Here is a 57,671-nt window from a genome sequence, read left to right as displayed (position 1 = left end):
CGTTCACCAGCACCTGCAGATACGCCCTGTTCGAAACCTCCCCTTCGGCAGCTCCGCCGCTTCCCATGGCGTAGTTGATGCCGCGGTATGCGTGGCCACCTGCTCGCACCTCGTACACGCGATCCAGGTCGCCGACTTCGAACGGTATGTCGTCGAAATAGGCTGGATAGCTGGAGTAAAACCCCTCGGTGCCCACCGCCTTGCCGTCGGCGCTGCGCCACAAGTAGATGAGCTGAGGGTTCGAAGCCACATACGTCCGGCTCAAGATAGTAATACCGCCGTCGGAAGCACTGTCGGCCATCGCTTCCTCCAGCCCGGCGCCCGCCCCCTTAGCCTCGGCTGAAAGGTTCCCGTCCGACAGCACCTCGTAGCCCCCTCCGCCGTCCTCCGATGCCCAGTCGAGCGTGGCCGAGGAGGTAAGGATGCGCAGCTCGGCCAGCTGGTCGTCGGCGGATCGGTAGATGCTGGAGCTGACCATCTGGAATATCAGCACGCCGAACAGCGAGAATAGCACGGCGAAGGTCACGAAGAACAGCAGGGTGTTCCGCGCGAGCAGACGGCGAACGCGCCGCTCCTCAAAGCTCATCATCGGCCGTCCACACATAGCCCGCCCCGCGTATCGTCTTGAGGAAGCAGTCGTACCCGTGCTCTTTCAGCGCCTTGCGCAGCGCGCTCACATACACCTCCACCACATTCGACGACGTGTCGTTCATAAACCCCCACACCCGGTCGAACAGCTGCGTCTTGGAAACGAGCTGCCCCTCATGGCTCACCAGGTACTCCAGCACGTTGTACTGCTTGCCCTTGAGCACGACCGGCACGCCGTCGACGGCAGCGCACCTCGTGTTCGGATCGAGCGTCAGGCTGCGGAACCCGAAGGCGTCCAACCTGCGCACGCCCAAGCTGCGCCGGATGATGGCCTCTACGCGCAACACCAGTTCGTCGCGGTCGAACGGTTTCGCCAAATAGTCGTCGGCACCTAGCTGCAGGCCGCGCACCCGGTCATCGCGGGCGTTTTTGGCCGTCAGCATGAGCACGGGGGTGCCCACGCCATCGGCGCGCAGCTGCTCCAGCACGCCGTAGCCGTCGAGCACGGGGAGCATGATGTCGAGCACCACGAGGTCGTATACGTCCTGCCGCGCGAAGAACAGCCCTTCTTCGCCGTCGAACGCCTGGTCGACGGCATAACGAGAGCCCAGCGCCATGGCGACGGCGCCGGAGATGGCGCGATCGTCTTCGATGATGAGTATCTTCATGCGGCCATTCTAGCATCGGCTTCCTTAAAAAGCGCTGAAACGTGGCGCGGTGCGAGGGCTACCGCACCGATGCTCAGGCACCCGCACCCCTCGTTGAAGGGACCTTCTGGTATTTCAGGAAGTTTTAAGGCGGCCTCCGCTAAGATGCCCACGCAATCGGCAGCTACCGGAAGGAGAACCATGAGCACCAAGACCATGAAGATCGTAATAGGCGTTTTGGCCGTCGCCCTTGTGATCGTGGGCGGGCTGGCCGTCCTGAAGAATCTGGGACTGCAGCACGGCGGGAGCGAAGACGGTACCCAAAGACAGCGCGAGCAGGCTCTCGAATCGGGCCTGGCAGAGCCGGACACCGCCGGAAGCGCCTCCGTCGGCTACGACACCCTGACCGACGCGAGCGACGGCGAGTAGACCACCGGCAAGGAGCATCCCATGTCAGACAACAGCAAACGGCAAGGAAGGGTATCGGTCGGCCTGATCGCCTTGGCGGCGGTGCTGGCCCTCGCGCTCGGCGCGGCCGCCTGGTGGCTCGCAGCGGGCGAGGAGGCGTTCGGAGGTGCGTTGGGCAGCCTGGCACCCCGCGGACAATCCGACCCCGCCCCTGTTTCCACCGCTCCTGTGAGCAGGGGCAACATTGAAAAAACCATCTCCGGCACCGGAGAGGTGAAAGGCAGCGCTTCCGAGAAGCTCAAACCCGCCCCCTGGCGTTACTTTAAATCGTTCGACGCGCCGCTGAACAAGCTCGTCCGCGCGGGGGAACCGCTGATGACCTACACGAACGGCGAGGTCATGTCGGCGCCGTACGACTTGGTGGCGAAATCCCGCACCGTGCCGAAAACCCGGGAGGCGCTTTCCCAAGACGACCACTTCGTGGAGGTGGAGCGCGTGGACACCGTCCATGTGGAGATGCCGGTAGCCGAAAGCGACCTGGCGAGCCTGGCCGAGGGCCAGGAGGTCGGCGTTGTCGTGGGCAGCCAAGGGGCGCGCACGGGCGTGATCTCGAACATCAACCAGGTGGGAGCCTACCAGGCCAGCGGCTCAAGGTTCACCGTGACCGTGGAGGTGCCCAACGACGGCAGCATCTGGCTGGGCATGTCGGCCACCCTCTCGGTCAAGGTGGCCCAAGCGATCGACGTGCTCACCGTTCCCGTAAGCGCCGTGCAGGGCGACGGAGACGCCAAAACCGTGACCGTGCTGGATCCCGACGGCTCGCTGCGCACCGTCGGCGTATCCACCGGCCTGTCGGACGGCACTAAGGTCGAGGTGGCGGGCGAGATCAAGGAGAGCGACGTCGTCGTGCTCCACGAATCCGCAACCGCGCCGGGCGGGGACGCCGGGAACGCTATCGTGACCATGACGGCGGCAGCATGACCGCCGGGACGACAAGCCCGCGCTATGCCGCAAGGCGCACGGCCGCAACCGGCAATGCCCGGGCCGCGGGCGCGGGGCCCGGGAAGGCACGGGGCATGGGCGAACCGGTCATAAGCATGGAAGGGCTGGCCAAGCGCTACCCCATGGGCGAGGAGACGGTTCACGCACTGGAAAACGTCGACTTCGCCGTGCAAAAGGGCGAATTCGTGGCCATCGTGGGCCCTTCCGGCTCGGGAAAGTCCACCCTCATGAACATCATAGGATTGCTGGACATGCCCGACGACGGCACCTATTGGCTGAACGGGCTCAACGTTGCGGATCTGGCGGACAACGCGCTGGCCGACCTACGCAACCGCACCATCGGATTCGTTTTCCAGAGCTTCAACCTGCTGGACTCGCTCACGGCGCTGGAGAACGTGAGGCTGCCCTTGTCCTATCGCGGCACGAGGCTGCGCGAGGCCGACGCCCTCGCCCGCCGCTACCTGGAGAAGGTCGGCCTCGGGGGCCGCGAAGGGCATCTGCCTCACCAGCTGTCGGGAGGCCAGCAGCAGCGTGTGGCCATCGCCCGCGCACTCGTGGGCAGCCCGTCCATCCTACTGGCCGACGAGCCCACGGGAGCGCTGGACTCGCGCACGAGCACCGAGATCATGGAGCTGTTCGAGGACTTGCACCGCGAAGGGCAGACCGTCGTCCTCATCACCCACAACCCGAGCTTGGCAGCCCGGGCCGAGCGCACGGCGAGCATCGCCGACGGGCGGCTGCAGGAAGAGGACGATCCCAGTTCGAAGACGGCAGCAGGCGAGGCCACGCGTCAGATAGCACTGCAGCCCCAGGGCCTTGCAGGGAAAGGAGGTCGGCGTGCGACGGACGCAAACCGCTAAAACCGCGCTTTCAAGCATCTCCCGCAACCGGCTGCGCACCGCCCTCACCATGTTGGGGCTGGTGATAGGCGTCTCGTCGGTCATCGTGCTGGTTGGCATCGGCGACGGCTCGAACCGGCAGGTGGAGGAGCGCATGAAGGCGCTGGGCGGCGACATGGTGTCGGCCTACGTGTTCAAGGAATCGCTCGACTACGACGACATAGTCGCCCTGCGCGGTTTGCCAGGCCTGGGACCGGTCGCCCCCTCGAAGAGGGTCGGCGGCGACCTGACAGCCGAGGGGCGCTCCACGAAGCGCAGCATGACAGAGGCCTCGGACGAGCACTACCTCCCCACACGCAACCTGCGGCTCGCAACCGGACGCAACCTGTCGCCCGTGGACCGCGAGAACCGCTCCAATGTGTGCGTAATAGGAGCCACCACGGCCAACGACCTGTTCGGGACGGTGGAATGCCTGGGCAAAACGCTCAAAATAGCGGGCGTGCCGTTCGTGGTCGTGGGCGTGCTGGAACCCATCGGCCAAGCCATGGGCCTCAATGCCGACGCTCTTGCGCTCGTGCCCTTCTCGGCCCTCCCGAGCCTGGGAGAGGAAACGAAGATCGAGACCGTGTATGCGCGGCCCGCCGTCAAAGGAAGCGTCGATACGGCAAAGGCGGCTCTGCTCCACTTCCTGTCGGGCGAGAAGGGGCTGTCGGCCGAACAGTTCGCCGTCGTTTCGCAGGACGACATGTTAAGCGCCTCTAACGAGATCAATCAGACCATGACGCTCATGCTGGCCGGCATTGCCAGCATCTCGCTCGTGGTAGCCGGTATCGGCGTGATGAACGTGATGCTGGTGTCGGTGACGGAGCGCACCCGCGAGATAGGCATCAAGAAGGCGCTCGGCGCGCGCCGCTCCGACATCCTGCGGCAGTTCCTGATGGAGGCGTTGCTGGTAAGCCTCATGGGAGGCGCGGCAGGCATCGCGGCTGGGCTTGCGTTCGGCATGCTGGCAGAAAGCATGGGGATGGCATTTTCGGCTTCTTGGGGCGTCGTTGCCGTTGCCGTTGCCGCCAGCACCGTCATCGGGTTGTCGTTCGGCATCTTCCCCGCCTATCGAGCCTCCCGCCTCACGCCCATCGAAGCGCTGCGGCAGGAATGAGGACCTGCTGCAGCGTGAGGGGGGGGGCTCGCTAGCTGCTGCAGGGAAAAGGACGAGAGTCCCCCTGTTGACTGCAGCTGCAGAAGGGACGAGGGCGCATTGCCGTGAAGGCGAGGGCGATGCGCACCCCTCACCTGCGGACAGGGCGAATACTTCCCTCGTGCGACCATAGTGGCGACGGGGCATTCCCGTGCACAAGGCAGGCACCGCTGCACGGTGGAAGGTGGGACGAGATTGGAGGCTATGGCCGATCTGGTCGGACGTTTCAAAGAACTGGTCGCGGGAACTTGAAAGGAGAAGTACATCGTGCCAGATCAATATTATTTCCGTTTGCGGCAATAAATGATAGCCTTGGCAAACTCCTGCCACAGCCTGCTCTTTCTTCCATGACCTTATTAGTAAGGGAGTGTTTCACGTGAAACACTCCCTTGGTGCGGGCAGGCTAGCGAACGGCGAGGTCGTCGTCGCAATCTTCGAGAGGGCCCGAAGCGACGGAGGTTATCTCGCCGACGGAGGCAGGCTCGTGGGCTGAAGCGGGCTCGTCGGCTCGGACAGGGTTCGAAACGGGAGCGTCCGGCTTCCGCGTGCCGAGCGCGAGGGAGATGGACTTCGTGGGGCAGTTCTCCACGCAGTCGAGGCAGAACGTGCATGACTCGAGCGTCTCTGTCGAGGAATGGGCCACGTCGATGTTCTCCGGGCACACGGTCGAGCACGTGCGGCATCCCTCGCTTGAAACGCAGGTGGCGCAGCTTGCCTGCGGCCGCACGCCGAAACCGAGCCTGGCGCGCAGCTTGCCCACCAGGCCGAAGAAGAAGCCCAAAGGACAGATGGCCGAGCACCAGCGCTTGAACAAGAACAGCTCCGCCAGCAACATGAGCGGGAACACGACAAGCTCCCAACCCGGCTGCAACAGCACGAACACGCGGTTCAAGGCCCACAAGGTGCCGAATACAAGCCCGATAGGGCACAGCAGGCAGAAAACCGGGAACTTGACGACAAACGACACCAGCAGCAGAACGGCCAACACCGCACCTTGCGTTTTGATGCCGGGCCCTGCCCCGGCGCATGCAGAGCAGCCAGCCGCCTTCCCGGCCTCTTCAGATGCTTGCGAGGGGGCCGGGGCGCGGTCTTCGCCCCTGCGCCCGCGCAGACCGCGCGGCGCGTGGCCGCCGAAGACGTTCTTGAGCAGCTGGGAGGGACACGCCCAGGCGCAAAACGCCCGTCCCACCAAAAACACGATGAGCAGCACTGCAAGGACACCCGGCAGCAACTGCCACGGGATGCTGCCCGATGCGGCAGCTATCTGGGCGAAGCCTACCGGACACAGCACGCACAGCGTTCCGATTGCCGCGCCCCCGCCAACATGCGCCGCTCCAACCGCCGCAACCAGCAAGGCAGTGGCAACGACTATGCGGAGAGCCTTGCTACGCGTTTTCATGGGTGGCCCCCTTCCCCTCTCCTGAAGCCGGCCTCAAGGAACCGTCCGGACCATCGGGGTGCATGCCTCGCGAATGCGGGGGCAATGCTTCGGCTGCGGCAGTTGTGCGCAAGGAGGTAAGCTCCGCGTCGGCCACCGCGCCCGATGCGTGCGCAGCCTCGCTCTCGCGTGAGACCACCACGATTCCCTTGTTTGCGATGCTGGGGTTGTAGGCACGCAACGACGAAGACGGGCATGACGTCTCGCACTTCCCGCAGCCGTCGCAAAGATCGGCGTGCACTACCGGCCGATCATGGTCGTCCAGCGAGATGGCGCCCTCCACCGGGCACTCGTCCTTGCACACGGTGCAGCCGGACCAGTCCCAGGCCACGCAGGCATCCTTTACCACTACCGCCACACCCAGGTCGCGCTCGCGCGCACCGCCGAACGCCAGCGCGCCGGTAGGGCACGCCTCGACGCACTTCATGCAAAAGTCGCAGTGGGCCTGCTCGAACGCCAACGTTGGCGTCCCGTAGGCCACGAATCCGCCAGAGAGCGGCACCGGCGTGATGATGCCGTACGGGCATGCCTGCAGGCAGCGCTGGCAGCGGTTGCACGCCGCCGCCAACCGCGCGTTGGACTCCACGCCAGGCGGGCGCACGAAGGCAGCGTCGGCCTGCTTGGTCGCCGCGCCGAACCCCCCTGCCCCTATGGTTATCGCCCCGACCGCACCGGCGGCGAGAAACCCGCGCCGGGAAATAGTATCCACACCCATCAACCCCTCTCACCTGTCCAACGCCGACAAAGAAGCATCGGAAGCTCCCTTAAGAAAACGCTCTTGCGCGCGAGGCTACCCCACAACCTCGTCCAGCGCGCTCTCGTCGGCTTTAAGGTAGGTTTCGGTGAAGGTGGCCAAATGGGCATAGAAGCCGGTTTCTGCCGATGCGCAGGCGTCAGCCGCGAACGGCTCTATCCACCGCAACAGGTGATCGCGCAAAAATGCCAGCTGGCCGCCCAGCAAGTCCTCCGCCGCCTGGCCCTCGCCCGCCCGCAGTGCACCGGCAGCCTGTTCGCACAAGCGTGCCATGAATGCCAGCTCGACCGCCAGATGGTCTTCCGGCTCCGGGAAGGTGGGGTCCTTCGCGAATCGCGCTGCATGATAGAGCGTCCTTACTTGGGCATACGCTTCCTGCATCATGAGCCCGTCCGGGCTGGTGTACACCGACTCGTAAGGAAACGCCTTCTGTGCGGTGCGCGGCCCCATGCCGAAGAACACGCGGTTGAACACCACGGCCAACTGCTCGAGCGCCGCCTCGTCAAGGTCGGCCAGGCAAGCCTGCAAGGCAGCAAAGCCGTCTGCTAATGCCGCGTCGTCAGACTCGAGGGCTGCATGTCCCGCGAAATCGGCAGCGAACGCAGCATCTATCTCTTTCTCATAGCAGCGCGAAAGCAGCGTATACACCCGCCCGCGGTTTTCGCAAAAGTCGGTTAAGTTCTCGACCAGCTCGGTCGGCAAGGCATTCTCCATGATGCTTCCCCTTCTTCTCCGTCTTGCGAAGACGCCCGCTCGCTGCGAACGCCTTCCCTCGTGCGCAAGCCATGCGGCGAGCGCGCCTTGTCCGTCACGGCTCTGTGACCGGCGGCGCGCTCGCCGCATGGTTTGCCCGCACCTTTGCGGGAGCGGGCGATGCCACGTACCGGCATCGCCCGCCTCGAGGCATCGCTAGTAGATGAACGACTCCACGCTCGTGCCCACACCGTACATGATGACGCGCAAGCACACCGCGCCCACCACCGAGCAGGCAAACGCCGCGAACATAAAGGCAGCCAGCTTCTTCGGATCAGCCAAGCCGGAGCCCGCATCGCCCTTCGTGGACTTTACGCAGGCCAAAGCAGTGAGCGCCACAGGGGCCGCGAGCCCCACCAGCACCACGCCCAGCCAGAACATGACCGCCAGGTCGCCCGCCAACAAACGCTCGATGGAACGCGACGGTGCCTGGTACGGCGCGATGGCTATCCATATTACGTAGGCCACCGACGTCACTGCCATGATGACAACGGCCGCCAACGCAATGCGCAGGGCAAACCCGCCGTCTTCCTTTGCGTTGCCGCGAAGCAATACCAGACCGCACATCAAAAGCGCGCCCATGGCCAGGCCGGCACCCAGGTACATGAGCGGCAGCGCCGCGCTGTCCCAGGCAGGACGGGCTGCGATCAGGTAAGAGGCGCCGGCCACCACCGGCAGCACCAGACCCAAAACCGCGCCCAGGATGCCGAACACCTTGCTGGCACCGGGGTAGTCCTTCTTCGCCAAGACGACGTACACCAAAGACACGATGCCCATGAGCGCCACCACCAGCAGCTCCTTGGACAAGCCGGAGCCGAAGTTGCCCAGCAGGTGCGTCGCGCGCTCCGGATGCCCCATGTGCAGCACCGACACGCAGCCGCCAACCGCCAGGCACGCCAGCGCGATGAGCGCGCCTATGAAGCGGACTTCCTTGAACTTGCCCTTGAGCTCGCCTGCGCCCAAGAACACGAAGATGCCGCCGGTAATGCCCAAGAGCACGCTGAAGATCAGCAGAGGCCACTGAATTGCCATGGCTACTCACCGCCTTTCCAAGTGAACTTGTCCAAGCCGTAGTCCACTCCCGGATGGTTCCCCACGTCGGTGAGCTTATGCGTCTTCTTGGACGCCCTCATCTTCGAAGGCGCGGACTCGGGATCGTCCAAGTCGCCGAACAGGCGCGCCTGGCCGGGGCAGTGGCGCACGCACGCCGGCTGCTCGCCCTTGTCGATAAGGTGGGCGCACATGGTGCACTTCTCGATAACGCCCTTGTCGCGGCCCTCGTCGTAGGCGCGCACGCCGTAAGGGCAGGCCATGACGCAGTACTGGCACCCGATGCACTTGCTGTGGTCCACCAGGACCACGCCGTCCTCGCGCTTGTAGCTGGCGCCGGTGGGGCACACGCTCACGCACTCGGGGTTGTCGCAGTGCTGGCACGCCACGGGCAGGTAGTACATCTCCAGGTCGGGGTAGGTTCCCGAGGGACCTACGGTGAGCACCTTGTTGTAATAGGTGCCCAGGCCCACGCCGTTTTCTTGCTTGCAGACCACCGCGCAGGAATGGCACCCGATGCAGCTGTCCAGATCGATTGAGATAATGTTGCGGGTCATGCTACTTCGCACCTCCCTTCACCGTCACCTGCGCCACGCCGTTCTCCTGGCTGTCGGAAGCCAGGGCCTCGGCGCTCATGGGCAGGAATATCTTCAGGTCTTCCTCGTTCATGCAGATGTTCGCCGGCGCGCCCTCCTCAGCCTTGTAGATCCTGCAGAGGCCGCCGTAGTTGTCGGTACCGACCGCCGGGTCGTAGGGGCCGTTGTTCTCGAACAGCACGTTGCAGTTCGAGTCGAAAGCGCCGTGCAGGTCGTCCGTGGCCTCGCGCTCGGGGAACCACCAGTCGTGCTCCACGTGGATCATGCCCGGCTTGATGGCCTCGGTGAGGTTCGCACGCTGGCGAATCTTGTCCACGTACGTCTCGATGACCACCCAGTCGTCCTGCTCGATGCCGTGCTCGGCAGCGGTGGCGGGGTTGATGTCCACGGTCGGGAACATGTGCACCTCGCGCATCCACGGGCTGTTGCGGTACTCGGTGTGGAAGAACGCATGGGAGCGCCCTCCCGTGATAAGCGTGTACGGGAAGTCCTCCAGCATGTCGGGGCGGGCCAGCGGCGTGATGGGCGGCTCGATGTACAGCGGCAGCGGGCCGTTGCCGTACAGCAGCAGGTCTTCGGACCACATTTCCATCTTGCCGTTGTCCGACTGCGGGTGCGCAGGAATTACCTTGCCATCCGGCGTCTTCGTGCCGGGGAAGCGGTACACCGTCCCCATCTTGTTGCCACGGTACATGGTGTTGAAACCGGGGCGGAAGTCGCTCGTCTTGCGCATGAAACCCGTCTCGTACTTCGGCGCGCCCTTTACGGTGGCCATCTCGACGCCGGTCACGCTGATGCGCTCGCGGAATTCCTCGAAGCTTGCACAGCTCAACTGCGGAGGCAGCATTTCGGGGCCCTTCACCATGTAATCGAAGAACTCGTACTTGTCCTTCCAGTACATGTCCACGTCCATGTACTTCGCGAACTCGAAGCAGATGTCCATGTCGTCTTTGCTCTCGCCCAGCGGCTCGTGGAACGGCTGGCGGATGAGGTAGGTGTGGCTGGTGGGATAGCCGTGGCCCGAGTGAGCCCACTCCACGCGGTCCACCTCGTTGGGGTGCGCGGCCGGCAGGATGATGTCGGCGAGCTCGCCCGAGGGGGTCATGTAGATGTCCACGTTCACGAAGAAGTCCAGGTTCTTGAAGCCCTCCACGATCTCGCGACCGCCCTCGATGGAGAGGATGGGCTCGGACGTCTGCTGCCAGTAACCGTGGATCTGGAACGGATCGCCCTTTGCCATGGCCTTCGTGGTGGCCGCGCCGAATCCGCCCTGCTGGCCGTAGATGACCTGGCCGCCGGAGTTCTGCGTGGTTTCGCGCAGCTCGCCCGTGGCATCGTCGGCAACGAGAATCTGCTGGTAACCGGTGTTCTGGCACACGGAGAGCTTCTTGATGTTCTTCGCCGTTTCCAGGCGGCGCTTGCCCATCCGGCCTTCCTTGTTCGGCACGACGTCGAACATGAACGAGTCGTAGCCGGTGGCGGGCTCGCGGCCGATGTTCTGGCCGCCCTTCGAGTCGAAGTTGCCGGCGAGCGCCATCATGATGGTGAACGCCTGCGAGATGCCCGATGTGTTGATGGAGAACTCCACCTTCTGGCCGCGGCAGAAGCACGCCGAGGGACTGGCCTCGATGTAGATATCGATAGCCTCGCGAATCTTGTCTTCGGGCAGTTCGCAGAACTCGGCAGCGCGCTCCACGGTCCACGGCGTGACGTGCTCGACCAGGATATCCCAGGAAGTGCGGTACGTCTTGCCGTTGATCTCGCGGCTACCGGAAAGCGCCGGCTTCGCGTCCGCCACGATGTTGCCCTCGGCATCGAGCCACTGGAAGGCCTTCGGGCCGCCCACGCCCTGCTTGTTCTGCCAGTCGCCGGACCAGGAGATCAGCTGGTCGTGCGCCTCGTCCCAAGCGGGGTACAGCTCCTCGTTGCCGCCTTCTTTGATCATTGACTCGCGCAGCTGGTAGCCGGTGCCCTCCTCGTCGATGAAGAACGGGGCGTTGGTGTAGAAGCGCGCGAAGTCTTCGGCGCACTTGTCCGAGTGAATGATCTCGTTGATGAACGCCAACACCAGCGCCATGTCGGAACCGGGGCGGATAGGCAGCCACAGGTCTGCCTTGCTGGCCGTGCAGGTGTAGCGCGGATCCACGCAGATAACCTTGGCGCCGCGCTCCTGGGCGCGCTTGACGGTGAGCCAGTCGTAGTAGCCGCGGCTGCGCTCCTGGCGGCACCAGATAAGGATGCAGTTCGTATTGTTGCCGTCCCAACCGGTGTACTGCGTCTCGTCGCCGTACAGGCGCTGGCTGGTGAAGTACGAGCCCACCCAGCACAGGTTGCCCACGCCGAACGTGGCCGTGGAGCCCAGCTCCAGCCATAGCTTGTTGATGGCCTGGAACTGCAGCATGTCGCGACCTGTGCCGTACTGGTGCGCGATGGTGTGCCAGCCGTGCTCCTCGCCTATCTTGGTGAAGCGGTCGGCGGCCTCCTGGTAGGCTTCCTCCCACGTGATGCGCTTCCACTGGCCGGAGCCCTTCTCGCCCACGCGCTTCTGCGGGTAGCGCACGCGCAGCGGGTTGTACAGCTCCTGCGGAATGGCAAACGCGCGCGAGCACAGCGTTCCCTCGCTGAACAGATCGGGGTTGCCCTCGATCTTCACCACGCGGCCGTCCTTGACGTGACCGAACAGCGCGCAGCGGCCGTAACATTGGCGGCACGCACTGGGGATCTTCTTCACGTCGTCGGATGCGGTCGCCCCTGCGGCGCCCGCTGCATCGTCCGCAAAGGCCGTGGCAGCCTGCGAACCCAGCAGCAGCGTCGATGCGGTCGCGGCGGCGGTTGCCTTCACGAAGCCGCGGCGGCTCATCTTAAGTGACATCTCTCCTCCTCCTTTTGCCTCTCGTGGCCAAGATCTGCTTCAGGAGGAAGGCCGCGGGCAGATCCCGCTGGGACTGGCGACGGTTCATGCACAACGCTGGCCGCTCCCCTTGGCGAATCGAGCGCGTGCACCACTCCGATGCGCACGGCCCCTCGTTCACCCGGCGCGTCCCCACGCGCCCTCCCATCCTTGGCAAATTACTTGCAATGCTAATTATATTAACCACAACTATTAGCGCAACAGGTATTTGCAAAGAATAGTCCTGAACTGCTACAAGCGTGCGTAGAGCAACCGATTCGCACGGCAATGAAAGAGGAGATTCGACCGATAATCTTCCGCGTTCTTGACGGGGCCCAGCCGCTTATGGTTTCTTGTAGGCGAGAGAATGCGAAACGCCGCGACCGAACGATCCTGCCACTTCCCTTGCATGGTCGCCTTCCCGTCGCCCGGCGCGATGCGCCCCACCGCACGCGACAACGCAAAAGCCGCCCTGCGCATATCGGAAGGGTTCAACATGGAGAGCAAGCACAACCGTCTCATAGGTTATCTGGTGTACGACGCGCAGAAGCACATCACGAAATCGCTCGAGGTCACGCTTAAGCCCTACGATATCACCCCTGGCCAGTGGAACCTCATCAACCAGCTCGATCAGGCGGGCGAGCTGTCACAGAAAGAGCTGGCTACCATCACGCACAAAGAGCAGGCGACCATCACGCGGTACCTGGACACGCTCGAGCGCAAGGGGCTCGTGGTGCGCAACAAGCACAAGACCGACCGTCGCTCGCATGTGGTGAGCACCACCGACAAGGCCCACGAGCTCATCCGCACCGTGCTGCCCCTTACCGCCATCACGGCGAACCGGCTGATAGAGGGCATCGACCAGCAGGACATCGACACGTTCGTGGAGGTGCTGACCGCCCTCAAGCAGAACGCTGAGACCATTTCCGGCAACTAGCGCAGCGCCTCAGCGCCGACCGATCCGGTACGCGGCGTAAAGGGATATTCCGAGCGCCGCCAACGAAACGGCAAGCGCCGCCAGCGCATAGAGCAGATCGGCCATGGCAGCCTCCTTCGGGTACGGCGGCTCAGGCCGCGCAAACGGATCAACCAGCCCGACAGGGTATTACCCGCAGAGCCTGCCTACAGGGTAGTCCCGCTTTGGGGCCGAACAGAGGCGGGCGGGCGAAGTCAGGACGGCGACAGCTTTCCGAAATTGCCCCGTTGTCCGCAGGCCTTTCCCCTGCTACAATATGCCGGCACAATTTCATAGCATCACCCCGTTGATACGTCCTGGATCGCACGAGACTGGACGAGGAGGGGCCTCTGGAGAATCCCGATCGTCGGGTGCCGAAGGGGCAAGGCGGATGGCCGAAGGCCGCATCGCCGAAACTCTCAGGCAAAAGGACAGAGCAAAGCTGCAGCTTGTTGCGCGCACGCGCCTTCCCTTTTTCCCGCATATATCCTCCAGAGTGCCGCGTCCATGGACGGGGTTCGCCGAAATTGCACGTACATGCTTGTATCGAGGAGGAAACTGGTGGAAGGCTTTTTCAGCGTTATCAACGATGGGCTCGTCGCTATCGACGACTTCATCTGGGGGGTGCCGCTCATGGTGCTCATCCTGTTCGGCGGCATCCTGCTGACGGTACGGTTGCGCGCCGTGCAGTTCCGGCAGCTGCCGCGCGCCCTGCGCTACATGGTGAAGAACGAGAAGGGCGGCGCCGGCGAGGTGTCGAGCTTCGGCGCGCTGTGCACGGCCCTGTCGGCTACCATCGGCACGGGCAACATAGTCGGCGTGGCCACGGCCATCGTCGCCGGAGGCCCGGGCGCGCTGTTCTGGATGTGGCTGGCCGCCTTGTTCGGCATGGCCACGAAGTTCTCCGAGGGCCTGCTGGCCGTGAAGTACCGTCGCGTCGACAAGAAGACGGGGCACGTTCTGGGCGGCCCGTTCTACTACATCGAGCGCGGCATGGGCATGAGGTGGCGCTGGCTGGCGAAGGTGTTCGCGTTCTTCGGCATGTGCGTGGGCCTGTTCGGCATCGGCACGTTCACGCAGGTCAACTCTATTTCCAGCGCTATCACCGGCTTCTTCGACCCCGAGAAGAACGCCACCGTGAGCATTCTGGGCATGGACTACTCCATCTTCACCGTCATCGGCTCGCTGCTGCTGGCCCTGCTGGTGGGCCTCGTGGTCATCGGCGGCCTGAAGCGCATCGCCAAGGTGTCCGAGCGCGTGATCCCCGCCATGGTGGTGCTGTACGTGGGCTTCTCGCTCGTGCTCATCTTCACGAACCTGGACAAGGTGCCCGGTGCGTTCGCCGTCATCTTCCAGAGCGCGTTCGGCCTGCAGGCTGCGGCCGGCGGCATGCTCGGCGCCATCATCGTGGCCATGCAGAAGGGCATTGCGCGCGGCATCTTCTCGAACGAGGCGGGCCTTGGTTCCGCGCCCATCGCCGCTGCGGCCGCGCAGACGAAGGAGCCGGTGCGCCAGGGCCTCGTGTCCATGAAATGACCGGCACGTTCCTGGATACCATCGTGGTGTGCTCCATGACCGGCCTGGCGCTGGTCATGACCGGCGCGTACCAGATCCCCGGCCTCGAAGGCGCCGCCGTGACCACGGCCGCATTCCAGGCGGGCCTGCCGTTCCTGCCGCCCGAGGTGGTGTCGTTCGTGCTCATGGCATGCCTGGTGCTGTTCGGGTTCACCACGATCCTCGGTTGGGACTACTATGGCGAGCGTTGCCTGGAGTATTTCAGCAACGGCAACATGAAGGCCGTGAAGGTGTACCGCTGGCTTTACATCTTCTGCGTGTTCATCGGCCCCTACATGACCGTGGCGGCCGTGTGGACCATCGCCGACATCTTCAACGGGCTCATGGCGTTGCCGAACATGATCGCGCTCATCGCGCTGTCCGGCGTGGTGGTGAAGGAGACGAAGGACTACTTCGAGCGCCTGAAGGCTGCCGGCGACGAGGATGCCATGGAGCCGCACCTTCCCGGTGACAACTGGGACATCCCGCCCATCGACCCGCTGAACGCCCCCGACTCCGATACGGCCGGCGCGCGGGCATAGCGACCGCAGGGGCATATGCGCCCATAGCTTTTCCATCGCGCGCCGAGCCTTCCCGCTCGGCGCGCGGCGTTTGACGCCGGTACAGCTTGGAGGGACGGTGCTAGCCTAGCGCGGCGTTGATCTTCAACACAATGGCCGCCAGCTGCTGCTTTTCCGCACCGTCAAGCACCGCCAGTGTCTCGCGCGCGAACGCGCGCTGGTGGTCGCGAGCTTCCTGCGCCTGATCGCGGCCGTGATCGGTGAGCGCGACCCGCCGGGCACGGCGGTCCTGCTCGCCGGCGGCGCGCTCGATGCAGCCGTCGGCTTCCAGCCGGGCCAGCAGCGCCCCGAGCGACTGCGGGCGGATGCCCACGATATCGGCCAGCTCCACCTGCGACAGCGGACGCGGTGCGAACCCCTCGGCCATCGCCTCCTCATGGCTCGCCAGCACCGCCAGCACGAACGAGGCCCCTGTCGCGCCGCCCGCCTGGCGCGATCGGCGCGCGATCACCTGGCTCATATGCGCCATCTCGCGCATGATGGAGTCGTCGCTTAGAGGCTCCATGGCCCATCCCCTCCCTTCGCCCGGCGCCCGCTACGCCTGTTGCGCGGCAGCCTCGCCCAGCTCGCCCGCCGCAACGGCGGGACGCGCTGCGCCACCCGAGGCTTCGCGCAGGCCGCGCAGCTTGCGCACCTCGCGGACCACGAACACCGTCGTCATGAGCGTGGCCAGGCCGTCTGAAACAGGCGCGCTCACCACCACGCCCTGCAGCCCCGTGAGCCCGAACACGGACGTCAGCACCGGAGGCAACAGCAGATACAGCGGGATGAGGAAGATCACCTGGCGCGTCATCTCCAGGATGGCGGCCTTGAACGGCTGGCCGCTGGACTGGAAGTAGCTCGACCCCACGATCTGGAACCCGACCAGCGGATACAGCAGCGTGTAGATCTGCAGCGCCGTGACCGCGAACGACTCCAGGTCGCCCGTCACGCCGAACAGCGCCACGATCTGCACCGGTATCGCGTGCGAGAGCACGAGGAAGAACGCCCCGATGGCCACGCCCGCAACCGACGCCCACTTGAGCGCGTCGAGCACGCGCTGCCACGAGCGGGCCCCGTAGTTGTACCCGATGATGGGCTGCGCTCCCATGATCAGGCCGATGAGCGGCGTGATGGCGAACAACGTGGCCTTCTGCGCCACGCCGATGGCCGCAAGCGCGCCCGTCACGCCGATGGGATCCTGCGCGCCGTAAATGTCGATGACCTGGTTCAACACCACGCTCACCACCGTGGAGGCCACCTGCATGACGAACGACGCCAGACCCAGCGTGAGGATGCGCCCCATGAGACGCGCATCGGGGCGGCAACACGACAGGCGCAGGCGGAACGGCGCGCCCTTGCACATCGTGAAGTACCACACCACCGGCACCATGCCGCACGCCTGCCCCAGCACGGTGGCGCCGGCGCTGCCCGCAACGCCCCAGCCGAGCACGAGCACGAACAGGTAGTTCAGCACGATGCACATCACGGTGCCGAACACCATGGTGCCCAGCGCCAGGTTCGGCTTGCCTGCCGTGCGCAGGAAGTTGTTCAGGCCCATGCCGAGCGACTGGAAGGCGAAACCCACGCAGATGATCTGCACGAACGTCTTGGTAGGCTCCCACAGCTCGTTACTCGTGCCGATAAGCGCGAGGATGGGGTCGATGGCCGTGACCGCTGCCACCGCCACCAGCACGGCCAGCCCGAACAACAGCACAGCCGAGTTCCCCAGCGTCTTCTCCACCTGCGCCTTGCGGCCCTCGCCCAGCTGGATGGCCGCGAGCGCGTTGCCGCCCTGGCCGGCGACCATGGAGAAGCCCATGAGGATGGTCATGACCGGCAGCGCCAGCGTGGTGACGGCCACGCCCGTGCCGTCGGGGAACGCCTGGCCGAGGAAGGCGGTGTCCACCACGTTGTAAAGCGAGTTGAACACCATGCTGATAATGGCTGGGATGGAGAACTCCAGCAACAGCCTGCCGATCCGCTCCGTCCCCAACCGGTCCGTCCCTTTCGCCGCCCCGGCGCCGCCCACCGCTTCAACCTCGTTCGCCATGCACTGCCTCTTTCGCGCTTCCGTGATACCTGATGTACGTCCCCTCCAGTTTATCCCGATTCAGTGTCGAGGAAAGAAAATAATAAGTTAACTTATTATTTTCTCCATAAGACGGCCCAGAGCGCATGACATCGTTTTTGATGCATTGTGCTCTTTTCCCACATCAACCTGTGGCGCCGGCGGTCCTTGCAGGGGCGTCTTGTCTTGGGATCCCACGCAGAAAGACCCCGTGTTTCATGCGAAACACGGGGTCTTTCCTCGAAAAGGCAGCGGGGAGCTGTTTCTGCCTTACCCCAGGCGTGCGCCGTCGGGAACCTCGCGCTCGGGGACGGCGAGGGCAGGGAGGATGCCGTCCTCGTAGCCGATGTCGTAGATCATTCCCTCGGACACCTCGCCGGCCATCTTGCGGGGCGCCATGTTCACCACGAACAACGCTTGGCGGCCCTCCAGCTCGGCCTTGCAATCTGCGCGCTCCTCCTTCATACCGGAGAGGATCGTGCGCGTGAACCCACCGAAGCTCACCGTCATCTTGATGAGCTTCTTGGAACCCTCCACGTCGTCCACCCGCACGATGCGCCCCACGCGGATGTCCAGCTTGTCCAGGTCGTCGATCGTGATGGGCGGCTTGACCGGCGCCGTCTCGATGGTCTCCACGGCAGCGTCCTAGCGCAGCGCGTCGGCCACTTTGCGGGCCGCCGCGGTAATGGACAGGTCGTCGATGTTCACGGTGATCTCGGCGTACTGCTCGTAGAGCGGCTTGCGCTCGTCGTAGAGCTCGCGCAGGCTCATGCCGATGCCGCCCTTCAGCACCACGCCGCGCTCCTGCAAATCGTGCAGGCGGCTCACCAGCTCCTCGTAGGATATCTGCAGGTACACCACGCGGCCGATCTCGGCGAGGTGCTTCATGGCCTCGTCGGAGTACACGGCCGATCCACCCGTGGCAATGATCGAGTTCTCCGCCTCTATATCGCGCAGGATCTCGTTCTCCACCTGGATGAAGCCCTCCGGGCCGCACGCGTCGATGAGCTTCTGCAGCGTTTTGTCGCACTGGTTCTGGATGACGAGGTCAGCGTCGACGAACTGGTAGTTCAGTATCTTCGCCAGCACGATGCCCAGCGTCGACTTGCCCGCACTCGGCATGCCGATCAGCACTATGTTGTTCCGCTCTTGCTCCATGATGCCTCCTCTTGCATCGATTCGACAGCTGCCCTGCCGTCGGCGTCTCGGGCGCCCAGCATGCCCAACGGCTCCGGCGACACCACCGGGCCGCCGGGGGTTTCCAGGGCCAAGGCAGGGGCGTCGTCGCCCGCCTTGCTTTTCAGCGGGAACGTTTCGCTCACCACTATAGCAACGAAGATGAGGGCGAAGCCGCCCACCAGGCGAAGCCCTATCTCTTCCCCATACAGCAGCACGCTGAACAGCACGCCGAACACGCTCTCCAGGCTCAGGAACAGCGAGGCCTGCGCAGGCGGCACGTGCGCCAGGGCCACGTTCTGGATGACGAGGGCCACGCAGGACGCGAAGACCACGAGGTAGGCCATGTTCATCCAGAACGCCGGCGTGAGGGACTCGGCCGGGGGCAGCGTCTCGAAGCAGGCCCCGTATGCCACGCCGCACACGCCGCCCACCGCGAACTGCAGCAGGGTGAGCACGAGCACGTCGCTCTTCTCGGAAAACTTCGACACGTACACGATGTGCACGGCGAACAGCAGCGCCGACACGAGCGTCATGGCGTCGCCGAAGCCCATGGTCAGCTCGGAAAGCGAGCCCGCGAGCGACACGAGCCCTATGCCGCACACGGCCATGACGGCTGCCACGAGGTTGAACGCCGTCGGCCGCTTGCGGGCGATGGCCCACCAGGCGAACGGCACGATGACGCAGTACGTGGCCGTGAGGAAGGCGTTCTTGCCCGGCGTGGTATGGTCGAGCCCGATGGTCTGCACCCAGAACGCCAGATAGCACACCACGCCGAGAATCGTCCCCTTAACCAGGTAGTCGAGAGCTCTCTCGCCCGAGAGTGCCGCGCGCAGACGGCGGAAGAACAGCGCGGCCAGGATCGCACCCGTGGCCAGGAACCGAAACCCTATGAGGTAGGCCGGCTGCAGAACATCCACGGCATCTTTCATGACCACGAAGCTCAAACCCCAGATGACGGTGGCCACAACCAACAGGAGCTTGTAAACGCCTGTCGGAATGCGATGCGCTATGCCGTCTAGTTTTTCCACAGCCGCCCATTATACGGTGCCCCTCGGCCGAATGATAGGGACCGAACCAGCTGGCGGCTTTCGCAAGGCGCACGGCAGCAACAGCCATCGGCAACGAGCCAGCGCCCCATTTCAGCAACCTGGCGGCCATGCGCCGCAGGCCGCGCGAAGCACGTGCCCTGCACGAGTGCCCTCGATCGCCCCGCGCTAGAGCCCCCGCCGGCACGAACGGGAGCGCGCCTCCCGTCCGCGCACGGTCTCGCAGGCAACAGCGGCCAAGCCAACCCATATGAGGAGGAAGCTCGCAAGCTGCCAAGCGTCGGGAAGCTCGCCGAAGCACGTCACGGCAAGCAGCATGACGAGCGTGGGGCTGAGATATTGCAGCAGGCCCAAGAGCGACAGCGGCGCCCGATTCGCGGCGGCCGAGTACAGCGCCAGCGGGCCCGCCGTAACCACCCCGGTTCCCACCGCCAATAAGGCGATTCCCGCGGGCGACGTGAGTGCCAGGGCATCGGGAGCCGTATGCGCAAGCTCCCAGAAACCGGGATCGGCCCAGCCGACGGCGAACAGGCCCGCGCCGAGGACGGCCGCGAACAGTGATTCGACGGCCATGCCGGGCAGCGCATCGTAGCCGCCGCGTTTCTTCACGGCGCCGTATGCGCTGAACGTCGCGGCAAGCACGAGCGCTATCCAAACCGATCCGCCGTGCGTTGCCGCGAACAGCAACGCCCCGCAGGTAGCCAGCATCGTGGCAGCCTTCTGCGCACGCGTCAGGCGCTCGCGGAAGCACACGACCCCCAGCACGATGCTCGTGAGAGGGCTGAGGAAGAACCCGAGGCTCGTCTCCAGCAGATGGCCGCTCGTGGACGCCCAGATGTAGACGCCCCAGTTGGCGGCGATGAGCACGCTCGAAGCGCCGAACGTCGCCCATGCACGGCGGTCGTGCAGCAGCGGCAGGAAGCGCACGCGCATCGCCAGGCAAAGCACCACCGAGAACGCGCACGACCACACCATGCGCGTGGCCAGCGCCTGAAGCGGCGGAACCGCCGAGAACAGCTTCCAGTAAACCGGAACGACGCCCCAGATGGCGTAGCAGAACGCGGCCTGCACCAGCGCACGGCGACCTTCCTGCCCGATGCGCGGCTTCGCGCCTGCGTCCCTTCCGCCTTCCATAGCCGCCTACCCTAGCTCCGACCGTCGGTCCGCGCCCGGCGGTGCAACAGCCGCACGAACGCCGCGAAACCGAGCAGCGCCAGCACCACGATGGCCACCACAGCGGCGTATACGGCGAAGTCGCCGTTCTCGGTACCGCCGGCTCCGCGGGCAAAGCCGGCGGCGAGCGAGCTCAGCACGGCGGCGCTTGCCATGTTGAAGTTGGCGAGCGCCAGGTTTCCGGCGTACTTCTGCTCGCCGAACAGGCTGCGGGCGAACGCCGAGGCGATGACGGGCACGCAACCGTACGAGAAGCCGACGAGCAGCGCGCCCGCCACGAACAGGCCGGGCACGCGCATCCCGGGAGCGAACGAGCCGGCAAGGGCCGTCGCACCTGCCAGCGCGGCGAGAGACGCCGCAGCCATGACCGCCACGAGGCCCTTCCTATCGTACAGCATGCCGATGACGATGCGGGCCGCGCCGTTCGTCGTTGAGACCAACCCCACGAGCAGCGTCGCGAAGCCCGCCTCCAGCCCCACGGCCAGGGCGGACGACTTCGCGTCGCCGATGATCATGAGCCCCGCGCAGATGGCGCACGTCGCCCATAGGCAGTACACCCAGAACAGCGGCGAACGCGCCATGGAAGGCGCTCGCTGCGCGGCGCAGCCGCGGCGGAGGCGCGGCGGGAAGGCGCAGGTGCTCCCGCGTCGGGCGCGGGAACCAAGCCGGAAGCAAGCCGAACCGGCACGGTCTCCCCGCCACGAACCCCGTCCGCGGCAGCTGCGCCCCGGTCCTGGGGCCGCGGCCGGACTACGAGCGTCGTCGCAACCAGCACGAGCGCGATGAGCACGGCCAGGCCGACGAACACCGCCCTCCATCCCGCCACCTCTATGCAGGCGGCCGCCGCCGTACCCAACACCAGGCCGCCTATTCCGAAGCCCATCATGAGGGCGCCCGACGAGAAGCCCACGCGGTCGGGGAACCACGCGTTCACCGTGGCGATAACGGTGTTGTAGGCGATGCCGCAGCCCGCGCCGCACAGCACGCCGTAGCCCACGTACAGCACCGGGAGGCCGCCCGCATCGACCGCCGCAGCCGTGCCCGCGAAGCCCCCGGCCAGAAGAACGGCCGCCACCAGCAGCGTGGCCCTGAACGACAGGCGCTCGTTCAGCTTCGCTCCGAAGAACCCGCCGAAGCAGAACGTGATGATGGACAGCGTGAACACGAGGCGCATGCTCTCGCGATCCCATCCGAACTCCTGCCCTATCGCGCTGGAGAAGTTCGACCACGAGTAGATAAGGCCGAGAAAAAGCAGCGACAGCACGCCGGCGGCAAGATAGCGCATACGGTGGTTCATGGGTTGCTCCTCCTTCGCGCCGCCGCGCGCTTCGCGACGGCCGTCATCAGCTTGATTCTATTCACCTGGTTGACCTCGCTCGTGCCGGGGTCAACCTCGATCGTGGCTATGTTCGCGTCCACGCCGTCGGCTGCGCACCACGTGCGCAAGGGCTTTATCGCTCCCTGTCCCACCACATGGCCTGCCAGGCAGCCGAACGCGCGGGCGTACACGAGGTCGCGCACGCCCGCGCGCACGAACAGCAGCGCGGAACCCGCGATAGTCCAGCCGGCGCCCTGCACCAAGAAGCGCGGGACGACCTCTGTGCCGGCGCGTTCCAAATCCTGCACGGTTGGGCAGCGCAGGCAGGCGCCCGCATGGCGCTGCAGCACGCGGCACCGCTCGTCGAGCGCGGCGTGCAACGGTACCGCGGCGCCCTTCTCGCGCAGCGCGGCGGCGGCCAGGGGCAGCAGGTACGGCAGCGCAGCCTCGCACCCCTCGCGCTCGATGCACGCGACGAGCCCCGCGTTCATGCGCTCGTCGAACACGGCAGGGGCCGCACCCACGACGCCCACGATGGGCCGGCCGTCGCGCTCGGACACGCCGAAACCTGCGAGCGCCGCCCCGAATGCGCGCAGGCTTCCTTCGAGGACGAACGCGTTGGCGGCCAGCGCACGGCAGGCGCGGGCGCTCGACGCGGCAAGGAGGGCATCGAAAACCGGCGCATCGGCGGGACGCGTGTACGGCCGCACGCGCAAGCGCGCTTGGAGCAGCGCATCCCCGAACGCCAGAGCATCGGCAAGGCGCGCGGCCGCACGCGCATCGGCGGCAAGCGCCTCGAGTGCATCGGTGCCGCTGATCACCGACGCACGCGCTTCGAGGCCGGACGCTGCGAGCGCCTGCGCCAGAAGGTACGGCGCGTCGTCACCGCGGCAGCGCACGCAGGGCGTCGGCACCGCCACGCGCAGCGGCCCGGCGACCGGGTCGGCAAGAGGGCCGAGAGGCTTCTCGGCCATGGGCTGCGCAGCTTCGCCGTGCGCCAAATCAACTCCTGGGCGCGCGGCCGCCGGCCGCGCATGCATGCGTTGTTTCGGCAGGCAGGTGCCACGCCCTGCCAGGGCTGCGCCGGCTGCGGCGCCCTCGCGCAGGAACCCAACCGTGCGGCCGGCGGCAAGGAGGGCCGCATAGCAGGCGTCGTTGTTGACCGTTTCCAAACCGGCGCGCACCACCTCCTCGCCGCCGGCCGCAAGCACGCGGCACTCCTCGCCGCCGGCCGAGAGGGCGGCCTCCACCAACGGCGCGTGCCACGCCGAGAAGAACGGCACGACGATCATCGCGCATCTCCCCTTCCCAGCCGTTCCTCGCGCGCCGCGACCATCGACCGCACGCGGATGCGCGTGGCGGCAAGGTCCACCATCTCGTCTATCTTGAGCGCGGTGAGCGACCGCCCCCGCTTCTTCAGCACGGCGCGCGCCTGGTCGACGGTCACGGCATCCAGACCGCACCCGAACGAGTAAAGCACCACGAACTCCAGGTCATCCCTCCCGGCGGCAAACCGCGCAGCGCGCAAGATGCGCGCTGGGTGCTCCCAGCGGCTCGTGCCCCCGTCATCCGCGCTGCCCGCCCTCACGGGCGCCGCGTCTCCGCCAACCGCCTCGCCTTGCCGACCGCCCTTCGCAGGGCCACTTTCCCCCTTGCCCGCCCCTCCGCCGCAAGCCCCTGCCGGCAGCGCGTCCTCGGTCAGCACGGCGAACCCGTAGGAGCGCAGCAACCCCGGAATCGCATGGTTCGCCGCCGGGTCGCCGTGGTACGGCCGCCCCGCCAACACGACGCCCGGCACGCCGCGCTCGGCCATGAGGGCAAGCGCCGCCCTTCCGGCGGACACCATATCGGCGCGGAACCGCGCCTGCTCGCACGCCGCCGCGCGGGCCGCGCGCTCCACCTCTTCCAAGCCCAGGCCGCACGCCACCGGCTCCAGCGCCTCCTGCAGCGCCGCCGCGAGCCGGCCATCGGGGCCGTCATCACCGAGAACGGCTTCCACCTGCGGCATCACCAGCTGCATGCCCCGCTCGTGCACGAAGCCCACGTTCGCGTCCAGCACGAAGGGATAGCCGGCGAGCACCGGGCACGACCGGCCTTCCGGCCCCTCGGCGCGCACGTACGGCAGGAACGCCGCCGGCACGCCGCGCTCGGCCAGGTCCACGAGGTGCGCGTGCATGAGCTTCGCCGGGTAGCACAGCGACTCGGAGGGGATAGTCTCGAGCGCACGGCCGCGCAGGGCCGCGGGCGGCAGGCGCGACGGCACCACCCGGAAGCCAAGGCGCGTGAGCAGCGTGTGCCAGAACGGGTAGAGGTCGTACATGCCCAGCGCGCGCGGCAGCCCGATAACGCCGCGTGGCGCAGCGTCCTCCGGCAGCGCCCGGTACGCGAACAGCCGCTTGTACCGGTACGCGAACAGGTCCGGCAGCCCGTTGTCCTCGGCACCGTCCCCCAGCCCGCGCTCGCAGCGGTTACCCACCGTGAACGTGCGCACCGCGTCGCCGTCGTCGAACGACGTCACCGTCAGGCGGCAGGCGTTGCCGCACCGGCCGCACACCTCCGTGCGCTTGCTGCTTGCCAGGCGCTCCACCTTCGCGCGCGACAGCAGGCCGGAACGCCCGCCTGCCGCGGCCCGGTCGCGGGCGATGAGCGCCGCGCCGTACGCGCCCATGTGCGCGGCGAGGGCCGGCCGCGCCACCTCGGCGCCGTACAGGTTCTCGAACGCCCTCAGCACGGCATCGTTCATGAACGTGCCGCCCTGCACGACCACGCGCCTGCCGAGCGAGGCGGCGTCGCGCGCCCTGATAACCTTGTACACGGCGTTGCGCACGACGGAATACGCCAGCCCAGCCGCGATATCGCCCAGCTCGGCACCCTCCTTCTGGGCATGCCTCACCCGTGACGTCATGAACACGGTGCAGCGCGTGCCCAGGTCGACGGGGCGCTGCGCATGTACCGCCGCCTCGAGGAAACGGTCGAGGCGCACGTTCATGGACCACGCCATGCCGCTGAGCAACGCGCCGCATCCGCTCGAGCAGGCCTCGTTCAGCACGATGTCGTCCACCGCGCCGTCGCGCAGCCACACACACTTGATGTCCTGCCCGCCGATATCCAGGATGAAGTCGGCGTCGGGCACCAGCTCGCGCGCCGCGCGCACGTGCGCCACCGTCTCCACCTCGCCCGAGTCGAGGGCAAACGCCCGCTTCAGCAGCTCCTCGCCGTAGCCCGTCACGCACGCGTGCGCCACCTCCACCGCCAGCGTGCCGTCGTGGCGCAGCGGCAGATGCTTCCACAGGTCTACGAGCATCGCCTGGGCTGCCTCCACCACGCTGCCGGCCGAGCGCTCGTAGTACGTTCGCAGCACGCGGCCCTGCTCGTCCACCAGCACGTACTTGATAGCCTCGGAACCCGAGTCTATCCCCAAGAACACGCGCCCCTCGGCGCTGCTCAAGTCGGCCCGCGGCGCCGCGAGGGCGCCATGGCGCCGCACGAACGCATCGTGCTCGGCATCCGTGGCGAACAGCGCGGGCAGGCGCTCCAGCGTGGCGCCCCGGTCCCAGGGTACGGACTCCAGCCTCCCGATGAGCTCCCCGAGCCCATACGGCACGCTGTCCCACGCCTCGAACGCAGCGCCCTCGGACACGAAGAGGTGGCCGTCGGGCGGCACTTCCAGGTGCGCGTCGTCCAGCCCCAGGCGCAGCCTGAACCGTTCGCGCAGAGCCGAAAGGAAGTGCAGGGGCCCTCCCAGCAGGGCCACGGTTCCGGAAATGGGCCGCCCGCAAGCCAGGCCGGCGATGCACTGGGCCGCCACGGCATCGAACACGGATCCCGCGATGTCCTCCTTCGGCACACCCTCGTTCAGCAGGGGGCGAACGTCCATCTGCGCGAACACGGCGCAGCGCGAGGCGATGGCGTGGACGGTGCGACAGCCATGCGCGCAGTAGTTCAACGCCTCCGCGTTCATGTCCAGCATACCGGCGATGGTGTCGATGAAGCCGCCGGTGCCTCCTGCGCAGGTGCTGTTCATGCGCAGTTCCTCCCCGCCGGTGAGGAACAGGATCTTCGAGTCCTCCCCGCCTATCTCGATAGCCACATCCACCTGAGGGATGCGCCGCTCGACGGCCGTGCGCGCGGCGACGACCTCCTGGGCGAACGGCAGGTCCAGCAGGTCGGCGAACTGCATGCCTGCCGACCCCGTGACGCCTATCGTCATCCGCTCTTCCGGGAAGCGCATCCGCGCCCGCGCAAGCGTGTAGCCAAGCGTCTCCCTCACGTTCGACAGATGGCGCTCGTACGAGTCGTAGAGCAGCTCCCTGTCGTCATCGAGCACGACGAGCTTCACGGTCTTCGAGCCTATGTCCACGCCGGCGTGCAGCATGTCCGCCTCCCTCCCCTCTCGGGCGCCGCACGCTACGGCTGCGCCGGCTCGTCCCACGGGTACACCGGTGCGGGGCGCTCCTCCCGCCGTGCCTTCGCGGCAGCCGCCAATTCCAAGATGCGCGCGTGCTCCGCTTTCTTCTGCTCCAGGTACGCCTGCTTGGCACGCTCGCGCATGGCGTCGGTGATGGGCTCTCCACAGGCCGGGCACGCGTCGTCGAGCAGGTTGATCGCACCGCCGCATGCGGCGCACACGCCATGCTTGTCGTAGCACTTGCCGCAACGCGAGCAATCGGTGCACGCGAACGTCATAATCAACCATCTCCTTGGCATCCTCCGAGAACGAACGGTTGCCGGCACGACAGCAACGCCGTGCCGGCAACGAAAGCAACGGTGGCCGCCCGCGGGGGGATGCGGTCGGCCACCGCCGAGAGCATGGCGCTACCGGTACAGCGCCAAATGCCCGTCGGTCTGGTCGGCTAGCTGCTTCATCTCCTCGAGCTCGCCCACGTGCAGCGCCTTCGAGATGCAGATGGCCGCGCACGGTGCGTTGCCCTCCTCCTTCTCCAGGCAGTTAGCACACTTGTCCAGGCGGTAGGCGTACGGCGACATGAACATCTCGTGGCGCCCGTCCACCACATCGGGCTTGCCCAGGAAACAGCGCATGTACGTCTCCGTCACGGGCAGCTGGTAGTAGTCCTGACACGCGAGCTGGCAAGCGGAGCAGCCCACGCAGTAATCGAGCTCAACGAGCACGCCAATCTTCTTAGCCATGGTTTCTTCCCTTCGTCATCGTCGGTTTTCTCATGAAGTCAGGCTATTCGCTGAACTTGCTGATCTTGCACAGGCTGCTGCGCATGGGGGCAGCGCCGAAACCGGGGTCGGAGCCTTCCGCCGTGGTCAGCACGTTCGGGTTGGCCTGGTCCCAGTCGAAGCCGGGCAGGTTCAGCTCCTTGCAGGCGTGCTTGTAGTTCGGGCGGCACATGCTCACCGCTCCCTTGATGACGCCCTTGGAGATGCGGGCCTTCGCCTTGATCTTGCCGCGCAGGCTCTCCACCCACAGCCACTCTCCCTCGGAGATCTGGCGCTCGCGGGCATCCTCCTCGTTCAGCTCGATGTAGGGCCACGGCTCCAGGATGCGCTGGTGGGCGATGTTCGTCCACGCGGAGTGGTAGAAGGCGTAGTCGCGCGCGCCCGTGGTCAGGCACAGGTCGTATTCCTTGTACAGCTCGGGCGTGGAGTACGGGCTCTCGAACGGCTCGTTGTAGCTGGGCAGCGGCGAGTCGTAGCCATAGGACGGCATCTGCTCGGAGTACACCTCGATGCGCATCGTGGGCGTCTGGAACTTCACGAGGCCCTTCTCATGCTGCCGCGTCGTGCGGCTCTCGCCGCCGTACTCGATGAAGTATCCCTGCTTCGCCGCCACCTCGTAGTCGGTGATAGGCTCCTTGCCGTTGGGGATCAGATGGAACTCGTTCAGACGCCACAGCTGCATCTCCTCGGAGCTCTCCCACGGCCACAGCTCCGGGTCGAAGCGCTTGCCCAGGTTGCGCATGAAGTCCCAGTCGTCCCACGCCTCGCCGGGGGCCTTCACGGCCTTCTGCGGGATATTGAACGGGCACGGCTCGGGATACAGCTCCTCGTCGAAGTTGCCCACGCGCTCGGACCAGTGCGCGGCCGGCAGCACGATGTCGGCCAGCTCGGCGCCCGGCGTCATGAAGTAGTCCATGTTCACGTTGAGCTCCAGCACGTCGGACATGAGCGCCTCGTGGATCTTCGTGGCGTTCTCGAAGCAGCCCAGCGGGTCGTTCGCCACCGAGATCATGACCTTCACGGGCCAAGGCTGGCCGGTGAGCATGGCGTCCCACACGTCGTTCGGGATGTTAGCGTTGCCGTACACTTGGGTGTACATGGGATACTTGTCATAACCCAGGCGCAGCTTCGGAGGCACGCGGTCGTAGGCCGTGATCTTCGGGTCGAGCATGAACTCCCAGAACGTGTTGAAGTAGATGCCGCCCTTGTCGTCCAGCGGCGGGTTCAGCAGCAGCTGCAGGATGGTGATGGCGCGGCCGGACTGCAGCGCGTTCGACGTCATCATGCAGGCACCCAGGTACGCGGTGAGCAGCGAGGGCTTGTCATCAGTCGGGTTCGTGATGATGTCGAACATCTCCAGGATCTTCTCCACCGGGGCCCACGTGACGGCCGACACCTTCTCGGGCGTCCAGGCGGCCACCTCGTCCTTGTACGTCTCGAGGCCGGTCTTGCACATCTTGGTGCTGCCGTCCTTGAGCGTGACCTCGAAGGCGCCCATGAGCGAGGGCTTCACGCCCGCGCGGTCGAAGTCCTCGGTCTCGGGACGCCAGATAGCCGGGGCGCCGGCGGTCTTGTCCCACACCACGTAGTGCTCGTCGGACCCGCCTTCAACCAGGTCGGACTCGCGCATCATCATGCGGGCCTCGTTGTCCACGAGGAACGGGGCGTTCGTCCACGTGGTAAGCATCTCCTCGGCGGCCAGGAACTTGCCGCTCTGGAACATAAGGTTCGTGAGTCCCAGCGCCAGCGCGCCGTCGGTGCCAGGGCGCACGGGCACCCAAAGATCGGCCTTCGCGGCGATGTCGCGGAACACGGGGTCCACCACCACGACGCGCGAGCCGTTGCGCTTCGCGTCCATGATGCGCAGGCCGCTGTACTGGCGCGAGCGGATGGGGTTCGTGCCCCACATGACGATGGAGCCGGCGTTGCGGTAGTCGCACGCCTCGTGCGGATGGAACATGCGCCCGTAGGTCACGTGCGTCTGGGCCAGGTTCGGCAGCAAGCACACGTGCGTCGGCCACACCTTGCCGCCGCCGTTCCACGTGTTGTTCAGGCGGTCGAGGAAGTGGTTCGAGCCACGGCCCGTGCCCTGCGAGATGATGACCGACTGCGGGCCGTACTCCTCGATGGTCTCGCGGATCTTCTTCTCGATGATGTCGAGCGCCTCGTCCCAGGTAATGCGCTCCCACTTGCCCTCGCCGCGCTTGCCGGCGCGCTTCAGGGGGTACTTGAGGCGGTCGGGATGCGCGTGGATCTCCTGGGCCGAGAACGCCTTGACGCACAGGATGCCGTCGTTCACCGGATTGTTCTTATCGCCCTCCACGCGCACGATCTCGTCGTTGTCGTTGACCGTGAGGATGACGCCGCACTTGGAATGGCAGTCGAAACAGACGGTCCTGACTTTCTTCTCCATGATTACCTCCGTATCGTTTCTCTTGTCTCTTCACGCTCGTCCGCTTTCCCGGACAAGCGAGCTAGAACTTCTTGTCCTTCGTCTCGGGCCCGAACAGGAACACGAGCAGGCCGGGAATGATGACCATGGCGGCGGCGATGTACATGGTCACGTACACCCCGAAGCTGGTCATGACGCCGGCAAGCACGATGGGGCCGACGATGGAGCCCATGCGCCCCCACGAGGTAGCCAGGCCGTTGCCCGTCGTGCGGATGGCCGTCTCGTACAGCTCGGGCGTGTAGAGCGCCATCATCATGGCGTTCAGGTACTTGCCGAACTGGTAGAGGATGCCCGTGACGATGAGCATGACGAGCGTGGTGGACGCGCCGTAGGCGATGCCGAAGATGGACGTGCACAAGCCTGCGATGAGGAACGTCTTCTTACGTCCGAACTTCTTGGCCGACCAGCTGGCGAAGAACCATGCCGGGATCCCGCCCAATATGCCGATGGTCACGAACCCGGTGGATTGCACCACGTCGAAGCCCTTCTCGATGAGGATGGTGGTGAGCCACGTGGTCAGGCCGTAGTCGCTGAACATGGAGATGAACCACACGAAGAAGCACAGCACGGTGACCTTCAGGTACTTTGACTTGAACAGGTCTTTGAACGACATTTTCACATCGGAGCGCACGATGACCTCGACGGGCGGCAGCTCCTTGTGCCGCGCGATAGCCTCCTGCTCGAACTTCGTGCAGATGGCATCGGCCTCCTCGTAGCGTCCCTTCGCCTCCAGCCACAGCGGCGACTCGGGGCAGGTCTTGATGATGCCGATGACGAAGAACGCCGGCAGCGCCTCGGCCAGGTACACGCCGCGCCAGTCGAAGTGCGGCAGGATGAGCACGGTGAGCACGCCCGCCACGGCGAACCCGACCGGCGTCATAAGCTGGTAGAGCGTCATGAACTTTGGACGGTCCTTGCCCGACACGATCTCGCTCAGGTAGCTCAAGGCCACCGGGAACTGCGCCCCCAGACCCAGGCCCAGCACGAAGCGCATGGCGAACAGGTAGTAGACGTTGGGCGAGAACACGAGCGCGAACCCGGCGACGCCCCAGATGAGCATCGAGGCAACGATGGTCTTCTTGCGGCCCACCTTGTCGGCTATGCGGCCGGCGGCGATGGCGCCGAAGAACATGCCGAGGAAGCAGATGGACGAGTAATACCCGCCCGTCGTGGCGTCCATGCCGAAGTATTCGCGAATGGCCGGCATCAGAAAGCTGGTGCCTCCCAGGTCGATGGTCTCGGCGAACCAGCCCATGAGCACGAAGAAGATGATAAGCGCCGTATGCGGCGAGGTCGGAATGCGGTTCATGCGATCGGCGACCGAAACGCGCCCGTCCTGCCCGCCACGCTCGCTCCCCTTGGCCGCGGGCGGTGCGGATCCTCCGGCGGCGACGGCATCTGCCATACGATCAACCTCCTTAAAGAATTGGATCTCCCCTTTGCCTCACCGCGCTGGCGGTGCGGCCGAATCGGAGCGGATGCGCGCCTTCCCCCTTCCCCGCTCAATCCGCGTCAAACCTTGTGCCACCCAAGATACGCGGCGGCCCGGCGGCGGTCGATCAATGGATCGTTGCAACGGTTAAACGAATTGGCAGGGTGCTTGTACCGGAGCATAAAACGCTATGACCTCGGTAAACGAGGTCTCTGGCAGGATTTCCTGCAAAGTCTATCCGTAGGGCAGGAGCTCTGCCCTTGCCGCTCAACAGAGGTCGCCCAGCAGGCTGTGGCAAGGGCAGAGGCTCTTCCCTTGCCCTACGGGACAGCCTCCATGGCGAACCTGCGTTTCGGGCTTTCGGCACAACCCTTCCGCGCTACACCAGCTCGTAGGTGTCCAGGTAACGCGGCTGCAGGTTCTTCTCGGCAACCGTCTTCCTTATGTAGCGGATCACGGCGTCCACGTGTTCCCGGGAACGGTTCTCCGGCGTGGAGAGCAGCCCGAACTCCGTGCTGAAGAAGCCCTCGGTGGGCTTGGTCACCACGCGGTCCGGCAGCGTGCGCAGGCCCTCGACCAGCTTCGGTGCGAAGCCAACGGCCTGGTGCTCCATGATCTGCACGAAGATGATGGCTCCTGCGTTCGTGACCGTCTTCACGTTGTCCTCGAGGATGTAGTCGTCGAGCGCATCGCCCAGCACGGTGTCCTTGTAGCGTGCCACCGGGTAAGGATCCACGTCGCGCGGTCGTACCGCGTCGCGCCGGGCCAACGGCGAGAACGACGACACCATCGCCACGAGCGGCGACGTGAACAGCGGCTCGTACACCATGCCTCCGTCCTCCACGAGCTCGTCCACGTAGCTGCGGTACTTCTCCGTCATGGGCAGCGATATGATGCCGAACGACTCCTCCTGGTCGCGCGACAGGATATGCGGCACAATGCGGTAGAGGTTCGACTCGTTGAGCTTCACCTCGAACGGGAACTGGCCCGGCCGCTGCAGGTTCAGCAGCGAGATGAGGTACTGGGACACGCAGGATGTCACCGTGATGCGCACGAGGCCCTTCGACGGCGCCATGTCGGCCAGCTTGTACTCGGTGAGCGATCCCTTCGCCTCGTCGTACAGCTCCACGATGGCGTCGATGCGGCGGCTGAGCTCCTCGCCGGCAGGCGTGAGCGATATCAGGTTGTTCTGGTAGGTCATGAGCGTGACGCCGAAGTCTTTCTCCAACTGGTGCAGGGCCCGGCTCAGCCCTTGCGGCGTCATGAAGTAGTGGGCGGCCGTCTTGGAGATCGATAGCGTGCGCGAGAAATCCTTGAAATAGTACAGGTACTCGATATGCATTGCGACCACACCTTCTCGTCTTCCCCTGAAACGTATGTGTGCAGCGCTCAAACGCGACGGCCCCGGATAGCCTCCCCAGTCTACCCGAGGTTCGTCGCACCGGCAATTTCCTGAGAAGCGGCGTCAAGATAACGCCCGTTGGCCGGGAGAGCCGCTTCTGCGCATCCGACGTGCGGTTACGCTTGGGGAGCGGAGGGCGGCCCCGAAGGCTTGGGCGCCGTGGGCGCGCCCGGCGTGGCAGGCATCTTCTGCCCCGGCATGGCAGGCGCCGCAGGCTCGTCGGCCGGCGGCAGCGGCTCCTTGCAGAACGGGCAGGTCACCGGTCGGAAGTTAGGCGACACGATCTTCTTCCCGCAGGCCGGGCAGATTAGCGGTCCCGAGGTCGTATCAGGTGGTCTGAAGCACATGGCAGTCCCCTTTCCCCCTCGCGTAGATGCGAGGAACGTCGTTCGACGTTTTCACTATAGAAAAATGCCGACAAGGGGACAAACAACGAACGATCCCACTCCCCCCAACCGTTCGTTGCGACGGTGGAGCAGGATAGCACGGTGCTGGAAAGGAATTTGGACTGCGATGGCAGAATCGGGCGGATCTTGCGGCCGCCCCCCGTCGACGAAGGTTGAGAATCCTGCCATGAAAACGAGATTTCGGCGCGCATCTTTGCTTGCGATCGCCAAAGGGGAAAGGGGGATGCCCCTGCCCGTCCGCCGCCGCGCCTCAGTACTCGCGCTTTGCGCCGCCTATCAGCACGAGCGTGACCTTCGTTCCCACGCCCAGCTCGCTCTCCACTTCCATGTGGGTGTCGGAGCCGAAGTAGCCGCAGATGCGGTCATGGACGTTCTTCACGGCGATGCCGCATCCGGTGGACGATTCGGGGTGCAGGATGTTCAGGCGCGCTTCCTCGGTCATGCCCACGCCGTCGTCCGCCACGCACACGATAACGTCGTCGCCTTTCACCTGGCCCGTCACGCTGATGGTGAGCTTGCCTTCCGACGGCATGGCATGGCGCACGGCGTTCTCCACGAGCGGCTGGATGAGGAAGGGCGGCACCATCATGTCGTCGACGTCCGGCTCGATGTCCACTTCCATGGCTACCCGGTCCTCGCCGAAACGCGCGATCTCGAACGTAAAGTAGCGCTTCGTCTGCTCTATCTCGCGCGCGAACAAGATGAGGTCGGTGGAGTCTTCCAACGTGCGGCGGTAGAACACGGCGAACTCGCGCAGCAGGATGCGCGCCTTCTCGGGGTTCGTGCGGATGAGCGAGGCGATGGTGTTGATGGTGTTGAACAGGAAATGCGGGTTGATCTGGCTCTGCAGCGCCTTCAGCTCCATGCTGGTGGCCAGCTTCGTCTGCTCCTCCAACGCCGAAGCCGCCATCTGGGTGGACAAAAGCTGGCCGAAACCCTCGGCGATGGACTTCTGCGTCTCGGAGATATGACGAGCTCGGCGGTAATAGAACTTCAGCGTGCCCTCCACCGTGCGGCCCACCACCAACGGGACGATGATGGCGGCCTGGATGGTGGACGAGCCGGACGGGAAGCCGATCTCCTCTGGTGTGAACAAGATACGACCGCGCCCATCGGAGAGCGTGGCATGGGTTGCGTGCGTGCGGATAACGCTGCCGGAGGGGTTGTCGGCCTCCTCGTAGCCGGCGTAGCCCAGGATATGGTCCTTGTCGGTCACTGCCACGGCAATGGCCGCCGTCGAGGGCAGCAGCAGCTGGCAGATGCGCTGTGCAGCTTCGCTGGTCATCCCCTCCTTCATGCAGTCGAGCGTCTGGCTGGCCAGGCGCAGCATGGCATCGGACTGGCGCGCGCGCACGGAATCGGGATCCATGAGCAGCCGGATGACGATGACGAGCGAGAGGGTGAACACGATGCCTGCCACGATGAGCACGGCGATGCTGCGGTACGGCGACACGGACGACCAGATGAGCACGAGGCCCGACAGCACCGCTACGGTGAACATGAACATCTCGAGCGTGAAGAAACGGGGCAGGGCGGTCTTCTCCGTCGTTTCCTGTTGCACCTGCTGCAAGGCGAACCTCCTCGTCGTGTCTGAAGGCACCATCCTACCAGCATCCGGCGTGCAATGCACGCCCGTTTGTCAGAGCACCCCCACCTCGTTCAGCACGAGCACGACTGCGGCCACGATGAGGAAGCCGCCGAAGATGAAGCGCAGCGTGCGCTCGGGCACGAGACGCACGAGGCGGGCACCGACCACGGCGCCGGGGATGGAGCCCACAGCCACCGCGATGCCGGCCATATAGTCGATATTGCCGAGCAGCCCCTGCTCGATGGTGCCCGGTATGGCCAGCAGCATGACGGCGATGAGCGACGTGCCCGACGCCTGCTTCATGGAGATGCCCACGAGCGACAGCATGAGCGGCACCATGATGAACCCGCCTCCCACGCCCACGTACCCGGACGCCAGGCCGGCGCCCAGGCCGATGGCGGCGCCGATGGCCAGCTGCTTGCGCGAGAGCTTGGGGAACGACTTGCCCGTGTCCGCAGCGATCTCCGACGAGCCGGCCGGCACATCCGGCTCCACGTCGTCGTTCGCCGCGGCGTCGCCCGCCTGCTCCACGGCGGCCTCCGCGGGGGTCTCGCCCGCAGGCTCCGCCTGCGCGGGCGCCGCGGAGCGGGCGGGCTTCATCTTCCACGCCTTACGCAGCATGTTCACCGCCGAGTAGCCGATGATGAGCGCAGCCGCCAGCATGACCATCCAGGCCGGGGATATGGTGGCAAGCCACACGCCGATGGGCGAGGTGCAGGCACCGCCCAGACCGGCCGCCAGGCCGAGGGACGGCACGCACGTCTTATGCCGCACGTGCGACACGGCTCCCGAAACGGAGGTGGGGATGATGGTGAAAAGCGACGTGGCCGTGGACATTATGGGGCTCATGCCGAACGCCAGGCGGAATATCGGCACGAGAACCGTGCCGCCGCCGATTCCCAGCATGCCCGAGAGAATACCGATTCCGATGCCCACAAGGGCGGGTATCACGAGCGAAGTGAAGATGTCCATGGGCGCGCCTGCCAGTCCCTTCCCCGATCAACGATATGTCCGCGACCCAGTTTAACGGAAACGGCACTGCACGCACGTTAAAGGCGCGTCAATTCCGCAAGCGTCAGGCATGCGTTGCCCAACGTTGCCGCCGCGTCGCCGACGGGCGGCCCCGGAGGATGCGGCAGCTTGCTGAACCTACGCGCAGGCAGGTCGCCGCACGCGCTCGGCTTGCAGCAAGCCGCTCTGGCGGTTGCCCGACCGGCGATGGTCCGGCACCCGCCGCGCTTCCGGCAGCTCGAGCGCTACTCGGCGATGTTGAGGCGGATCTCGCTCGTCACGCCGGGGTCGATGCCGGCCGCCTGAGCAGCCACTGCCGCCGCTTGGCGCGGGGAGTCCACACCCAGCTGTCGTTGCGCGGCCGACTGGATGAGCGCCGTGCGCAGGATCTGGTCGTTCTCCATGCGCGCCATGAGCTCGGGCCAGACGAACTGGAACTCGAAGTACTTCGAGCAGTTGCGCTGCGCGTACGTGGTGGCCTCTCCCGTCGCAGCCTTCGCGGCGCGGCGATAGGCCTTCTTGTCGGGACGCGCCAGGCTGCGCAAAAACGCCGTCAGGCGGATGCGTCGCGTGATGCCGGGCTCCAGGAACGGCCCCGGATACGGCTCGAGCGAGGAGGGCTTCACCTGCAAGAGGTCGATCTGCGTGCGGCTGTACTCCATCTTGCGGAACTCGTAGAGCCAGCGGAAGATATCCTGGCGGAAGCGCGTGCCCTCGCTCTCGGTCTCGGGCGGCAGGTGGCGCAGGCTCCACTGGTTGTCCAGCCAGATGTCCGATCCGTACATGCGCAGGTCCAGCATGTAATCCAGATCCTCGCCGCGCGCGATCCACGGGTCGAACGACAGGCGCTTGAATGCCTCTTTGTGCAGCGCCAGGCAGCCGCCGCACACGTGGTTCGAGCGCGACAGGCGCGGGCCGCGCATGGCCTTCGTCATCATCTTGTTGAACGCCTTGCCCTGCTGCCAGAAGTGGTTGTACCACTTGTCCTGGCTCTTCGAGAGGTACGTGCCCTCGGAGTTGAAGTAGAAGCCCGTCTTGGCCAGGATGGGGATGCCCTTCTTCGTGAGCTTGCCCAGGCCGTACATGGCTTTCTGCAGGAAATCGGCGTCGTCCACCACCTCGTCGTCGTCCAGGAAGACCACCGAGTCGAAGCCGAGCGTGTTCGCCACCACGAGACCCAGGTTGCGGATGGCGCCGTAGCCCGACAGGCCGATCTCCTTCTGAAGCTTGCCCAGGCCCAGCTGCTCCATGCGCTGCTGGATGAGCGCGAGCTCGGGCGCTCCCACCACGGCCACGTTGAGAGAAGGGTACTGCGATACCTGCGTCTGCACCTTCTCGGCCGCCTGGTTCTCGATGGACGGCTCGCTCACCACCAGCACCACGATCTGACCGATGCCGCGCACCTTCTGCAGCGAGTGCAGCAGGCGCGGCAGCTCGCCCGGGGCCGAGATGGGCGTGGCGTGGTCGTAGGTGGTCAAAACGCCGCCGCCTTCCTTGCGGCGACGGGCAGAGACGAAGGTCGGTATGACGATAACCGGGTTCATGCGCTTCCTTTGAAATCGGCGAGCCGACGGTCCCCTTCGACCGCCCTCAAAACTGATCTATTGTACCGCGCGGCCCGCGCTTTGGCCCTGCACCCTCTTGATTACACCGAATTTGCGAAGGGGACGCGAACGCACCATCCCGGCCAGTGCATGCTCGGAAAGGCGCGCCGCCTGTGGAGCGGCCGCCGGCACCGCCGATACGCCCATCCGGGCACCGAGGGCGAAAGCGGCCCGGAGAGGCACGATCGAGAAGGTACGCCTACGACGCCTTCGCCGGCTGCTTCACCACACGGAAGCGCTTGAGCGCCGAAAGCAGCGGCAAACCCAGCACGTACATGACCAGCGCCTCGCCGATACCGGTGGCTATCAAGCCGAACAGGTACATGGGCACGTAGGCGCCGTCCAACGCGATGCTCGTGAACGGGATGGTGTAGAAGCCCAAGCCCTGCAGCAAGAGCGGCAGGTACGCGGGCACGATCACCGCGTTCGCGATCACCGGCCCGAGCAGCGCGAGCTTCGGACGCTCGCGCATCTTCCAACACCACAGCGCGCCCAGGAACGTGGCCAGGCTGCCGAACACCACGTCCAGCAAGCCGAGCGCCCCCGTTCCGTTCACGGCCAGCGCGATGAGGTTCGCCACGATGCAGCCCACCGTGAGCCCCGGCACGGCCGCCGGCGTGAGCACGGCCAGCACGCACACCGCCTCCGATATGCGGAACTGGACCGGCCCCCATGCCAACCCCTGCAAAAGCAGCAACGCGACGAGCGTGGCGGCGGCGTACACGGCCGCGATCATGCCCGCCTGGGCGACGTACGACGATCTTCCCTTGTTCATGGGTTTCTCCTTGTCTCCACACGACCTATCGGCCGCGGGCTTTGGGCAACGGGTAAACCGCGAGTGCAGGGCCCAACGATGCAAACGCGGAGCGCCCCCGCCATGCGCAACGCACAGCCGAACCGCCGCAGCGAAGTATAGCAGAAACCTTGATCAAGAAGCCGCTGCCATGGTTACGCAAGCTCTTCGACATCCAGGATGATTGCGAAAGATAAAGAGGATCGGGTGCGTGCGAAGCGTGGCTGTGCAGGTTTTCGCAGGTCATACGCGGTCGGGCGAATCTACATCGACCTTCGATGTTTTTGGATGATAAAGAGGGGCACTCATCTAAGCTGGGCTCCCAACTGGTCGGAGCATTCCGCACGATCTTCTTTGACGAACAGGCTGCCCGAGAAAAATCTAGGAGGGTCTTTCGCAGAGGCGGCAACGGGCGCTAGCCCCTCTTTCCCTTGCGGGATTTGGGTGGGCGGCGCTTGCCGCTGGTGGAGGCTTTCTCGCCGCGCAGGCGTCGGGCTTCCTCGCGGCGCTCCTTCACCTGGGCAGTCTCCTGGCGCAGGCCCTGGTAGGAGGCGAAGCGGGCCTCGCTTAGCTCGCCCGAGTCAACGGCGGCGCGCACGGCGCAGCCGGGCTCGTCCTGATGGCGGCAGTCGCGGAAGCGGCACTGCTCGGCCAGCTGCTCGACGTCGGCGAACGCGGCCTCGATGCCCGCATCGGCATCCCAGAGGCCCAAGCCCCTCACGCCGGGCATGTCCACCACGAAGCCGCCGCCTGGCACGGGAATCATCTCGCGGCTCACCGTGGTATGGCGGCCTTTGCCGTCGCCCTCGCGCACTTCGGCCGTCTCCTGCACCTCATGACCAACCAGCAGGTTCACCAGGCTCGACTTCCCCACGCCGCTCTTGCCGATGAAGACAGCCGTCGTGCCGGGAGGCACGAGGGCACGCACGGCCTCCACGCTTGCCGGCTCCGCCGCCGACACCACCACCGTCTCCGCAGCGGGCCCTGCCAGCTCGCGCACGTGGTCGCGCACGGTGCGCACGGCATCCTCGCTTTCGGCGAGGTCGGCCTTTGTGAGCACCACGGTCACGGCGGCGCCCGTCTCGTAGGCCAGCACGAGCTCGCGCTCGAGCCGCTTGAAATTCATATCGGAGAGCGGCTGTGCCACGAACACGCGGTCGAAGTTCGCAGCCAGCACCTGGGGCAGCGCCCGCTCCGTGGGGTCCTTGCGCACGAACGCGCGCGTACGAGGCAGGATGGCCTCGATGATGCCCTTGTCGTGGCCCGCGGGAACCGTCACCTCCACCCAGTCGCCGATGACGGCCCGCACCTGCTCGCCCTTCACAAGCGCCGTGGCGTGCTCGCAGCGCACGAGCCGCCCCTCGTCCATCCGCACGAGCGGATACCCGCGATCCAGCTTGACGACCTGGCCCTTCTGCAAACGTACCCTCCTTGCCTAGCGCTGCCGTTCGCGCAGATAGTAGAACACGCCCATGAGCGCGAGCCCCAACGCTGTGGCAATGGCGCCGGGAACGAACGCATTCACGTCGAACTCGTCTTCATGGTGCTTGCCCTTATCCACCACGGTCACGATGTCGGCGTGCAGGTCGGTGAGTCCCTCGTGCTCGGTGCACACCAGGTGGAACGTACCGCGCACCTGCAGCTTCGTGCCGGTGGTGCCGTACTTGCCAAACGTGTCTATCTTCGCCGCCTGCTCGACGGTCATCAGCACCGACACCGTTGCGGTGGAGTCCTTCTCGTTGGCGGCGAGCGTGATCCACCGGTGGCGGTTGTCCAAGCCCTCGCGGATGCTGTCCCCGATGGCCTCGCCCACCACCTGCACGGTCTGGTTGTCGTAGTATGCATCGGCGTTGCCGAGCGCCGCGATGGAGGTGTCGTAGATGAACGAGCTGTCGGGACGCTGCTGGGGGTTCACCAGGTTCTCGTCGTCGTCCGCGAACGCCGAGCCTGGCACGAGCGTCGTCGTCAGCGCCCCAGCCAGCACGAGCGCGGCAAGGGCGCGGCGCAGCCACCCAAGGGCTTCACCGTAGAAGAAACCTGCCTCACGGCCGTGAGGCGCACGGCAACCGCAAGCCCCCTCGCCTTCGGCGCTCCGCGCCCCGCAGGCGCGCTCCCTTGCCTGGTCGGTCGCCCGCATCACAGCACCTCACCTGTCCGTATCTGCGGCGCGCGCCGGCGCGGCTTGAACGACACGAATATCTCCACGATCAGCGCGAGCAGCGTCACGAACTCCAGACGGCCGGCCCACATCTGCACGATATAGAACACCTCCAGCGTGGCCGGCATGCCAGGCGCGGCCAGCCCCGAAGACACGCCGCCGTTCGATGCCATGGCCACCGACTCGAAAATGGCCTGCGTGGCCTCGTACCCGTGCGAGATGCCCACGAGCGCGCCGATGACGTAGGTGAGCACGTACAGCGTGAACACCGTCATGGCCTCCTTCACCACCTCGGGCGTCACCATGCGACGGCCCACGTGGTTGTACGACACCACCACACGCGCGGAGTCAGGCGCGAGCGCCTCCTTGATGGTGGCCACGATGGATTTCGCTATGATGCCCACGCGGCTGAACTTCACGCCGCCCGACGTGGACCCTCCGCTGCCACCCACGGCCATGAGCAGGGCCACCACGAGGAACGCGCCCGACGACAGCGCGCCGGTGAGCTGGTTCGTGGTGATGTTCTGAAAGCCGGTGGTGGAGAATGCCGAGATGACCATGAACCCGCCGCGCCTCAGCATGGCCGGCAGGTCGGAGAAGTTCAGGCTGGCGGACAGCGAGGCCGCGAACACGCACGTCATCACGGCAAGCCACAGCACCATGGTGCGTATCTCCAGATCCCGGAAGAACACGGCCACGTGGCCTTTCCATATCTCGGAGTGCAGCACGAAGTTGACGGAGCCCAGTAGCATGAGCATCATGAGCACCACCTCGATGGGGAACGAGTGGTAGTACATGATGCTCTGGCTCATAGGAGCGAAGCCGCCTGTCGTGAAGCCGGATATGGACAGCCAGAGCGATTGCAGGACGGCGCGCAGCGGTTCCATACCGACGAACAGGCACATAAGGGAGAGTATAGCCGTGGCAACAATGATGAACCCCATGCCGATCTTGGCGATGAACTGCGACGTTTGCACCACGTTGGGCACGACGTGCTCGCTGCGCCCCTCCGACGAGTACAGGCTCGCACCCGAGCGCTTGCCGAACAACCCGAACGACAGCGCCACCACGATCAGGCCGAATCCTCCTAAAAGGTGCATCATGAAACGCCACATGTTGTCGGCATTCGAAAGATGGTCGAGATCGAGGATGATGCTGGCGCCCGTGGTGGTGATACCCGACACGCCGTCGAACAACGCGTCGAGGTAGCTGGCAAAATGGCCGGAGAGGTACAGCGGTATGCTCGCCACAAACGCAAGCACGATCCACGCGAAGCCGGTCACGGCCAGCGCCTGCTGGCGGCCGAGCCGACCGGGCTCAATGCGCAGGAAGCGCAGGCCCGAGCCCAGGATTAGCGAGATGCCGATGGTCAGCAGGTAGTGCGAGGCCGGTTCCCACTCGCCGCACGCGATGGCCGTGGCCAGCGGCACGAGCAGCGCAATGGTGGAGAACAGGACGAGCACGCCCAGATAGTGCCCGATGACACGTATGTCGTAGAGGGAGAACCGCTGCCACATGGCCTATCCCCTCCGAAGGCCGGCGCACGGTGCAGCCTGGTTGTCCGTCGTCATCCCAGCACAACCCTCACCACGATGATGAGCGTCCATAGCAGCAGCAGGAAGCACGCGAGCGCCAGCAACACGACGCCGAACCCGATCAGCGGGGTGGTGATAGCCTGCCGTATGCTCTGCTTCGAAGTGCGCATGCCGGTATTCTAGTACAAAAGCCCCGCGCGCGATACGCCTCACGTGCCAACACCGCTAAACGTTGATGCGGCGCTTCTCGTTCGTCTACTCGGGAAAGCCGTCCCGGTGTTTCACGTGAAACACCGGGACGCGAATGCGCCGAGAAAGCGGGCGCGGGCCTCGCGGGCGGAAAGGGCGGTGCCCGGTGCATCCGCACCGGCGAACGCCTCCTCGAGAAAGCACCGCTGATCAGGAGCAAGCGGCAGCTCGTCACGCCAGGAGCCTCCCTGGCGCGAGGAGTCGAATGACGAGTACCGCAGGTAAAGCACAAGATCGGCGAAACCGGCGATGTCCGCGGCGCAGGCGGCAGCGAACGCCTCCGCACCTTCCTCCACGAGCCGGCTAAGACCGAAGTCGACGAGCGAGACCCGCTCTCCATCGTACAGGATGTTTGCCGGGCGCAGGTCGCCGTGAGCCGCGCCGGCCTCGTGGAGGGCGATGAGCGCGTCGGCCAGTTGCGCGCCCATGCCCGCGACTTCTACGGCTCCGAACGCATGGTGTCGTTCGAACAGCCAGGTGGCGAGCGAGTCGCCCGGCATGCGCTCAAGCACGATGAAGTAGGCGCATCCTGCGCGCACGATGCCGCGCCACGCCGGCACGGCTGGATGGTCAACGCGGGAGAGCGGCGCCACCTCGCGCCACACGGAGGCGAGGTCGTAGGCAGGGCGAAGGGGACGCAGGAGCTTCAGCGCCGCCGGGGCGCCGCCGGGACCGACGGCGTCGAACACGGCGCCCGAGCCGCCGATGCCCGTCAGCCTTCCTATGCGGTAGCCCTGCACCGTGCGCCCGCAGAAGCGCCGGTACGGCAACGCCACGAGGTGCTCGGCAACGCGGGACACGGGAGGCCTCCCGGCGCGCGCGGCGCTACCGCGGCATGCCGCAGGAGGGACAGAACTTCGCGCCCGGCGGCAGTTGCGATCCGCACGAGGCGCAGAAACCGCCCTGGTTCACCTTCGCACCGCACTGGAGGCAGAATTTGGACCCGGCCGGGATGGCCGTGCCGCACTGCGCGCAAGCCGTGCCGGCGGCGGGGGCGGCCATGGGCGCGACGGCCGTCGGCATGCCGCCCATCGGGCCAGGCTGCTGGTGCGCCTGCACCTGCGCCGGATGCTGGCCGTACCCCTGTTGGCGGTAAGCCGCCTTGCGACGGTCGGAGCTGCTGAACGAGCCGAAGCCCAGACCGGACAGGAAGCCCTTCTGCTGGTACTGGGTGCTGCCGCCCTGGCCGTACTTGCGCTTCTTCTTGCTGCTGAACGAGAACATGCCCATGAATGCCGCCTTTCGAAGGTCGCCCCGCACCTCGGCGCGGCGAGAATCGTTGCAAACGTTGGGACCACGGTAGCAGAACCGTGCAGCACGAAGATCAAATCGAGGTAAAGGATGGCGCCGGGCCGCACCGCTCCCGAAAAACCGCACAAACGTCGCAAGACGCAAAACGACCCGCCGCGCAGCTGGCGGACGGGTCGTTTCAAGTCTTTTTCGCTCACCGCTGGGACACGAGGCTCCTAAGCGGACAACGGCTACTTCTCCAACAGCAGGTCGTCCAAAGCGGTGGCATCGAGCTCCAGCGGGGCCTCGACGGTGCACTCGTAGTTGCCGTCGGCATCGATGTCGATGAGCACGTGGCTGCGGTCGCGCAGCTGGCCCTCCACCACCTTCTGGGCAATACGGTCCACGATCTCACGCTGGATGAGGCGCTTCAGGGGACGCGCGCCGAAGATGGGGTCGTAGCCGTCGATGGACAGGTGCTCCATGGCCGCAGGGGTCACGTCGAGCGTGACGCGGCGGTCGGCCAGGCGGTCGCGCACCTCTTCCAGCTGCAGGTCCACGATGGGCTCGATGTTCGTCATGTTCAGTGCGTTGAACACCACCACGTCGTCGATGCGGTTGATGAACTCGGGGCGGAACGTGGCGCGCAGGGCCCCGTCGATGGCCTGCTTCATGGCCTTCTCGTCGCCGTGCTCGGCGAACTCGCGGATGAACTGCGAGCCCACGTTCGACGTCATGATGATGATGGCGTTCTTGAAGCTCACCACGCGGCCCTGGCCGTCGGTCAGGCGGCCGTCGTCGAGCACCTGCAGCAGGATGTTGAACACGTCCGGGTGCGCCTTCTCGATCTCGTCCAACAGCACCACGGAATACGGCTTGCGGCGCACGGCCTCGGTCAGCTGGCCGCCCTCGTCGTAGCCCACGTAGCCCGGAGGCGCGCCGATGAGGCGCTGCACGCTGAACTTCTCCATGTACTCGGACATATCGATGCGCACCATGGCGCGCTCGCTGTCGAACAGGTACTCGGCCAGCGCCTTCGCCAGCTCCGTCTTGCCCACGCCGGTGGGTCCCAGGAACAGGAAGGAGCCGATGGGGCGATCGGGGTCGGAGAGCCCGGCGCGGTTGCGGCGGATGGCGCCGGCCACCGAGGACACGGCCTCGTCCTGGCCCACCACGCGCTCGTGCAGCTTCTCCTCCAGGTCAACGAGCTTCGCCATCTCGCCCTGCATCATCTTCTGCACGGGGATGCCCGTCCACGTGGACACGACCTCGGCTATCTCGTCGTCGGACACCTCCTCCTTCAAGATGGCGCCGTCCTGCTGCTTCACATTCAACGCCTCTTCGGCGTCGTGCAGGCGGCGCTGCAGGTCGGGGATGCGGGCATAGCGGATCTCGGACGCCTTCACCAAGTCGCCCTCGCGCGTGGCGCGCTCCTCTTCGAGCTGGGCGCCCTCGAGCTCGCTCTTGAGCTCCTGCACGTTCACGATGGCATCCTTCTCGTTCTGCCACTCGGCCTTGCGCTTGTCGAGGTCCTCCTGGGCGGCGGCGATGTCGCGGCGCAGCACCTCCAGGCGCTCCTTGGAGGCCTCGTCGGTCTCCTTCATGAGCGCCTGCTCCTCGATCTGCATCTGGGTGAGCTTGCGGTCGGCGGCGTCAACCTCCTCGGGCATGGAGTCGATCTCGATGCGCAGACGGCTGGCGGCCTCGTCCATGAGGTCGATGGCCTTGTCGGGCAGGAAGCGATCGGAGATGTAGCGGTTCGAGAGCTCGGCCGCGGCCACGATGGCGCTGTCGGTGATGCGCACGCCGTGGTGAATCTCGTACTTCTCCTTCAGGCCGCGCAGGATGGCAATGGTGTCCTCCACCGTGGGCTCCGTGACCAACACCGGCTGGAAGCGGCGCTCCAGCGCGGCGTCCTTCTCGATGTACTTGCGGTACTCGTCGAGCGTCGTGGCGCCGATGGCGTGCAGCTCGCCGCGGGCGAGCGCAGGCTTGAGCATGTTGCCGGCGTCCATGGAGCTGTCGCCGGTGGAACCGGCGCCCACGATGGTGTGCAGCTCATCGATGAACAGGATGATCTGCCCCTCGCTCTGCTTCACCTCGCGCAGCACGGCCTTCAGGCGGTCCTCGAACTCGCCGCGGTATTTAGCGCCGGCCAGCATCGCCGGCAGGTCAAGGGCGATGATGTCGCGGTCCTTCAGCGAGGAGGGCACGTCGCCGTCGACGATGCGCTGGGCCAGGCCCTCCACGATGGCCGTCTTGCCGGTGCCGGGCTCGCCGATGAGCACGGGGTTGTTCTTCGTGCGGCGTGACAGCACCTGGATGGTGCGGCGGATCTCCTCGGCGCGGCCGATGACCGGGTCCAGCTTGCCCTCGCGGGCCTGCTGGGTGAGGTTCTGTCCATACTGCTCCAGCGCCTCGAACTGCACCTTGTTCTGCTGGTCGGTCACGCGGGTGTCGCCGCGCAGCTCCTCGTAGGCCGCCTCGATGGTCTTGCGCGTGATGCCGGCGGCGTTGAGTATCTTACCGGCGGCGCCCTTTTCCTCGGCCAGCGCGATGAGCAGATGTTCGCTCGTGGCGTAGCTGTCGCCCAGCTTCTCGGCTATCTTCACGGCGCTGTCGATGAGCCCCATGAGCGCCGGGCCCGGCACGCCGCTCATCATCATGGGACCGCTCGCGCTCACCTTCGGCATGCGCAGGATCTCGTCGTCCACGTTGGCCAGCAGCTGGAACGGCTCGGCGCCGATGCGCTTGATGATGGCCGAAAGGTTGTTCTCCTTCGATTCGAGCAGGGCCTTCAACATGTGGATGGGCTCTGCTTGGGATGCTTCGTTCTCGGAGGCGATGGTGATGGTCTGCTGCAACGCCTCCTGGGCGGTCAGGGCCAGTTTGTTCAGGTTGCCCATGTTCATAGGTTCGTTCCTCCTTCGCTTTCGTCCAATGGCAAAAGCCGAGAATGCAAGGTCAGGGAAGGCGCCGCAGCGCCGTGGGCATGTCGGATGCCCGCACGAGCGAGTTCACGCTCTCGCGCGTTTCCAGCTCGTGCACGCGATCGGCCAATCGGCGCACGCGTTTGTGCAGGTCGTCCAGCTCGTTGTCGCGCTCGTCCAGCCGCCCCTGCAAGTCCAGGATGCGGATGACGCCGGCCAGGTTGATGCCCTCGCCGGTGAGCTCGTTGATGAGCTCCAGCCGCTCGATGTCGGCCTGCGAGTACATGCGCGTGTTGCCGCTCGTGCGCTGCGGCGTGACGAGGCCCTTCTGCTCGTAGGTGCGCAACGTCTGCGGATGCACGCCGGCAAGCTGGGCGGCCACGCTTATCATGTAGAGCGGGCGGTTGCGGTCGGTACGGTCGGTCATTGCCAGCTCCTCACGTCGTCCGTGGTTGCCGCAAGGAAGTCCTCCATGGCCTTCTTCTGGCCGTCGTTCATGGCCTTCGGCACCTGCACGTCTATCTTCACCTTCAGGTCACCGGTGCCCTCGCCCTTCACGCGCGGGGCGCCCTTGCCCTTGATGTTGAGCACCGTCTCATCCTGCGTGCCGGCGGGCACGCGGACGCGCACCTTCGTGCCGTCGGGTGCGGGCACGACGACGCTGGCGCCCAGCGCCGCCTCGGCCACGGTCACGGGCACGTTCACCTCCACGTCGGCCCCCTTCCGAGAGTAGTAGGGGTGCTCGTCGATCTTCGTCGTGATCAGCAGGTCGCCCGCCGCGCCGCCGTTCTCGCCGGGACCGCCCTTGCCCTTGAAGCGCAGGCGGCCGCCATCCACAGCGCCGGCCGGTATCTTCACCGTGAGCGTTTCCTTGTCGGCCCGTCCGGGCACGCGCACGGTCACGAGCTTTTCTGCGCCCTTGAACGCCTCGTCGAACGACACGTTCAGCGTCACGTTCATGTCCTGGCCCTTGCGGGGCCGTGGCTGGCGCGCGCCGCCGCCGAAGCCGGACAGGTCGCCGAAGTCCCAATCGCTTCCGAAGGCGCCGTCGCCGTGGCGGATGCTCTCAAGGATGTCGGCCCAGCTGCCGAACCCGCCGGCGCCGGCTCCGGCTCCGCCGAAGATGTCCTCGACGTTCACGTTGCCGCCACCGCCCCAGCCATGCGGGATCTGGTTCTCGTTCGCGGTCCCGTACTGGTCGTACAACTTGCGCTTCTTGTCGTCGGACAGCACCTCGTACGCTTCGTTGAGCTCCTTGAACTTCGCCTCGTCGCCGCCCGTGTCGGGGTGGTGCTTGCGCGCGAGCTTGCGGAACGCCTTCTTTATCTCGTCAGCCGTGGCGTTGCGCGCAACGCCGAGCGTTTTATAGTAGTCGGGAGTCGCTGCCATGCTCCACCACCTTTCGTTCTATCTCGTATCAAGCAGAAGCGGGCCTTGAATCCGCCCGCTTCCACCTGCCGCTATTTCTTGTCTTTTGTGCCCTCGTCAGGCGCTTTCTCGCGTTTCGGGCCGCCGCTGGTCACGGTCACCATCGCTGGTCGCAAGACTTTCGATCCCATCTTGTAACCTTTCTGATAGACCTCGGCCACCGTCTCGTCGGGCACGTTCGCGTCGTCCACCGTGGCGACGGCCTGAGCCTCGAGCGCGTCGAATGCCTCGCCCTGCGGGTCGATGACCTCCACGCCGTCCTTCTTCAGCACGTCGACCATCTTCGTGTGCACGGCGCTCACACCGTCCAGCAGCCCCTGCTCGCCGTTCTTCGTCGCGTAATCGATGGTGCGCTCGAAGTCGTCCAGCACGGGAAGCAGGCTCGACACCAGCTTCTCGGTCGCGCGGGCCTTCTCGACCTCGCGCTGCTCCGTCGTACGACGGCGGTACGTGTCCCATTCGGCGTGCAGCCGCAGGAACTTGTCCTGCCACTCCTGGGCCTCGGCCTTCGCGGCAGCCACCTGCTCGCTGTCAGTGGGCGCGGCCTCTGCAGGCTCGCCTTCCAGGGCCGCCTCGGCCTCTGCGACGATACGGTCGGCATCGCTGCCGGCGGCCGATCCCTTCGGGTCGGACGACGCGGCGGTGGCACCGGGCTCTGGGGAGGGGGCAGCAGAGCCGGTGACCGCGTCGGCCTGGTTCGCGGAGGGCTGGGAATCCCCGGCCGCCCCGCGCGTGTCCTCGATGGGGATGTTCCTGCCAGCGCCCTGCGCCGGGCGCCCGGACGGGGGTGTGCTCGGCTTGGCCATGGCGGTTACTTCCCTTCCTTGCCGTCGTTCTCGTCGACAACCTCGTAGTCGGCCTCGATGGTGTCGTCGGCCGGCGTGGACTCGGCCGCAACAGCCTGCGCGCCGGCATCCGCGCCCTGCGTGGAGTACACGACCTCGGCCAGCTTGTAGCCCGCCTGCTGCATCTTCTCGGTCGCGGCCTTGATGGCGTCGAGGTCGGAGCCCTCGAGCGCGCTCTTGGCCTCGTTGATGGCCTCCTCGGCAGCGGACTTCACGTCGGCCGGTGCCTTGTCGCCCACCTCGGCGAGCGTCTGCTCGGTGGCGTTCACCAGCGCGTCGCAGTTGTTGCGGACCTCGACCTCTTCCTTGCGCTTCTTGTCCTCCTCGGCGTGCAGCTCGGCGTCCTTCACCATGCGCTCGACCTCGTCGTCGTTCAACGCGGTGGAGCCGGAGATGGTGATCTGCTGCTGCTTGCCGGTGCCCAGGTCCTTCGCCGACACGTTCACGATGCCGTTGGCGTCGATATCGAACGTGACCTCGATCTGCGGCACGCCGCGGCGCGCGGCCGGGATGCCGGACAGCTGGAACTTGCCGAGCGTCTTGTTGTCGTGGGCCATCTGACGCTCGCCCTGCAGCACATGCACCTCGACGGACGTCTGGTTGTCGGCCGCCGTGGAGTAGATCTCCGTCTTGCGGGTGGGGATGGTGGTGTTGCGGTCGATCATCTTCGTCATGACGCCGCCCATCGTCTCCACGCCCAGCGACAGCGGGGTCACGTCGAGCAGCAGGATGCCCTCCACGTCGCCGGCCAGCACGCCGCCCTGGACGGCCGCGCCCATGGCCACGACCTCGTCCGGGTTCACGGACATGTTCGGCTCCTTGCCGGTGAGCTTCTTCACGATGTCCTGCACGGCGGGCATGCGGGTGGAACCGCCCACGAGGATGACCTCGTCGATGTCGCCGGCCTTGAGGCCCGCGTCCTTGAGCGCCTGCTCAACAGGCTTCTTCACACGGTCGAGCAGGTCCTTCGTGATGCGCTCGAACTCGGCGCGCGTCAGCGTGTAGTCCAGGTGCTTCGGGCCGGAGGCGTCGGCCGTGATGAAGGGCAGGTTGATGTTGGCCTGGGTGGTGGAGGACAGCTCCATCTTCGCCTTCTCGGCGGCTTCCTTCAGGCGCTGCAGGGCCATCTTGTCCTGGCGCAGGTCGATGCCGTTCTCGGCCTTGAACTTGTCGGCCATCCAGTCGATGATGCGCTGGTCCCAGTCGTCGCCGCCCAGGTGGTTGTCGCCTGCGGTGGCCGCAACCTCGAACACGCCGTCGCCGAGCTCCAGGATGGACACGTCGAACGTGCCGCCGCCCAGGTCGAACACGAGGATCTTCTCGTCCTTGTTCGTCTTGTCCAAGCCGTAGGCCAGCGCCGCGGCCGTGGGCTCGTTGATGATGCGGAGCACCTCGAGACCGGCGATCTTGCCGGCGTCCTTCGTGGCCTGGCGCTGCGCGTCGTTGAAGTACGCGGGCACCGTGATGACGGCCTGCGTGACCGGCGCGCCCAGCTGCTTCTCGGCGTCGTTCTTAAGCTTCTGGAGCACCATGGCGGAGATTTCCTCCGGGGTGTAGTCCTTGCCGTCGATGTCGACGACCGCGCGGCCGTCCTTGCCCTTCTGCAGCTTGTAGCTCACGGTCTTGCGCTCTTCGGGAGTCTCGTCGTAGGAGCGGCCGATGAAGCGCTTCACGGAGGACACGGTGTTCTCCGGGTTGGTGACCGCCTGGTTCTTCGCGGCCTTGCCGACGACGCGCTCGCCGTCCTTGCGGAAGCCCTCGACGGACGGTGTGGTGCGGTCGCCTTCCGCGTTCACGAGGATTTCGGGCTCCGAGCCCTCCATGACCGCCATGGCGGAGTTCGTGGTGCCCAGGTCGATGCCGAGAATCTTAGCCATTATCGTTCCTCTCTGTTGGAGTTGTTACCTTGTTGGGTCGTGCTGGTTCGTGCCGGGTCGTGCTCTGAGGTTCGCCTTCTATGCAAAGAGGTGCGCAACCGCGCACCCATTCGCCGTACGAACATCGGGCGGCGAACGGGTGCTCTTTGCCGCTCAATCTTCTTTCGACGTTTTGCACTATATAATCTAAGTCTTACGTTGTCAAGTTATATCATAAGTTGCTGTTGATGTTTTGTAACAATGCACACTATACTCATACGGAAGGCAACGAGACGGCTGGGACAAGAGCGTTACGGCCCCTGCATTCGTTCGTTTCCCGCACGATGCCCCAATAGGATCGAATGTGTGCGGTCAATGGAGAGACAGAGGGCGGCGGCGCAGGGAAGGGGTAAGCGTCGGACAATGTTTCACGTGAAACATTTGTGCGCTATTATGCGAGCAACTGCGCGCGTCCTTATTGGGCGGCGCACGCCGCAGACGGAATTCTCGTTTCGTTTTTCGGGCACCCACCGAGCACCTTTGCAGGTTATCCCGAAAAAGCAAAAGCCCCCGCATCTGCTTCCACAGATGCGGGGGCCGGTTGATCCGGTACGGGGATCGCTTGCGAGGCGTTAGTCCTCGACGACCTCCGGGATAGCGCCCATGGGGCACTCCTCGACGCAGTCGCCGCACGCGATGCAAGCATCCTCGTTCACGACGTCGGCCTTGCCGCCAACAACCTCGAGCACTTCCTGCGGGCAGGCGTCGACGCAGATGCCACAGCCAATGCACTCATCGGCATCGATAACCGGGTGAGACATGTCATTCTCCTTCTCGTCCAAAAGACCCGCGAGCACACGGGCAACTTCCCCAAAAACTTACTGCCCGCAAGATACCATGGTTCTATGCAAATGCAAGAAAAATCGGCGATTTTTCAGGGTACGGTACGAATTCTTTCATGGATGCTTGGCGTGCGCTCGGGCAGCGTGAAGATGGCGCGCTTGCGCGTGCGCAGGCGACAACGAGGGGCACGCGAAGGATGCGGGACTTCCGCCCGGAAGCGGCGCCCGCATGCCGAGGGGCCTCCGCACAGGAGCCCTCGGCATGCGTAGAATACTCTCCGCGGGACCTCGGATCCGCCAGCCGACTCTAGCAGATCCGGGGCAGCTGCTCGCCTACGAGCATGTCGAGGATGCGCGTGCCTCCGAACGCCGTGCGCAGGAACACCTTGGGGCCGCGCTCGGGCTGCGCTGCAGCCACCTCGCCGATGATCGCAGCATCCGCGCCGTAGCGGTTCGCGCGCATGGCGGCGAGCGCGGCGTCGGCCTCGTCGGGCGCCACCACGCATACCATCTTGCCCTCGTTCGCCACCTGCAGCGGATCGTAGCCCAGCATCTTGCAGGCGCCCAGCACGGCCGGTTTCACCGGCACGGCATCCTCCTCCACGGTGATGTCGGTGTCCGACTGCGCGGCAAGCTCGTTCAGCGTGGAGGCCAGGCCGCCGCGCGTGGGGTCGCGGAAGCAGCGCGTATGGGGGGCGGCCGCCAGCACGTCGGCGATGAGATGGTTGAGCGGGGCGGCATCGCTTTCAAGGTCGGCCGAGAACGACAGAGACTCGCGGCAGCTCATGATGGTGATGCCGTGGTCGCCCAGCGTTCCAGTGACCAGCACCTTGTCGCCCGGGCGACACCGAGCGCCGCCCAGTTCCACGTCCGGCGCCAGCGTTCCCACGCCGCTCGTGTTGATGAACACGCCGTCGCCATGGCCACGGTTGACCACCTTCGTATCGCCCGTCACCAGCGCCACGCCCGCCTCACGGGCGCACTCCGCCATGGAGTTGCAGATGCGCCTGAGATCGTCGATGGGGAAACCCTCTTCCAGAACGAAACCCACGCTCAGGTAGCGGGGTGTCGCGCCGCTCGTGGCCACATCGTTCACCGTGCCGCACACGGCGAGCCGACCGATGTCGCCGCCAGGAAAGAAATGAGGCGTCACCACGAAGCTGTCCGTGGAGAATGCCAGCCGCTCGCCCGGCGCCGGCGCGGGCAGCACGGCGGCATCGTCGCCGCGCAGCAGCTCGTCACCCGCGTAGGCAGCGAAGAACACGTCGTCGATGATGCGTTTCATCATCGTACCGCCGCTTCCGTGTCCCAACATCACCGTGCTATCCATAACGCTCCTTGCCTCGATTCGTCCATACAAACGAAGGTTTAAGTGAAACATCTTCGACCCGGCTCGTAAAGGGAGGTTTCCGCGGCGCTTGAAACCCTCCTGCTTTCGACCGCCAACGAGCCGACGGGCCTTCTACCTATATATACTGTCCTGTGGTCGTAACTACGAGGCGCCCGTTCTTCACGCCCTTCGTACCCAAGATGAGGTTCGCGATATCCTGCACGAGCCCCGTTTCGCCGCGCAGCACGATGACCTCGAGGCAGTTGTGCTCGTCGAGGTGCACGTGCATCGAGGACACGATGGACTCGAAGTATTCGTGCTGGATGGCATGCAGCTTCTCCTGCAGGTCGCTGGCATGGTGGTCGAACACGATGGTGAGCGTGCCCATGACCTCGGCGCCCGGCGTGGAGCATTCCTCTTCCACCAGCGCATCGCGCACGAGGTCGCGCACGACCTCGCTGCGGTTCTTGGCCAGTCCGCGGCGGGCAACGAGCCGGTCGAAGCGCACGAGCAGGTCCTCGGGCATAGCCACCGAGAACCGCATCAGATCGTTGCTCATCGACGTGCCCTAGACCAGGTTGACGGTGACGTTGCTGGCTGCTGCGGCGTCGTCCTCGAGGGCGTCCTTCGCCTCGCCGAGCAGCGCACGCACGTCATCGAGCAACGCCTGGGCAGCATGCATCTTCTCGGACACGGTGGCGAAGCCGGCGTCGCCCGCCAGATGCCCCAGCGTGTGCGCCCAGCGGCGCTCCAGCTTCACGTGGTCGTCGACCTGCTCGATCATCTGCTCGAGCTGTCCGGTATTCACTCCGTTGGTGCACATAAGGCTGCCTCCTGTATCGTTTCGCGGCGCGCGCCGAAGGGCGCCTCGCCGTTGCCGTCGGTTCTTGTTATCATGATCGTTATACGTGGAACGCCCGGCGACCGCAAGGGACAGTGTGAAAAATTCCGCAAATGGTAACATGTACGAGGTAGCGCTCGAAGAGATGTGGGAGCTGTTCTCGCCCTACCTCGATGGCGCGCGGACGGGCGTCGTGTGCGTGGCGAGCGCGGCCCGGCTCGGCGACGCAGCGCGGAGCGCGCTCGAGAACTCGGCCGCGGCGCTCGGATACGGGCGCGCGTGCTGCACGTACGTCGCCCTGCGGTCGGAAAGCGCAGCCGGGAAGGCCCCGGGCACCGAAGAAAGCGGAACTGACAAGGAGAGAACTGCCGATCACGAGGTTGCCGGAGAGGCAGAACTCGACGGCCAGGCGCTGTTTCTGCTGCTGGAAGGATTAGATCCGCTGGTCGTTGTGGCAGCGGACGCCGAGGCCGCTCGGGCACTCGGCGCCGCATATCGTCAGGAAGTTCCCCTCGACGGCGCCTGCCGCCTGTTCGGGCGAGACGCCGTGTCGTTCAAGTCGTTCGAGCATATGCTGGACGACGCGCAGAGCAAGCAGGCCGCCTGGGCTCTGCTCAAGAAGCTGCCGCGGTACGGTGAGCGCTAGCTACGCCCTCACCACGGCTTCCGCCGCATCGAGCAGCGCGCGCACCTCGTCCACCGTCTCGGCCTCGGCGTACACGCGCACGAGCGGCTCGGTTCCGGAGGGGCGCATCATAACCCAGGCGTCGCCTTCGAGGTAGAACTTCACGCCGTCGCGACGGTCGACGTCCACGACCTTCTTCCCGCACACCTCGTCGGGCGCGTAATCCGGCACGACGCTCGCACGGAAGCGCGCCATCTGCTCCTCGGTGATGGAAAGGCCGCGGCGCTCGAACTCCAGCTTGCCCACTTTCTGGAACATGTCGTCCACCAGCTGGCCCAGGCTCATGCCGCGCTGCGCCATGGTCTCTGCCAGCAGCAGGGCCATGAGCAGGCCATCGCGCTCCATGACGTGCGTGGGGATGCCGATGCCGCCGGACTCCTCGCCGCCCAGCATGACGTCGCCCTTCTCCATCTCGGCGTAGATCCACTTGAAGCCGACCGGCGTGCTGGTGAGCTCCAGGCCCAGGCGCTTGCACTGGCGGGCGAGCATGGCGGACGCGGTTATGGTGGACACGACCCGGCCGTGCTGGCCCTTGTCCTCGGCCAAGTGCGACACGAGCAGCGTGATAATGCGGTGCGGGTTGACGAAGGTGCCGTGCTCGTCCACTGCGCCGATGCGGTCGGCATCGCCGTCGTTGATGAAGCCGGCGTCATAGCCCATCTCGGGCACCTTCGCAATGCAGCGGTCGACCCAAGGCGGAATGGGCTCGGGATGCAGGCCGTCGAAGGTCGGATCCTCCGCGTTGTTGATCTCGCACACCTCCACGCCCAGATCGCGCAGCAGGTCGGCCAGGTAGTGGCGACCGGCGCCGTAGAGCGGGTCCACCACCACGCGCAGGTGGGCGTCGCGTATGGCCTCTACGTCCACACGCTGCTTAAGGGCGTCGAGGTAGGCGGTCATGAGGTCGGCCTCCTCGCAAGTGCCGTGCTCCACGGTAGCGGCACCGGGCAGCACGGCCTCCACGCGGTCGGTGAACTCCTTGCCCGCCGCGCCGCCGTCGGCCATGCGCAGCTTCACGCCCAGGTACTCGGCCGGGTTGTGGCTGCTGGTGAGCATGATGCCGCCCACGGCATCGGCATCCTGCGCCACCGACCAGCAGAGCGTCGGCGTGGGGCAGTAGTCCTGCGTGAGCAGCGTGCGGAAACCGTGCGCCGCCGCGACCTCGGCCGCAAGGCGGGCATACGCATGCGCGTCCCGGCGGCAATCGTGGCCCACGATGAGGGTGCCGGGAGCATCCGCCGGGCGCCCGGCGGAGACGGCATCCTCCTTGAAGATGCGCGCTGCCGCATCCACGACGCGCACCAGGTTGTCATCTGTGAAATCTTCACCGATGATGGCGCGCCATCCATCGGTGCCGAAGTGTATGTCTGCCACAGGTAGTCCTTTCCACACGGGAAGCCTCGGTTGCGGGCAGGCGCACGCCCGTCCGTATTTCCACTCATTATAAGGCTCATCACCAAGGCTCGCGAAAACGATGCAGGATCATCACCGACAGAGCAGCGAAATAATTAGCACGAATCCGCTTCTCCGGGCGGTGTTTCACGTGAAACACCGCCCGGAGAATGTGCCCCAATCAGGGGTTAAGCAGGTCGAAATGGGTTGAAGGGCAATCCAATGATGGAACACCGGTAGGATGATGGGCCAAGGACAACGTGCAAGCCAAGAGGGGATCTGCTCGTGCGCAAGAACGATAATGCAGATCGAGGCTGCGGGGGGAGCGGCCTCGATCTGGACGAGTGGAGAGAGAAGAGTGGAGGAGTTTTTCTCTTGCTCGCCAACTATATTATCCACGTTATTATACTTTGTCAAGAATATCTTTATCTTTGTATAAATTACCGATCGCCGGGGAGCCACCCCCGGGCTTCTCTTCGCCACTCATGTTGCTTTCGACGAAATCATCCAGCGGTACGCCATCGCCGGTACAATAGCCGTAAGAGAAAAGTTCGTGCGCGGCGCGGCGGCCGCCGGAAACGAAAGCGAGAAGACCATGGCGAACAAAAGCCTTGCTAAGGGACCCTCGGATACCTGCGTGCTGGTCACGGGAGGTGCCGGATTCATCGGCAGCCATACGTGCGTCGAGCTGCTGAACCGGGGGTACCGCGTGGTCGTCCTGGACGACCTGAGCAACTCGAGCGAGGTTGCGCTCGACCGCGTCCGCACCATCACCGGCATCGACGACGACCGTCTGGCGTTCTACGAGGCCAGCATCCTCGACCGTGAGGCGCTCGACCGCGTTTTCACCGAGAACGACATCGACGCCATCATCCACTTCGCCGGCTTCAAGGCCGTGGGCGAGAGCGTGCAGAAGCCGCTTGAATACTACTGGAACAACGTGGCGGGCACCCTCGTGCTGTGCGAGGCGGCGCGCGATCATGGATGCAAGAACCTCGTGTTCTCGTCGAGCGCCACGGTGTACGGCGAGCCCGAGTTCATCCCCATCACCGAGAACTGCCCGAAACACGATGCCACGAACCCCTACGGCCAGACGAAGAGCATGCTGGAGCAGGTGCTCACCGACCTGTATGTAGGAGACAGCGAGTGGAACGTCGTGCTGCTGCGCTACTTCAACCCCATCGGAGCGCATGAAAGCGGGCTCATCGGCGAGGATCCGAAGGGAATCCCGAACAATTTGCTGCCCTACGTGGCGCAGGTTGCCGTGGGCAAGTTGGCGTGCGTTGGCGTGTTCGGCGACGACTATCCCACCCCGGACGGCACGGGCGTGCGCGACTATATCCACGTGGTCGACCTCGCGCGCGGCCATGTAGCGGCCCTCGACTGGATGGGCGGCAAGGTGGGCACCGGTGCGGCCAACACGCTCGGCACCATCGCCGGCGAGCCGGCCGACGACGGAACCCGGCGCGGCGTGGGCATCTTCAACCTGGGTACCGGCACGGGCTCGAGCGTGCTCGACGTCGTGCACGCGTTCGAGCGCGCCTGCGGCAAGGAGCTGCCCTACGAGGTGAAGCCGCGGCGCGCAGGCGACATCGCCGAGAACTACGCCGCCTGCGACAAGGCCCGCGACGAGCTGGGCTGGATCGCCGAGTACGACCTCGATCGCATGTGCGCCGACAGCTGGCGCTGGCAGTCGCAGAATCCGAACGGCTACTCCACGGCCGCACCTATAGCTTAGCAGCCTGGTCGGTACAGCGAATTCGGCCCTCTTTGCCAACAGCCCCCGGTTCGACTTCGAACCGGGGGCTGTTGCTTATTTATCGTCGCGCTCCTGCTTCTCTCGGTACATCGCATGATCGGCAGCATCGAACAACTCCTGATAGTTCGTACCGTCGTGCGGATAGCGCGCCACCCCGATGCTCAGGGAAACCGATACACCCAAGTCCCTCGTAATGGCTTCGGCATGATCGCGCAACGCATGCCGTTTGGCGTCGACCACATCGGCTTCGTCGACATCGCGCACGAACGCCACGAACTCGTCCCCGCCGATACGCCCAACCGGATCGTCGCAACGGAACACGTCGAACAGAGCGCGGGCGATGGCGGCAAGCACCTGGTCGCCCACACGGTGCCCGTTGCGATCGTTGATCTGTTTGAAGTCATCGACGTCTATCATGAACAGCAGGCCGCGATCATGCGCGGCAAGCGATGCGGTTATCTTCTCTTCGGCCGTTACCTTGTTGAGCGCCTTCGTCAAACCGTCTATCTGCGATCGGCGTACCAACTGCTCCTCCAAGGCGCGCTGCTGCGTTATGTCGACCATCTTCCCCACTGCGGCGTAGGGCTCCTGCCCTTCGTACAGGTAGCGGCACTTGATGGAAAACCAGCGGTACTCGCCGGTCAGCGTGCATGCGCGCACGGTAGCCCGCCGAGCCTCGCCCGACGGTGCGGGGTG

52 protein-coding genes, 1 pseudogene and 1 riboswitch (2 of these 54 cut by a window edge) are annotated in these 57,671 nt (G+C 65.5%); of the genes and pseudogenes, 8 read left to right on the top strand and 45 right to left on the bottom strand.

From position 1 onward, the window contains the following. A protein-coding gene (locus tag BN3560_RS07425; protein ID WP_231897362.1) for a sensor histidine kinase crosses the window boundary here: on the bottom strand, positions 1-589 show its 5' end (the start). Its footprint begins 818 nt before the window's first position; 589 of the gene's 1,407 nt are visible here — the first part of the coding sequence; the start codon lies at positions 587-589; the stop codon falls past the left edge of the window. Then, positions 576-1,256, bottom strand: coding sequence for a response regulator transcription factor (locus tag BN3560_RS07420; protein ID WP_096227560.1), 681 nt, complete (start codon positions 1,254-1,256; stop codon positions 576-578). The genes BN3560_RS07425 and BN3560_RS07420 overlap by 14 nt, the downstream gene beginning before the upstream one ends. 180 nt (positions 1,257-1,436) lie before the next feature. On the opposite strand from BN3560_RS07420, the gene BN3560_RS07415 reads away from it, so the two are divergent. The 4 genes from BN3560_RS07415 to BN3560_RS07400 all read left to right on the top strand — a co-directional run bounded on the left by BN3560_RS07415 (position 1,437) and on the right by BN3560_RS07400 (position 4,643). After that, a complete protein-coding gene (locus tag BN3560_RS07415) occupies positions 1,437-1,664 on the top strand; it encodes a hypothetical protein (RefSeq protein WP_096227559.1) in 228 nt (75 codons plus the stop codon). 21 nt (positions 1,665-1,685) lie between these two features. Continuing rightward, entirely contained in the window at positions 1,686-2,624 is a 939-nt protein-coding gene (locus BN3560_RS07410; RefSeq protein ID WP_096227558.1) for an efflux RND transporter periplasmic adaptor subunit, read from the top strand. Between the two features lie 95 nt (positions 2,625-2,719). Continuing rightward, the gene (locus BN3560_RS07405; RefSeq protein ID WP_096227557.1) at positions 2,720-3,505 is read left to right on the top strand and encodes an ABC transporter ATP-binding protein; all 786 of its coding nucleotides are present in this window, start codon (positions 2,720-2,722) and stop codon (positions 3,503-3,505) included. Beyond that, positions 3,483-4,643, top strand: a complete 1,161-nt coding sequence (locus BN3560_RS07400) for an ABC transporter permease (protein WP_096227556.1) — start codon at positions 3,483-3,485, stop codon at positions 4,641-4,643. The genes BN3560_RS07405 and BN3560_RS07400 overlap by 23 nt, the downstream gene beginning before the upstream one ends. 442 nt (positions 4,644-5,085) lie before the next feature. On the opposite strand, the gene BN3560_RS07395 is transcribed toward BN3560_RS07400, so the two are convergent. The 6 genes from BN3560_RS07395 to BN3560_RS07370 all read right to left on the bottom strand — a co-directional run bounded on the left by BN3560_RS07395 (position 5,086) and on the right by BN3560_RS07370 (position 12,145). Next, a complete protein-coding gene (locus tag BN3560_RS07395; protein WP_096227555.1) occupies positions 5,086-6,081 on the bottom strand; it encodes a 4Fe-4S binding protein in 996 nt (331 codons plus the stop codon). Next, positions 6,068-6,835 (bottom strand): 4Fe-4S dicluster domain-containing protein, encoded by a 768-nt coding sequence (locus BN3560_RS07390; protein WP_087190733.1) that lies wholly within the window; start codon positions 6,833-6,835, stop codon positions 6,068-6,070. Before BN3560_RS07390 ends, BN3560_RS07395 begins: the two co-directional genes overlap by 14 nt. Before the next feature lie 75 nt (positions 6,836-6,910). Beyond that, the gene (locus BN3560_RS07385) at positions 6,911-7,588 is read right to left on the bottom strand and encodes a TorD/DmsD family molecular chaperone (protein WP_096227554.1); all 678 of its coding nucleotides are present in this window, start codon (positions 7,586-7,588) and stop codon (positions 6,911-6,913) included. A gap of 195 nt (positions 7,589-7,783) precedes the next feature. Then, a complete protein-coding gene (locus tag BN3560_RS07380) occupies positions 7,784-8,659 on the bottom strand; it encodes a dimethyl sulfoxide reductase anchor subunit family protein (RefSeq protein ID WP_096227553.1) in 876 nt (291 codons plus the stop codon). A gap of 2 nt (positions 8,660-8,661) precedes the next feature. Then, positions 8,662-9,234, bottom strand: a complete 573-nt coding sequence (locus tag BN3560_RS07375; RefSeq protein ID WP_087190730.1) for a 4Fe-4S dicluster domain-containing protein — start codon at positions 9,232-9,234, stop codon at positions 8,662-8,664. Between the two features lies 1 nt (position 9,235). Continuing rightward, positions 9,236-12,145, bottom strand: coding sequence for a molybdopterin-containing oxidoreductase family protein (locus tag BN3560_RS07370; protein ID WP_096227552.1), 2,910 nt, complete (start codon positions 12,143-12,145; stop codon positions 9,236-9,238). 514 nt (positions 12,146-12,659) lie between these two features. Here BN3560_RS07370 and BN3560_RS07365 point away from each other — a divergent pair. Both BN3560_RS07365 and BN3560_RS14980 read left to right on the top strand, forming a co-directional pair. After that, entirely contained in the window at positions 12,660-13,100 is a 441-nt protein-coding gene (locus BN3560_RS07365) for a MarR family winged helix-turn-helix transcriptional regulator (protein WP_096228625.1), read from the top strand. Positions 13,101-13,458: 358 nt separating this feature from the next. Beyond that, a riboswitch (glycine riboswitch) is annotated at positions 13,459-13,563 on the top strand. A 116-nt stretch (positions 13,564-13,679) separates the two neighbouring features. Next, a pseudogene (locus BN3560_RS14980) lies at positions 13,680-15,214 on the top strand (alanine/glycine:cation symporter family protein). Between the two features lie 100 nt (positions 15,215-15,314). On the opposite strand, the gene BN3560_RS07355 reads toward BN3560_RS14980, so the two are convergent. The 35 genes from BN3560_RS07355 to BN3560_RS07200 all read right to left on the bottom strand — a co-directional run bounded on the left by BN3560_RS07355 (position 15,315) and on the right by BN3560_RS07200 (position 53,121). Continuing rightward, complete coding sequence (locus tag BN3560_RS07355) at positions 15,315-15,758, bottom strand: MarR family winged helix-turn-helix transcriptional regulator (RefSeq protein ID WP_096227551.1); 444 nt, start codon at positions 15,756-15,758, stop codon at positions 15,315-15,317. 30 nt (positions 15,759-15,788) lie between these two features. Then, the gene (locus BN3560_RS07350; RefSeq protein ID WP_096227550.1) at positions 15,789-17,285 is read right to left on the bottom strand and encodes an MATE family efflux transporter; all 1,497 of its coding nucleotides are present in this window, start codon (positions 17,283-17,285) and stop codon (positions 15,789-15,791) included. Positions 17,286-17,573: 288 nt separating this feature from the next. Beyond that, complete coding sequence (locus BN3560_RS07345; protein ID WP_227115337.1) at positions 17,574-17,939, bottom strand: tRNA-binding protein; 366 nt, start codon at positions 17,937-17,939, stop codon at positions 17,574-17,576. Positions 17,940-17,948: 9 nt separating this feature from the next. Next, the gene (locus BN3560_RS07340) at positions 17,949-18,461 is read right to left on the bottom strand and encodes a shikimate kinase (protein ID WP_015539373.1); all 513 of its coding nucleotides are present in this window, start codon (positions 18,459-18,461) and stop codon (positions 17,949-17,951) included. Next, complete coding sequence (locus tag BN3560_RS07335; protein ID WP_096227549.1) at positions 18,437-19,510, bottom strand: DMT family transporter; 1,074 nt, start codon at positions 19,508-19,510, stop codon at positions 18,437-18,439. Before BN3560_RS07335 ends, BN3560_RS07340 begins: the two co-directional genes overlap by 25 nt. A 186-nt stretch (positions 19,511-19,696) precedes the next feature. Continuing rightward, positions 19,697-20,662 (bottom strand): EamA family transporter RarD, encoded by a 966-nt coding sequence (gene rarD / locus BN3560_RS07330; RefSeq protein ID WP_096227548.1) that lies wholly within the window; start codon positions 20,660-20,662, stop codon positions 19,697-19,699. An 11-nt stretch (positions 20,663-20,673) separates the two neighbouring features. Then, a complete protein-coding gene (locus BN3560_RS07325) occupies positions 20,674-21,282 on the bottom strand; it encodes an MFS transporter (RefSeq protein WP_123649806.1) in 609 nt (202 codons plus the stop codon). Continuing rightward, entirely contained in the window at positions 21,213-21,998 is a 786-nt protein-coding gene (locus BN3560_RS07320) for an MFS transporter (RefSeq protein WP_096227546.1), read from the bottom strand. Before BN3560_RS07320 ends, BN3560_RS07325 begins: the two co-directional genes overlap by 70 nt. Beyond that, the gene (locus BN3560_RS07315) at positions 21,995-23,311 is read right to left on the bottom strand and encodes a hypothetical protein (protein ID WP_096227545.1); all 1,317 of its coding nucleotides are present in this window, start codon (positions 23,309-23,311) and stop codon (positions 21,995-21,997) included. Before BN3560_RS07315 ends, BN3560_RS07320 begins: the two co-directional genes overlap by 4 nt. Continuing rightward, positions 23,308-26,394 (bottom strand): BadF/BadG/BcrA/BcrD ATPase family protein, encoded by a 3,087-nt coding sequence (locus BN3560_RS07310; protein WP_161959430.1) that lies wholly within the window; start codon positions 26,392-26,394, stop codon positions 23,308-23,310. Before BN3560_RS07310 ends, BN3560_RS07315 begins: the two co-directional genes overlap by 4 nt. A gap of 32 nt (positions 26,395-26,426) precedes the next feature. Beyond that, positions 26,427-26,705 carry a hypothetical protein gene (locus BN3560_RS14485; protein WP_161959431.1) on the bottom strand — a complete coding sequence of 93 codons (279 nt, stop codon included), beginning with the start codon at positions 26,703-26,705 and terminating at the stop codon, positions 26,427-26,429. A gap of 129 nt (positions 26,706-26,834) precedes the next feature. Beyond that, positions 26,835-27,167: a 4Fe-4S dicluster domain-containing protein gene (locus tag BN3560_RS07305; protein ID WP_087190720.1), complete on the bottom strand. Its 333-nt coding sequence runs from the start codon at positions 27,165-27,167 to the stop codon at positions 26,835-26,837. A gap of 43 nt (positions 27,168-27,210) precedes the next feature. Then, entirely contained in the window at positions 27,211-29,619 is a 2,409-nt protein-coding gene (locus tag BN3560_RS07300; protein WP_096227543.1) for a molybdopterin-containing oxidoreductase family protein, read from the bottom strand. 61 nt (positions 29,620-29,680) lie between these two features. After that, positions 29,681-31,063 (bottom strand): MFS transporter, encoded by a 1,383-nt coding sequence (locus tag BN3560_RS07295; RefSeq protein WP_096227542.1) that lies wholly within the window; start codon positions 31,061-31,063, stop codon positions 29,681-29,683. Between the two features lie 406 nt (positions 31,064-31,469). Beyond that, positions 31,470-32,432, bottom strand: a complete 963-nt coding sequence (locus BN3560_RS07290) for a LysR family transcriptional regulator (RefSeq protein WP_087190717.1) — start codon at positions 32,430-32,432, stop codon at positions 31,470-31,472. A gap of 176 nt (positions 32,433-32,608) precedes the next feature. Next, positions 32,609-32,839: a hypothetical protein gene (locus tag BN3560_RS14350; protein WP_123649807.1), complete on the bottom strand. Its 231-nt coding sequence runs from the start codon at positions 32,837-32,839 to the stop codon at positions 32,609-32,611. A gap of 310 nt (positions 32,840-33,149) precedes the next feature. Next, complete coding sequence (locus BN3560_RS07285) at positions 33,150-34,460, bottom strand: histidine kinase (RefSeq protein ID WP_096228624.1); 1,311 nt, start codon at positions 34,458-34,460, stop codon at positions 33,150-33,152. Between the two features lie 78 nt (positions 34,461-34,538). Beyond that, positions 34,539-35,459: a sulfite exporter TauE/SafE family protein gene (locus BN3560_RS07280; protein ID WP_096227541.1), complete on the bottom strand. Its 921-nt coding sequence runs from the start codon at positions 35,457-35,459 to the stop codon at positions 34,539-34,541. Between the two features lie 284 nt (positions 35,460-35,743). Then, entirely contained in the window at positions 35,744-37,042 is a 1,299-nt protein-coding gene (locus tag BN3560_RS07275; RefSeq protein WP_087190715.1) for a glycosyltransferase family 2 protein, read from the bottom strand. Between the two features lie 259 nt (positions 37,043-37,301). Further along, positions 37,302-37,877, bottom strand: coding sequence for a QueT transporter family protein (locus BN3560_RS07270; protein WP_096227540.1), 576 nt, complete (start codon positions 37,875-37,877; stop codon positions 37,302-37,304). A gap of 433 nt (positions 37,878-38,310) precedes the next feature. After that, positions 38,311-39,315 carry a ribosome small subunit-dependent GTPase A gene (gene rsgA / locus BN3560_RS07265; RefSeq protein ID WP_096227539.1) on the bottom strand — a complete coding sequence of 335 codons (1,005 nt, stop codon included), beginning with the start codon at positions 39,313-39,315 and terminating at the stop codon, positions 38,311-38,313. Positions 39,316-39,330: 15 nt separating this feature from the next. Beyond that, the gene (locus tag BN3560_RS07260; protein WP_096227538.1) at positions 39,331-40,032 is read right to left on the bottom strand and encodes a hydrolase; all 702 of its coding nucleotides are present in this window, start codon (positions 40,030-40,032) and stop codon (positions 39,331-39,333) included. After that, positions 40,032-41,570, bottom strand: a complete 1,539-nt coding sequence (locus tag BN3560_RS07255) for a TrkH family potassium uptake protein (RefSeq protein ID WP_096227537.1) — start codon at positions 41,568-41,570, stop codon at positions 40,032-40,034. The genes BN3560_RS07260 and BN3560_RS07255 overlap by 1 nt, the downstream gene beginning before the upstream one ends. A gap of 50 nt (positions 41,571-41,620) precedes the next feature. Then, positions 41,621-41,758, bottom strand: coding sequence for a hypothetical protein (locus BN3560_RS14480; RefSeq protein WP_167380492.1), 138 nt, complete (start codon positions 41,756-41,758; stop codon positions 41,621-41,623). 111 nt (positions 41,759-41,869) lie between these two features. Next, positions 41,870-42,637 (bottom strand): protein kinase domain-containing protein, encoded by a 768-nt coding sequence (locus tag BN3560_RS07250; protein ID WP_096227536.1) that lies wholly within the window; start codon positions 42,635-42,637, stop codon positions 41,870-41,872. Positions 42,638-42,662: 25 nt separating this feature from the next. After that, on the bottom strand, positions 42,663-43,067 hold the full coding sequence (locus BN3560_RS07245; protein WP_096227535.1) for a zinc ribbon domain-containing protein: 405 nt from the start codon (positions 43,065-43,067) through the stop codon (positions 42,663-42,665). A gap of 251 nt (positions 43,068-43,318) precedes the next feature. Beyond that, positions 43,319-45,979, bottom strand: coding sequence for an ATP-dependent chaperone ClpB (gene clpB / locus BN3560_RS07240; protein WP_096227534.1), 2,661 nt, complete (start codon positions 45,977-45,979; stop codon positions 43,319-43,321). Positions 45,980-46,031: 52 nt separating this feature from the next. After that, complete coding sequence (locus tag BN3560_RS07235) at positions 46,032-46,424, bottom strand: heat shock protein transcriptional repressor HspR (RefSeq protein ID WP_015539357.1); 393 nt, start codon at positions 46,422-46,424, stop codon at positions 46,032-46,034. Next, positions 46,421-47,386: a DnaJ C-terminal domain-containing protein gene (locus BN3560_RS07230; RefSeq protein ID WP_087190707.1), complete on the bottom strand. Its 966-nt coding sequence runs from the start codon at positions 47,384-47,386 to the stop codon at positions 46,421-46,423. Before BN3560_RS07230 ends, BN3560_RS07235 begins: the two co-directional genes overlap by 4 nt. A 71-nt stretch (positions 47,387-47,457) precedes the next feature. Beyond that, the gene (locus BN3560_RS07225) at positions 47,458-48,231 is read right to left on the bottom strand and encodes a nucleotide exchange factor GrpE (RefSeq protein WP_096227533.1); all 774 of its coding nucleotides are present in this window, start codon (positions 48,229-48,231) and stop codon (positions 47,458-47,460) included. Positions 48,232-48,236: 5 nt separating this feature from the next. Then, positions 48,237-50,147: a molecular chaperone DnaK gene (gene dnaK, locus BN3560_RS07220; protein ID WP_096227532.1), complete on the bottom strand. Its 1,911-nt coding sequence runs from the start codon at positions 50,145-50,147 to the stop codon at positions 48,237-48,239. A 611-nt stretch (positions 50,148-50,758) separates the two neighbouring features. After that, positions 50,759-50,947, bottom strand: coding sequence for an ATP-binding protein (locus BN3560_RS07215; protein ID WP_087190704.1), 189 nt, complete (start codon positions 50,945-50,947; stop codon positions 50,759-50,761). Between the two features lie 328 nt (positions 50,948-51,275). Next, complete coding sequence (gene hypE / locus BN3560_RS07210) at positions 51,276-52,298, bottom strand: hydrogenase expression/formation protein HypE (protein WP_096227531.1); 1,023 nt, start codon at positions 52,296-52,298, stop codon at positions 51,276-51,278. Positions 52,299-52,434: 136 nt separating this feature from the next. Further along, positions 52,435-52,857 (bottom strand): nickel-responsive transcriptional regulator NikR, encoded by a 423-nt coding sequence (gene nikR / locus BN3560_RS07205; RefSeq protein ID WP_096227530.1) that lies wholly within the window; start codon positions 52,855-52,857, stop codon positions 52,435-52,437. Between the two features lie 9 nt (positions 52,858-52,866). Next, a complete protein-coding gene (locus BN3560_RS07200; RefSeq protein ID WP_015539352.1) occupies positions 52,867-53,121 on the bottom strand; it encodes a hypothetical protein in 255 nt (84 codons plus the stop codon). Positions 53,122-53,260: 139 nt separating this feature from the next. On the opposite strand from BN3560_RS07200, the gene BN3560_RS07195 reads away from it, so the two are divergent. Then, positions 53,261-53,785, top strand: a complete 525-nt coding sequence (locus BN3560_RS07195; RefSeq protein WP_154269949.1) for a hypothetical protein — start codon at positions 53,261-53,263, stop codon at positions 53,783-53,785. Here BN3560_RS07195 and BN3560_RS07190 read toward each other — a convergent pair whose 3' ends face one another. Beyond that, positions 53,786-55,198, bottom strand: coding sequence for a phosphohexomutase domain-containing protein (locus BN3560_RS07190; RefSeq protein ID WP_096227528.1), 1,413 nt, complete (start codon positions 55,196-55,198; stop codon positions 53,786-53,788). It lies immediately after the preceding gene. A gap of 613 nt (positions 55,199-55,811) precedes the next feature. On the opposite strand from BN3560_RS07190, the gene galE reads away from it, so the two are divergent. Beyond that, positions 55,812-56,954 (top strand): UDP-glucose 4-epimerase GalE, encoded by a 1,143-nt coding sequence (gene galE, locus BN3560_RS07185; protein WP_096228623.1) that lies wholly within the window; start codon positions 55,812-55,814, stop codon positions 56,952-56,954. A 75-nt stretch (positions 56,955-57,029) separates the two neighbouring features. On the opposite strand, the gene BN3560_RS07180 is transcribed toward galE, so the two are convergent. Further along, a protein-coding gene (locus BN3560_RS07180; RefSeq protein ID WP_096227527.1) for a GGDEF domain-containing protein crosses the window boundary here: on the bottom strand, positions 57,030-57,671 show its 3' end. It continues 1,215 nt past the right edge of the window; 642 of the gene's 1,857 nt are visible here — the last part of the coding sequence; its start codon lies beyond the right edge, outside the window; its stop codon occupies positions 57,030-57,032.

The sequence above is a fragment of the Gordonibacter urolithinfaciens genome, assembly GCF_900199375.1.
Taxonomy (GTDB): domain Bacteria; phylum Actinomycetota; class Coriobacteriia; order Coriobacteriales; family Eggerthellaceae; genus Gordonibacter; species Gordonibacter urolithinfaciens.
The sequence above is the reverse complement of the archived record's forward strand: the minus strand, read 5'-3'. Positions and strand labels throughout refer to the sequence as shown.

Coding starts and splice junctions, on each gene's coding strand:
- BN3560_RS07420 (WP_096227560.1), bottom strand. CDS start 1,256: ATGAAGATACTCATCATCGAAGACGATCGCGCCATCTCCGGCGCCGTC.
- BN3560_RS07415 (WP_096227559.1), top strand. CDS start 1,437: ATGAGCACCAAGACCATGAAGATCGTAATAGGCGTTTTGGCCGTCGCC.
- BN3560_RS07410 (WP_096227558.1), top strand. CDS start 1,686: ATGTCAGACAACAGCAAACGGCAAGGAAGGGTATCGGTCGGCCTGATC.
- BN3560_RS07405 (WP_096227557.1), top strand. CDS start 2,720: ATGGGCGAACCGGTCATAAGCATGGAAGGGCTGGCCAAGCGCTACCCC.
- BN3560_RS07395 (WP_096227555.1), bottom strand. CDS start 6,081: ATGAAAACGCGTAGCAAGGCTCTCCGCATAGTCGTTGCCACTGCCTTG.
- BN3560_RS07390 (WP_087190733.1), bottom strand. CDS start 6,835: ATGGGTGTGGATACTATTTCCCGGCGCGGGTTTCTCGCCGCCGGTGCG.
- BN3560_RS07385 (WP_096227554.1), bottom strand. CDS start 7,588: ATGGAGAATGCCTTGCCGACCGAGCTGGTCGAGAACTTAACCGACTTT.
- BN3560_RS07380 (WP_096227553.1), bottom strand. CDS start 8,659: ATGGCAATTCAGTGGCCTCTGCTGATCTTCAGCGTGCTCTTGGGCATT.
- BN3560_RS07375 (WP_087190730.1), bottom strand. CDS start 9,234: ATGACCCGCAACATTATCTCAATCGATCTGGACAGCTGCATCGGGTGC.
- BN3560_RS07370 (WP_096227552.1), bottom strand. CDS start 12,145: ATGTCACTTAAGATGAGCCGCCGCGGCTTCGTGAAGGCAACCGCCGCC.
- BN3560_RS07365 (WP_096228625.1), top strand. CDS start 12,660: ATGGAGAGCAAGCACAACCGTCTCATAGGTTATCTGGTGTACGACGCG.
- BN3560_RS07355 (WP_096227551.1), bottom strand. CDS start 15,758: ATGGAGCCTCTAAGCGACGACTCCATCATGCGCGAGATGGCGCATATG.
- BN3560_RS07350 (WP_096227550.1), bottom strand. CDS start 17,285: ATGGCGAACGAGGTTGAAGCGGTGGGCGGCGCCGGGGCGGCGAAAGGG.
- BN3560_RS07340 (WP_015539373.1), bottom strand. CDS start 18,461: ATGGAGCAAGAGCGGAACAACATAGTGCTGATCGGCATGCCGAGTGCG.
- rarD (WP_096227548.1), bottom strand. CDS start 20,662: ATGGAAGGCGGAAGGGACGCAGGCGCGAAGCCGCGCATCGGGCAGGAA.
- BN3560_RS07325 (WP_123649806.1), bottom strand. CDS start 21,282: ATGGCGCGTTCGCCGCTGTTCTGGGTGTACTGCCTATGGGCGACGTGC.
- BN3560_RS07320 (WP_096227546.1), bottom strand. CDS start 21,998: ATGAACCACCGTATGCGCTATCTTGCCGCCGGCGTGCTGTCGCTGCTT.
- BN3560_RS07315 (WP_096227545.1), bottom strand. CDS start 23,311: ATGATCGTCGTGCCGTTCTTCTCGGCGTGGCACGCGCCGTTGGTGGAG.
- BN3560_RS07310 (WP_161959430.1), bottom strand. CDS start 26,394: ATGCTGCACGCCGGCGTGGACATAGGCTCGAAGACCGTGAAGCTCGTC.
- BN3560_RS14485 (WP_161959431.1), bottom strand. CDS start 26,705: ATGACGTTCGCGTGCACCGATTGCTCGCGTTGCGGCAAGTGCTACGAC.
- BN3560_RS07305 (WP_087190720.1), bottom strand. CDS start 27,167: ATGGCTAAGAAGATTGGCGTGCTCGTTGAGCTCGATTACTGCGTGGGC.
- BN3560_RS07300 (WP_096227543.1), bottom strand. CDS start 29,619: ATGGAGAAGAAAGTCAGGACCGTCTGTTTCGACTGCCATTCCAAGTGC.
- BN3560_RS07295 (WP_096227542.1), bottom strand. CDS start 31,063: ATGGCAGATGCCGTCGCCGCCGGAGGATCCGCACCGCCCGCGGCCAAG.
- BN3560_RS07290 (WP_087190717.1), bottom strand. CDS start 32,432: ATGCATATCGAGTACCTGTACTATTTCAAGGATTTCTCGCGCACGCTA.
- BN3560_RS14350 (WP_123649807.1), bottom strand. CDS start 32,839: ATGTGCTTCAGACCACCTGATACGACCTCGGGACCGCTAATCTGCCCG.
- BN3560_RS07280 (WP_096227541.1), bottom strand. CDS start 35,459: ATGGACATCTTCACTTCGCTCGTGATACCCGCCCTTGTGGGCATCGGA.
- BN3560_RS07275 (WP_087190715.1), bottom strand. CDS start 37,042: ATGAACCCGGTTATCGTCATACCGACCTTCGTCTCTGCCCGTCGCCGC.
- BN3560_RS07270 (WP_096227540.1), bottom strand. CDS start 37,877: ATGAACAAGGGAAGATCGTCGTACGTCGCCCAGGCGGGCATGATCGCG.
- BN3560_RS07260 (WP_096227538.1), bottom strand. CDS start 40,032: ATGCGGGCGACCGACCAGGCAAGGGAGCGCGCCTGCGGGGCGCGGAGC.
- BN3560_RS07255 (WP_096227537.1), bottom strand. CDS start 41,570: ATGTGGCAGCGGTTCTCCCTCTACGACATACGTGTCATCGGGCACTAT.
- BN3560_RS14480 (WP_167380492.1), bottom strand. CDS start 41,758: ATGCGCACTTCGAAGCAGAGCATACGGCAGGCTATCACCACCCCGCTG.
- BN3560_RS07245 (WP_096227535.1), bottom strand. CDS start 43,067: ATGGGCATGTTCTCGTTCAGCAGCAAGAAGAAGCGCAAGTACGGCCAG.
- clpB (WP_096227534.1), bottom strand. CDS start 45,979: ATGAACATGGGCAACCTGAACAAACTGGCCCTGACCGCCCAGGAGGCG.
- BN3560_RS07235 (WP_015539357.1), bottom strand. CDS start 46,424: ATGACCGACCGTACCGACCGCAACCGCCCGCTCTACATGATAAGCGTG.
- BN3560_RS07230 (WP_087190707.1), bottom strand. CDS start 47,386: ATGGCAGCGACTCCCGACTACTATAAAACGCTCGGCGTTGCGCGCAAC.
- BN3560_RS07225 (WP_096227533.1), bottom strand. CDS start 48,231: ATGGCCAAGCCGAGCACACCCCCGTCCGGGCGCCCGGCGCAGGGCGCT.
- dnaK (WP_096227532.1), bottom strand. CDS start 50,147: ATGGCTAAGATTCTCGGCATCGACCTGGGCACCACGAACTCCGCCATG.
- BN3560_RS07215 (WP_087190704.1), bottom strand. CDS start 50,947: ATGTCTCACCCGGTTATCGATGCCGATGAGTGCATTGGCTGTGGCATC.
- hypE (WP_096227531.1), bottom strand. CDS start 52,298: ATGGATAGCACGGTGATGTTGGGACACGGAAGCGGCGGTACGATGATG.
- nikR (WP_096227530.1), bottom strand. CDS start 52,857: ATGAGCAACGATCTGATGCGGTTCTCGGTGGCTATGCCCGAGGACCTG.
- BN3560_RS07200 (WP_015539352.1), bottom strand. CDS start 53,121: ATGTGCACCAACGGAGTGAATACCGGACAGCTCGAGCAGATGATCGAG.
- BN3560_RS07195 (WP_154269949.1), top strand. CDS start 53,261: ATGTACGAGGTAGCGCTCGAAGAGATGTGGGAGCTGTTCTCGCCCTAC.
- galE (WP_096228623.1), top strand. CDS start 55,812: ATGGCGAACAAAAGCCTTGCTAAGGGACCCTCGGATACCTGCGTGCTG.